This window comes from Nostoc sp., from assembly GCF_036917655.1.
Classification (GTDB): Bacteria; Cyanobacteriota; Cyanobacteriia; order Cyanobacteriales; family Nostocaceae; genus Nostoc.
The window spans coordinates 1-57671 of record NZ_JBALCY010000065.1 but is presented as its reverse complement, the minus strand read 5'-3'; the positions used below and the strand labels follow the sequence as shown (position 1 = coordinate 57671).

46 protein-coding genes, 3 pseudogenes, 1 CRISPR repeat array and 1 riboswitch are annotated in these 57671 nt (G+C 41.4%); of the genes and pseudogenes, 25 read left to right on the top strand and 24 right to left on the bottom strand.

From position 1 onward, the window contains the following. Nucleotides 1–135 precede the first annotated feature (135 nt). The 3 genes and pseudogenes from nrdJ (V7K30_RS22230) to V7K30_RS22220 all read left to right on the top strand — a co-directional run. Nucleotides 136–1365, top strand: a pseudogene (nrdJ, locus tag V7K30_RS22230) (ribonucleoside-triphosphate reductase, adenosylcobalamin-dependent); the annotation flags it as partial. Nucleotides 1366–1650: 285 nt separating this feature from the next. Then, nucleotides 1651–2724, top strand: a pseudogene (gene nrdJ / locus V7K30_RS22225) (ribonucleoside-triphosphate reductase, adenosylcobalamin-dependent); the annotation flags it as partial. A 144-nt stretch (nucleotides 2725–2868) separates the two neighbouring features. Beyond that, complete coding sequence (locus V7K30_RS22220) at nucleotides 2869–3882, top strand: zinc-dependent alcohol dehydrogenase family protein (RefSeq protein ID WP_335002945.1); 1014 nt, start codon at nucleotides 2869–2871, stop codon at nucleotides 3880–3882. 131 nt (nucleotides 3883–4013) lie between these two features. Here the strand turns inward: V7K30_RS22220 and V7K30_RS22215 are convergent, their stop codons facing one another. From V7K30_RS22215 to V7K30_RS22190, 6 genes are all read right to left on the bottom strand, one after another. Then, nucleotides 4014–4685, bottom strand: coding sequence for a glutathione S-transferase family protein (locus V7K30_RS22215; RefSeq protein ID WP_335002943.1), 672 nt, complete (start codon nucleotides 4683–4685; stop codon nucleotides 4014–4016). Nucleotides 4686–4955: 270 nt separating this feature from the next. Continuing rightward, nucleotides 4956–6083 carry an aryl-sulfate sulfotransferase gene (locus tag V7K30_RS22210; protein ID WP_335002941.1) on the bottom strand — a complete coding sequence of 376 codons (1128 nt, stop codon included), beginning with the start codon at nucleotides 6081–6083 and terminating at the stop codon, nucleotides 4956–4958. Between the two features lie 30 nt (nucleotides 6084–6113). Beyond that, nucleotides 6114–6269 (bottom strand): hypothetical protein, encoded by a 156-nt coding sequence (locus V7K30_RS22205; protein WP_335002939.1) that lies wholly within the window; start codon nucleotides 6267–6269, stop codon nucleotides 6114–6116. After that, entirely contained in the window at nucleotides 6266–6469 is a 204-nt protein-coding gene (locus V7K30_RS22200; RefSeq protein ID WP_335002937.1) for a hypothetical protein, read from the bottom strand. Before V7K30_RS22200 ends, V7K30_RS22205 begins: the two co-directional genes overlap by 4 nt. 140 nt (nucleotides 6470–6609) lie before the next feature. Continuing rightward, nucleotides 6610–7647 carry an NADP(H)-dependent aldo-keto reductase gene (locus V7K30_RS22195; RefSeq protein ID WP_335002935.1) on the bottom strand — a complete coding sequence of 346 codons (1038 nt, stop codon included), beginning with the start codon at nucleotides 7645–7647 and terminating at the stop codon, nucleotides 6610–6612. Nucleotides 7648–8316: 669 nt separating this feature from the next. Further along, the gene (locus V7K30_RS22190) at nucleotides 8317–9183 is read right to left on the bottom strand and encodes a WYL domain-containing protein (protein WP_335002933.1); all 867 of its coding nucleotides are present in this window, start codon (nucleotides 9181–9183) and stop codon (nucleotides 8317–8319) included. A gap of 320 nt (nucleotides 9184–9503) precedes the next feature. Between V7K30_RS22190 and cas3 the strand changes: the two genes are divergently transcribed. The 6 genes from cas3 to cas5d all read left to right on the top strand — a co-directional run bounded on the left by cas3 (nucleotide 9504) and on the right by cas5d (nucleotide 17493). Then, nucleotides 9504–11636, top strand: a complete 2133-nt coding sequence (cas3, locus tag V7K30_RS22185; protein ID WP_335002931.1) for a type I-D CRISPR-associated helicase Cas3' — start codon at nucleotides 9504–9506, stop codon at nucleotides 11634–11636. A gap of 103 nt (nucleotides 11637–11739) precedes the next feature. Next, nucleotides 11740–12000, top strand: coding sequence for a DUF433 domain-containing protein (locus V7K30_RS22180; protein WP_335002929.1), 261 nt, complete (start codon nucleotides 11740–11742; stop codon nucleotides 11998–12000). Further along, nucleotides 11997–12380 (top strand): DUF5615 family PIN-like protein, encoded by a 384-nt coding sequence (locus V7K30_RS22175; RefSeq protein WP_334865437.1) that lies wholly within the window; start codon nucleotides 11997–11999, stop codon nucleotides 12378–12380. Before V7K30_RS22180 ends, V7K30_RS22175 begins: the two co-directional genes overlap by 4 nt. Further along, the gene (cas10d, locus tag V7K30_RS22170; protein ID WP_335002927.1) at nucleotides 12380–15700 is read left to right on the top strand and encodes a type I-D CRISPR-associated protein Cas10d/Csc3; all 3321 of its coding nucleotides are present in this window, start codon (nucleotides 12380–12382) and stop codon (nucleotides 15698–15700) included. Before V7K30_RS22175 ends, cas10d begins: the two co-directional genes overlap by 1 nt. Nucleotides 15701–15744: 44 nt before the next feature. Further along, on the top strand, nucleotides 15745–16779 hold the full coding sequence (gene cas7d, locus V7K30_RS22165) for a type I-D CRISPR-associated protein Cas7/Csc2 (protein ID WP_335002925.1): 1035 nt from the start codon (nucleotides 15745–15747) through the stop codon (nucleotides 16777–16779). A 6-nt stretch (nucleotides 16780–16785) separates the two neighbouring features. After that, nucleotides 16786–17493, top strand: coding sequence for a type I-D CRISPR-associated protein Cas5/Csc1 (cas5d, locus tag V7K30_RS22160; protein ID WP_335002923.1), 708 nt, complete (start codon nucleotides 16786–16788; stop codon nucleotides 17491–17493). On the opposite strand, the gene V7K30_RS22155 is transcribed toward cas5d, so the two are convergent. Beyond that, nucleotides 17494–17904 carry a hypothetical protein gene (locus V7K30_RS22155; protein WP_335002921.1) on the bottom strand — a complete coding sequence of 137 codons (411 nt, stop codon included), beginning with the start codon at nucleotides 17902–17904 and terminating at the stop codon, nucleotides 17494–17496. It abuts the gene before it with no gap. A gap of 119 nt (nucleotides 17905–18023) precedes the next feature. On the opposite strand from V7K30_RS22155, the gene V7K30_RS22150 reads away from it, so the two are divergent. The 5 genes from V7K30_RS22150 to cas2 all read left to right on the top strand — a co-directional run bounded on the left by V7K30_RS22150 (nucleotide 18024) and on the right by cas2 (nucleotide 21570). After that, complete coding sequence (locus V7K30_RS22150) at nucleotides 18024–18644, top strand: 2OG-Fe(II) oxygenase (protein WP_335002919.1); 621 nt, start codon at nucleotides 18024–18026, stop codon at nucleotides 18642–18644. Further along, complete coding sequence (gene cas6 / locus V7K30_RS22145; RefSeq protein ID WP_335002917.1) at nucleotides 18634–19488, top strand: CRISPR-associated endoribonuclease Cas6; 855 nt, start codon at nucleotides 18634–18636, stop codon at nucleotides 19486–19488. Before V7K30_RS22150 ends, cas6 begins: the two co-directional genes overlap by 11 nt. 32 nt (nucleotides 19489–19520) lie before the next feature. Next, nucleotides 19521–20114: a CRISPR-associated protein Cas4 gene (cas4, locus tag V7K30_RS22140; protein ID WP_335002915.1), complete on the top strand. Its 594-nt coding sequence runs from the start codon at nucleotides 19521–19523 to the stop codon at nucleotides 20112–20114. Between the two features lie 149 nt (nucleotides 20115–20263). Then, nucleotides 20264–21268, top strand: a complete 1005-nt coding sequence (cas1d, locus tag V7K30_RS22135; RefSeq protein WP_335002913.1) for a type I-D CRISPR-associated endonuclease Cas1d — start codon at nucleotides 20264–20266, stop codon at nucleotides 21266–21268. Nucleotides 21269–21282: 14 nt separating this feature from the next. Further along, nucleotides 21283–21570 carry a CRISPR-associated endonuclease Cas2 gene (gene cas2, locus V7K30_RS22130; protein WP_334847621.1) on the top strand — a complete coding sequence of 96 codons (288 nt, stop codon included), beginning with the start codon at nucleotides 21283–21285 and terminating at the stop codon, nucleotides 21568–21570. Between the two features lie 268 nt (nucleotides 21571–21838). Next, nucleotides 21839–23966: direct repeats of the CRISPR family, unit length 37 nt; unit sequence ATTGCAATTCATCAAAATCCCTATTAGGGATTGAAAC. A gap of 153 nt (nucleotides 23967–24119) precedes the next feature. Here the strand turns inward: cas2 and nifH are convergent. From nifH to V7K30_RS22100, 6 genes are all read right to left on the bottom strand, one after another. Then, entirely contained in the window at nucleotides 24120–25010 is an 891-nt protein-coding gene (gene nifH / locus V7K30_RS22125) for a nitrogenase iron protein (protein WP_335002912.1), read from the bottom strand. Between the two features lie 1658 nt (nucleotides 25011–26668). Further along, nucleotides 26669–27109, bottom strand: coding sequence for a hypothetical protein (locus V7K30_RS22120; protein WP_335002910.1), 441 nt, complete (start codon nucleotides 27107–27109; stop codon nucleotides 26669–26671). A gap of 298 nt (nucleotides 27110–27407) precedes the next feature. After that, the gene (locus V7K30_RS22115; protein WP_335002908.1) at nucleotides 27408–28265 is read right to left on the bottom strand and encodes a DUF72 domain-containing protein; all 858 of its coding nucleotides are present in this window, start codon (nucleotides 28263–28265) and stop codon (nucleotides 27408–27410) included. 69 nt (nucleotides 28266–28334) lie between these two features. Further along, nucleotides 28335–28604 carry a hypothetical protein gene (locus tag V7K30_RS22110; RefSeq protein ID WP_335002906.1) on the bottom strand — a complete coding sequence of 90 codons (270 nt, stop codon included), beginning with the start codon at nucleotides 28602–28604 and terminating at the stop codon, nucleotides 28335–28337. A gap of 288 nt (nucleotides 28605–28892) precedes the next feature. After that, a complete protein-coding gene (locus V7K30_RS22105; protein WP_335002904.1) occupies nucleotides 28893–29540 on the bottom strand; it encodes a pentapeptide repeat-containing protein in 648 nt (215 codons plus the stop codon). A 158-nt stretch (nucleotides 29541–29698) separates the two neighbouring features. Then, on the bottom strand, nucleotides 29699–30193 hold the full coding sequence (locus V7K30_RS22100; RefSeq protein ID WP_335002902.1) for a hypothetical protein: 495 nt from the start codon (nucleotides 30191–30193) through the stop codon (nucleotides 29699–29701). Nucleotides 30194–31158: 965 nt separating this feature from the next. On the opposite strand from V7K30_RS22100, the gene aroF reads away from it, so the two are divergent. The 4 genes from aroF (at nucleotide 31159) to V7K30_RS22080 (ending at nucleotide 35363) form a co-directional block, all read left to right on the top strand. Next, complete coding sequence (aroF, locus tag V7K30_RS22095; protein WP_335002900.1) at nucleotides 31159–32031, top strand: 3-deoxy-7-phosphoheptulonate synthase; 873 nt, start codon at nucleotides 31159–31161, stop codon at nucleotides 32029–32031. 292 nt (nucleotides 32032–32323) lie between these two features. After that, on the top strand, nucleotides 32324–32947 hold the full coding sequence (locus tag V7K30_RS22090; RefSeq protein ID WP_335002898.1) for a Uma2 family endonuclease: 624 nt from the start codon (nucleotides 32324–32326) through the stop codon (nucleotides 32945–32947). A 90-nt stretch (nucleotides 32948–33037) separates the two neighbouring features. Beyond that, nucleotides 33038–33985, top strand: coding sequence for a fatty acid desaturase family protein (locus V7K30_RS22085; protein ID WP_335002895.1), 948 nt, complete (start codon nucleotides 33038–33040; stop codon nucleotides 33983–33985). A gap of 118 nt (nucleotides 33986–34103) precedes the next feature. Then, complete coding sequence (locus tag V7K30_RS22080; RefSeq protein WP_335002893.1) at nucleotides 34104–35363, top strand: bifunctional sterol desaturase/short chain dehydrogenase; 1260 nt, start codon at nucleotides 34104–34106, stop codon at nucleotides 35361–35363. A 191-nt stretch (nucleotides 35364–35554) separates the two neighbouring features. On the opposite strand, the gene V7K30_RS22075 is transcribed toward V7K30_RS22080, so the two are convergent. The 4 genes from V7K30_RS22075 to V7K30_RS22060 form a co-directional block, all read right to left on the bottom strand. Beyond that, the gene (locus V7K30_RS22075) at nucleotides 35555–35941 is read right to left on the bottom strand and encodes a type II toxin-antitoxin system VapC family toxin (RefSeq protein WP_335002891.1); all 387 of its coding nucleotides are present in this window, start codon (nucleotides 35939–35941) and stop codon (nucleotides 35555–35557) included. Further along, on the bottom strand, nucleotides 35938–36177 hold the full coding sequence (locus tag V7K30_RS22070) for a type II toxin-antitoxin system Phd/YefM family antitoxin (protein WP_335002889.1): 240 nt from the start codon (nucleotides 36175–36177) through the stop codon (nucleotides 35938–35940). Before V7K30_RS22070 ends, V7K30_RS22075 begins: the two co-directional genes overlap by 4 nt. 189 nt (nucleotides 36178–36366) lie before the next feature. Beyond that, nucleotides 36367–36789 (bottom strand): XisI protein, encoded by a 423-nt coding sequence (locus tag V7K30_RS22065; protein ID WP_335002888.1) that lies wholly within the window; start codon nucleotides 36787–36789, stop codon nucleotides 36367–36369. 10 nt (nucleotides 36790–36799) lie between these two features. Continuing rightward, nucleotides 36800–37177, bottom strand: a complete 378-nt coding sequence (locus V7K30_RS22060) for a hypothetical protein (protein ID WP_335002886.1) — start codon at nucleotides 37175–37177, stop codon at nucleotides 36800–36802. Between the two features lie 609 nt (nucleotides 37178–37786). On the opposite strand from V7K30_RS22060, the gene V7K30_RS22055 reads away from it, so the two are divergent. Next, nucleotides 37787–38224 (top strand): helix-turn-helix domain-containing protein, encoded by a 438-nt coding sequence (locus tag V7K30_RS22055; protein ID WP_335002884.1) that lies wholly within the window; start codon nucleotides 37787–37789, stop codon nucleotides 38222–38224. A 140-nt stretch (nucleotides 38225–38364) separates the two neighbouring features. Here the strand turns inward: V7K30_RS22055 and V7K30_RS22050 are convergent, their stop codons facing one another. The 3 genes from V7K30_RS22050 to ahcY form a co-directional block, all read right to left on the bottom strand. Then, nucleotides 38365–38694, bottom strand: a complete 330-nt coding sequence (locus tag V7K30_RS22050; RefSeq protein ID WP_334832108.1) for a XisI protein — start codon at nucleotides 38692–38694, stop codon at nucleotides 38365–38367. Continuing rightward, nucleotides 38682–39098, bottom strand: a complete 417-nt coding sequence (locus tag V7K30_RS22045) for a XisH family protein (protein WP_334832106.1) — start codon at nucleotides 39096–39098, stop codon at nucleotides 38682–38684. Before V7K30_RS22045 ends, V7K30_RS22050 begins: the two co-directional genes overlap by 13 nt. A gap of 164 nt (nucleotides 39099–39262) precedes the next feature. Next, entirely contained in the window at nucleotides 39263–40540 is a 1278-nt protein-coding gene (gene ahcY / locus V7K30_RS22040) for an adenosylhomocysteinase (protein ID WP_335002882.1), read from the bottom strand. Between the two features lie 529 nt (nucleotides 40541–41069). Between ahcY and V7K30_RS22035 the strand changes: the two genes are divergently transcribed. The 4 genes and pseudogenes from V7K30_RS22035 (at nucleotide 41070) to V7K30_RS22020 (ending at nucleotide 49590) form a co-directional block, all read left to right on the top strand. After that, entirely contained in the window at nucleotides 41070–42728 is a 1659-nt protein-coding gene (locus V7K30_RS22035; protein WP_335002881.1) for a mechanosensitive ion channel family protein, read from the top strand. Between the two features lie 399 nt (nucleotides 42729–43127). After that, the gene (locus tag V7K30_RS22030) at nucleotides 43128–46466 is read left to right on the top strand and encodes an efflux RND transporter permease subunit (RefSeq protein WP_335002879.1); all 3339 of its coding nucleotides are present in this window, start codon (nucleotides 43128–43130) and stop codon (nucleotides 46464–46466) included. A 616-nt stretch (nucleotides 46467–47082) separates the two neighbouring features. Then, nucleotides 47083–47169, top strand: a riboswitch (Fluoride riboswitch). Between the two features lie 95 nt (nucleotides 47170–47264). Next, on the top strand, nucleotides 47265–48638 hold the full coding sequence (locus tag V7K30_RS22025; protein WP_335002877.1) for a voltage-gated chloride channel family protein: 1374 nt from the start codon (nucleotides 47265–47267) through the stop codon (nucleotides 48636–48638). A gap of 47 nt (nucleotides 48639–48685) precedes the next feature. Beyond that, nucleotides 48686–49590 (top strand): annotated as a pseudogene (locus V7K30_RS22020) (IS630 family transposase). Nucleotides 49591–49720: 130 nt separating this feature from the next. Here the strand turns inward: V7K30_RS22020 and typA are convergent. Next, complete coding sequence (typA, locus tag V7K30_RS22015; protein ID WP_335002875.1) at nucleotides 49721–51511, bottom strand: translational GTPase TypA; 1791 nt, start codon at nucleotides 51509–51511, stop codon at nucleotides 49721–49723. A 346-nt stretch (nucleotides 51512–51857) separates the two neighbouring features. Here typA and V7K30_RS22010 point away from each other — a divergent pair, with 346 nt between their 5' ends. Both V7K30_RS22010 and V7K30_RS22005 read left to right on the top strand, forming a co-directional pair. After that, nucleotides 51858–53159: a serine/threonine protein kinase gene (locus V7K30_RS22010; protein ID WP_335002874.1), complete on the top strand. Its 1302-nt coding sequence runs from the start codon at nucleotides 51858–51860 to the stop codon at nucleotides 53157–53159. 417 nt (nucleotides 53160–53576) lie between these two features. Next, complete coding sequence (locus tag V7K30_RS22005; protein WP_335002872.1) at nucleotides 53577–54629, top strand: hemerythrin domain-containing protein; 1053 nt, start codon at nucleotides 53577–53579, stop codon at nucleotides 54627–54629. A gap of 81 nt (nucleotides 54630–54710) precedes the next feature. On the opposite strand, the gene V7K30_RS22000 is transcribed toward V7K30_RS22005, so the two are convergent. The 3 genes from V7K30_RS22000 to V7K30_RS21990 form a co-directional block, all read right to left on the bottom strand. Further along, nucleotides 54711–55895, bottom strand: coding sequence for a M20 family metallopeptidase (locus tag V7K30_RS22000; RefSeq protein WP_335002870.1), 1185 nt, complete (start codon nucleotides 55893–55895; stop codon nucleotides 54711–54713). 189 nt (nucleotides 55896–56084) lie between these two features. After that, nucleotides 56085–56648: a pentapeptide repeat-containing protein gene (locus V7K30_RS21995; protein WP_335002868.1), complete on the bottom strand. Its 564-nt coding sequence runs from the start codon at nucleotides 56646–56648 to the stop codon at nucleotides 56085–56087. A gap of 663 nt (nucleotides 56649–57311) precedes the next feature. Beyond that, nucleotides 57312–57671, bottom strand: a 360-nt coding sequence (locus V7K30_RS21990; protein WP_442941090.1) for a WD40 repeat domain-containing protein, incomplete at its 5' end; no start/stop codon positions are given.

Here is a 57671-nt window from a genome sequence, read left to right as displayed (position 1 = left end):
TCATAAATTTTTGTTGCAAATAGTACGGTCTATCCCTAGCGCAAAGTGGACAATTTGACAATCTTTAATACTCAAACTACTTGGCGTATAGTCATAATCTGTCCGCACGCAACAAGAACGCAAGACACCTAATATATGGTTCGAGAACTCGAAAGAAAACGCCAGAGTGCAAAGTTTCCCGAAACTGCACCGGCTGCCAATCCCGTATTTTTTAGAACCTATAGCCGCCGGACAAAGGCGGGACTAAGGGAAACATGGGATGAGGTGTGCGATCGCACTCTACTCGGCTTAATCAAGCTGGGAAAGCTAACTCAACAAGAAGCTGCCATACTCGATCAGATGCAGCGCAACTTGAAAGCTATGCCCAGTGGACGCTGGCTATGGGTTGGTGGTACAGACTGGATCACCAAGCCAAAGAACTTTTCCGGCGCTTATAATTGCACCTCTACCAATCTCGAAGACTGGAGTGCCTTCGGATTAATGATGGATCTGGCAATGATGGGCTGTGGTACTGGAGCCGTCCTAGAACCACAATTTATTAACAAGTTACCCCCCATCCGTAATCATTTGAATGTCACTGTACAAGGTGAAATTGGCAGCACTCCTGTGCAACAGCGACGTGAATATACTGAAACACATATAGAAGGCAACACTGTTACTATTCACGTTGGAGATAGCCGTGAAGGTTGGGTTGAATCATATCAAACCCTATTAGAACTCTCCACGAATGAACAGTTTTCGGCAGAAGTTGAAGTACTAGTTGATATCAGTGATGTCCGCAAAGCCGGAGAAACTCTCAACGGCTTTGGAGGAGTTGCTAATCCTGTAAAATTGCCCGGACTTTATCAGCGTTGTGCATCTATTCTCAATAAAGCTAGAGGACGACAATTAAATTCAGTTGAATGCTGTCTATTAATCGATCAAGGTGCTGTCACAATTGTTGCCGGCAATATTCGAAGAAGTGCGGGGATGCGTCAGTTTGATTCTAGCGATCGCCTAGCAGCTACCGCCAAAGATAATTTATGGCAACAAGATGAAAGTGGCAACTGGCGAATTGATCCAGAGCGTGATGCACTCAGGATGGCAAATCATACCAGAGTTTTTCACCGCAAGCCAACCTTAGAAGAATGTCTTAATGCCGTCCGCAAACAATATTATAGTGGCGAGGGAGCGATTCAATGGGCTGGTGAAGCCGTGGCGCGATCGAACATTGATTTGCTACCAACACAAGCTTTGAAAGTTAATTTTTTGCAGGCTTATGAACAAGGAACAGCAAAACAGTGGTTACAGGAACGCTATCCAAATATTGGTGCTAATGAGCTAGAACATCGTTTGGCTCGCTACGCTTTAAATCCGTGTGGTAAGTGATTTTGCCTCACGTTAAAAACCTCGCAAAAACGGGGAAGGCTGAGATGCTAATCCCGTGGTAATCAAAGGAACTAAAAAGCCTTTGACACCGTACAGCGTAGAGAGTGAAACTAGATGACATCAGAAATTTGTGTCTAGAATATAATCTCTCCAAGAGTGCGGGGGTGGATGTGAAAAAAACTTTTATTATCTGAAGTCACATCTGCAAAAGGTACGCGGAGCTACTGCGAATAATCAAGCAGTAGAACTAGGGGATAAAAAGCCTCTAGGGTAACAAATATGGAAATCATCGGTAGTAACTTCCACTGCAATTTGTCTGAGGTTCACCTTAATCAAATCGACCCACATAATTACAAAGAACAGGAGGAGGCTTTCACTGCTGGGGCGTTATCTGTAGCAGCACTTTTAAATCACAAATTCCTGGAACCACGCTATCAATATAGCCGTGAATTAGACCCGATTGTAGGAGTTTCTTTTACAGGTTTATTTGATTTCTTTGTCCATGCGTTTGGTGTTGATTGGCTGCGCTGGTGGGAAGCAGGAAGACCTGCAACTCCACAAGGATTAGCTTTTAAGCGTGAGGAAGAAAAATATCTCAGTTCTTGGAGAGATATTGTCCATCGGGTGGTTTGGGAATATTGCGATCGCCATAATCTCAAACGTCCAAATCGCTGTACCACAGTCCAACCCAGTGGTACGAAGGCTTTATTAACTAATGCTAGTTCAGGATGGCATCCCCCGAAAGCGCAAAGATTTATCCGCCGCATTACCTTCGGCAAAAATGACCCAGTAGCCTTAGCTTGTATTGACTATGGTTACAACGTCATTCCCTCTCAATCAGACAAAGATGAACAGGGCAATTTGCTCAATGATCCCTTTGATTCACGGGTGAGTGAGTGGTTAGTAGAAATTCCTGTTTCTGTAACTTGGGCTGATTTACCAGGGGCTGATGAAATTGATGTTTCTAAGTTTTCAGTTTTAGCCCAATTTGATTTTGTCCTCCAGGTTCAACGTTGGTATGTGACTCACAACACATCAGCTACTTTGGAACTTCGCTCTGATGAAATTGAACCATTGGGACAGCGGATCTACGAAACTATCCAGAATGATGAAGGATATATTTCAGCAGCCCTTTTAGCTCGTTTTGATGACCTGCAATCATTCCCACGGTTGCCATTTGAACCAATAGACAAACCAACCTACGATCGCTTGAATCAAGAGGTGAAAGGACGGCGCAAAACAGATGATTTCTGTGCAGCCTTAAGCCGCTACGATTTAGGCGAAATGACAGAGGCTGGCCCTAGTGGTTGTGACTCTGATAAGTGTATGTTTCCCGATCAGCAACCAAGCTCATAAGGCGAAATTACATTAACTTAGGGTAGGCAATATTTATCTATTACAATAAAAAGCAGTGGTTTTATATAACATTTAACCACTGCTTTTTATATCAACTCAAATTTGCCTTTTTCCCTCCTCGGTCAATACGGTTCGGTTAACACAATGAAAGCTTACGAAATTCAAAGCAACGGTGGGATTGATGCCCTCGCATTAGTCGATCGCCCTGAACCAAAACCAACTGCGGGACAAGTTCTGATTCAAGTTAAAGCAACATCCCTAAATTACCGTGATCTACTTGTCGCTGAGGGAGCTTATGGTGCTGGACAGAAATATCCGTTAATTCCTCTGTCTGACGGTGCGGGAGAAGTTGTGGCAGTGGGGGAAGGTGTGACACGGGTTAAAATAGGCGATCGCGTCGCTGGTATTTTCTTCCAAGACTGGATTTATGGCTCTTTAACCAAAGAGAAAATGAAATCCGATCTCGGAGGTGGTATCGATGGAATGCTGGCTGAGTATGTCATATTACACCAAGATGGTTTGGTAATATTACCAGACTATCTATCCTACATTGAAGGGGCAACTTTGCCCTGTGCAGCAGTCACAGCTTGGCATGGACTGGTGATAAAAGGCAATATTCGCGCAGGTGATGGTGTTTTATTACTCGGTACTGGGGGAGTTTCGATTTTTGCTCTCCAGTTTGCCAAGATACATGGTGCTAGAGCGATTATTACTTCCAGCAGTGATGAGAAATTGGTACGGGCGAAACAGCTTGGTGCTGACGAGACGATCAATTACAAAACAACACCAGATTGGGAAAAGCAAGTTTACCAATTGACTAATCGCACGGGTGTAGATCATGTAATTGAAGTAGGCGGTGCAGGGACTCTGCCAAAATCGCTACAAGCAGTCCGCATTGGAGGACGTATTAGTTTGATTGGCGTATTGTCAGGCAGAGGAAATGAAATTGACCCCATGCCCATACTTTTTAAGAGTTTAACAGTTCAAGGCATTTATGTTGGCAGTCGAGAAATGTTTGAGGCGATGAATCAGACAATCCAACAGCATCAAATCAAACCGATTATTGATCGAGTTTTCCCATTCTCTGAGGCCCGGGAAGCTTATCATTACCTCAAAAGTGCAGCTCACTTTGGTAAAGTAGTAATTAGTAATTCGTAATTAACTCGTTAACTCGTTCCTATGCTCTGCATAGGAATGTCTATCAAGAGGCTCTGCCTCTTTACACTTGAGGCGGAGCCTCCAGAAACCCATTCCTTGGCAGCAGCCAAGGAATGAGAGGATAAAGTTATTTAAACAGCAGCGAGAGTAGGCGCAGCGAATTTAGCATATCGCTCGATGTAGAATTCCTTAGAGTGAGCGATCGCTTTCACCGATTCACGCTCTTTCAAAGCTCGTTTCCATTGGCGTAGACGGGTAAATTCCTCTGGTATCCCAAAGCCGCGATACTGCTTCAGTGCAGCCCAGCGCTCAAACCAGGGAAAATAGGTGAAATCGACCAAACTGATAGATTCACCAAACCAGTAAGGGCCTTCCCCTGATAGCTTTGCTAAACCTTCGTTTTCAATGAATTCCAGGTGTTTGTATAGTTCCTGTTTAGCTTCTTCTTGTTTTTGGGGATCTGAACTCCGCAGCAGGGTAGAAAAAGCCGGAACAAATCTGGTGTTAGCAAAATCGATCCAGATGCGAGCCTGTGCCCTAGCAATGGGGCTGCTGGGTAACAGTGGTGGATTGGGAAATACCTCATCGAGATACTCGTTAATTACTGCTGACTCCCAAACTGGCTCATTACCATGAGTTAGTGCAGGCATTTTACCATAGGGGGAAACTTTGGTAAACCCTTCAGGCTTATTCTGCAAATCAATCTCAATCAAATCGAAGTCAATGCCCTTCTCTTGAAGTACCAGACGGGTACGGTGAGCATAAGGACAAACAACTGCACTGTATACTTTGATTTCAGCCATGTTTAAGTTCCTTGGTAAATAGGACTTGTTAATCGCCATTGGGAATTGAATTTTCATCCAAAATCCCAAATCTTAAATTGTTAGTGTCCTGAAGCTCGGTAGAAGCTCTCGATGTGGCGAAAAATTTCAGACACTAACCAAACTTTTAAATTTGACTACTAGGTAAGACTGGGGCATTGGGCAATTCAATTTTGGATTTTGGATTTTGGATTAAATTTCAATCTAAAATCCAAAATCTAAAATCTAAAATTCTTGCTCCCCTGCCTTCTCCTAAAGCCAAGGCACTTCTTCAGGTGCATAACGGAAGGCGCGGAAGACTGTATTTTGCTCCCCACGAGTTACGGGCGATTTTTCACCTGGAATATTCCGAGATGCAAAGTGGGGATTGATGTATTCCCAAACAATTTCTCCTGCAACTGTCACCTCGAATATTCGTCCGTAAGCACCTTCTGTAATCAAGGTATTACCATTCCCTAAACGTTGCGCTCCTGATATGTAGGAACTAAAGAAATTTTGGGGCGGGTTGTCGGTGTATTCCCAAACTATCTCTTTCGTTTGGCGATTCACCTCAATCACACGGGAGAAATTGAGAGCAATGTTACGACGATGTGCGCCATTGTCGAAAATCAGGATATTACCGTTAGCTAGTTCGTTCGGGAAGTGCTGCTGTGCTAGCACGTCATCACCTAGCGTCCAGATGATTTCTCCGGTTTTGCGATCGATAATGACAACTGTAGAGATATTGCGAAAGTTCACTATAATGTTGCCATCAGCAAGTTCCCCGACAGTATTCCCATGAGTCCATTCGTGGCGATGATCCTGGGGTGTGATCGTAAATATATCTGGATCGAGGTGTTCGTGAGCGTGCCAAGTCCAAACAATTTCACCTGCTGGAGTCACTTCATAAAGCACATCTGCATAGATATCACCATTTGGTTCCGTACCTGGTACGCCGCCTTTGATGCTCTTAACCAACGACTGAGGTATTTTTTCAATGGCTAGTAGAATTATGTTGCCATTAGCTAGTCTGCGTCCATCGTGATGGTGATCTGGATGCTTATATTCCCAGATAATATTCCCTTTGGGATCTGCCTCTAAAACAACACCACTTTTGAATGCAGCCCACAGAGCAAAACGTAGTGGTTCTTCTGGTGGAGTTTTACCGTTATAAAAAAGGTTGCCATTGGGCAAGAGATAACCGTATAACCCTGGTGGATATGGCAGATTCCACTGGTGTACTACTTCTCCTTCCAGGTTCAGGAGATAGACTTCACCTTGACCCGTCAGAGGCGTGAATAGTGTGTATCCTTTGAATACTTTTTCGGGATTGTAAGCCTTTAAACCAGTACCCCGACGACGAATAGTATTCTGGTCAACCGATATTGCTGTAAAAGTCATATTTTACCTACTAAATATCTAGTTTTTAATCTAAGAACTCGGACAGAGTGCATCACGCACCTTTACTCCTTTCTGAACAATTCCCTGTTTGTATATCCAATCAGCAACACTCTGTAAATCGGCAATCACTTTCGGTTCTAAGGGAAGCACTCCATCAACAGGCCGGCGCTCAAATGTCCGCTTCACAGGTCACTCACAGGTTTAACAGTAGAATTAGCAGAGTTAGTCGGACTACATCCAGAAACTATCAAACTCAAGCCCGATTGAGCAACCAACAACCAAACGAATGCTTTTATTGAACCCTGCTGGCCAATTTTGAGCAAACTTTTTAAGGTATACAGCAAATGAAAATTTTGAAATTTACCCGTCAATGATTTATTGCTCATAAAACTAAGACAATTCCAGACAAACTGGAAATTGATAATGAGAGCCAGAGGCTGTCGGAAGGTGTTACCAGGCCGGAGCCTGGTAACGAGGCAAAGGAGCTCAGGCTTCCACCGTTCATAAGTTCGGTGACTCAGCACTCTTATGGTGCTGGGTTTGGAGACTGAGCATGAACTATATCCAACTCTTCCAAAATGTCTTTATTGAGAACTACATTTACACTTTCCAGATTCTCTTTGAGTTGTTCCAGTGTCGTAGCACCAATAATTGTGCTAGGCACAAACCAACGACTCCGCACGAATGCCAAAGCCAGATGCGCTGGACTCAGCTGATGGCGCTTCGCAATTTCCACATAAGCTGCTACTGCTTCACTTACTTTTGGTTTTAAGTAGCGTTGACCAAAATTTTCAAACAAACTGACTCTTGCTTTCTCTGGTTTGCCGTTTAGGTATTTGCCAGTCAAGAAGCCAAATGCCAAAGGACTATAAGCTAGTAGACCAATTTCTTCCTGATAAACTGCTTCTGCTAAAGCTCCGTCAAATACTCTATTCAGCAAGTTGTAAGCATTTTGAATCGAAACAACTTTGGGCAATCCTAACTGTTTAGCAGCGTTACTAAACTGGGCGACTCCCCAAGGTGTTTCATTACTCAAACCGATATAGCGAATTTTACCAGCCTTAATTACATCGGCAAAAACTGCTAGCTGTTCAGCGATGGGAACCGTTTTTTCCACCTGAGTCGGATCGAACACCGTTTGCCCAAACCGTGGCACGTAGCGATCGGGCCAGTGGATTTGGTACAGATCAATGTAATCTGTTTGTAATCTTTTTAGACTATCATCTACAGCTTGTTTGATATTATCACGGTCAATTGCTTTGGCTCCACCACGTACCCATTTAAAGCCTCGACCTGGGCCAGCAATTTTAGTAGCTATAATAAGTTGATCTCTTTGTTGACGCTTTAACCATTCCCCAATGTAAGTTTCCGTTAATCCATAAGTTTCGCCACTTGTTGGGACTGGGTACATCTCCGCAGCATCAATAAAGTTGACTCCTTGGGCAATAGAATAATCTAACTGCTCGTGTGCTTCTCCAATGGTATTTTGCTGTCCATAAGTCATAGTACCCAGACAAATTTCAGAAACTTTTAAATCGCTATCACCAAGTTGGTTGTACTTCATTTTTCGGCATTTTTATTTAGTTGATTGAACAGTGGTATTTTTGCTGGAGATTTTGCCTTTTGTCAAGGTCGCTATTATTTTTAATTAAATTAGCTTCAAACAACACTGGGTTTGGCACTAAGCCAATATAAATTTTTTAGCAAATTAATATTTTGCTAATACTACTATAAATCGATAGAAAAAGCGTATTTAATGGGCACAGTTGTTTATTGTTGCATAGATTAACCAGATAAGTAAGCTAGTTTGGAGTCATAAAAAATCTAAAATTTTAGTACAAAATACTTGCTTTTATTGAGTTTTTGTGAAATTGACTGTTTTAGTCTAAGTTATACTACTGTAAGTCAGTCTACTCAGCGTAGTTTTTTAAAAAGTCTTAAGATTCTTCTAGAATTAAAATTTAATAAATGAAGATTGTGTAGGTGTATGGTGTATAATGCCTCTTCTAAGAAACCAGATTTCATTAGGGTTGAGGAATAAGCTCAAAACCAAAAGCAATCGCTTTTTTGTGGAGATTATCGACCATTCGTTTTCGGTAACGCTGCTCATAATAATCCATACCAGGATCTGTATAATCTCCTCCGGTTGTCCAAAGTTTGTAAAAAAGCCGCGCAATCTTATGAGCAAGATGTCTGATTAGAAGGGCAGGCTTTCCGGCCTACCCCACAAGACTTAACTCCTGGTTTCAATATCGTATAACTGACAGAGGGTGAGGAGTTTTTGTTTGAGGCGATCGCGCACATTCTCTGGTAATATCACTACACAATCTGGCGCATACTGCATCACTTCCCGCATAAACCAAAATGTACTAGATACTCGCCTGACAACTCGCCGGACTCGCGCTTTATCTGGTATCCACTCATTAATATTGTCTTCTTGTTTAGCTTGATAGGCAAAAGCCAAGCCAGCAAATAGATGCATTTCCACTTCTATTTCAGCCAAACTTCGCCAATCACCAGAAATTGGCATGACAGCAGCTTCAGTAATCCTGTCTAATCGTAAACTCCAGTTGTGAACCAGTTCTGGTATATCAAAGTTCCCTTCTGTCTCTTCGCACCAGCAATCAAGATATACCCGCTTTTCGTGAGGTGTAACTTTGGCATAGCGAACGGTAAAATTAAACACACGCTCTGCTGCATCTTGATAGGAAAGCTGAAAGGGCTGTTCGCGCAAGATATAGCGGTCTATTTCTAAACGCCAAGGTGGGGGCAAATTCTCTAAGAAACGTTCAATTTCGCCCCGCAACGGTAATGATAGTTCGCTGCGTTCGAGAAGTAAGTTTGCAATGATTTGGGCTTGTTCAATTTGCCCGATATCTGTCAAAGCATTGATACATCTATGTAATGCCCTGATGCGTGGTTCTTTCCAATCGTTATTGTTACCAATGAGTAACTTACGTTGAGCGATCGCTTTAATTAACTTGGAGATGTTAGGCTGCTCCTCTCCCCACATCATACCGAATTCACGAGCGATCGCTTCTAGCTCGGCTTTATCCTGTTCTGATATCGACAGCGTAATAGATTGACCTTTTCGACTCATATTTTATACGGACACTTTTATACGGATATATCTTGGCAACTTCTATTTTGCATGGCATTATAGGGAATAACAACGAGTTACGGACAGTTTTTAAGTAAAGTGAAAAACTCGCACCAATGGTGCGAGAAATAGCCTGGAGATGTTTTATACCCATCTAAAAAACTGCAACCAATGGTTGCAAAAATTTTTGGGTAGTATTTAGCACATATATACAACTGCCACCAATGGTGGCAGAAATCGGATTAGATTTACTAAATCTGTCATTCTTTTTGCATAAAAATTCCGAGAAACCAAGCATTTAACATAGGAATTTCAAGGATATGTCTGGAAATTACACTATTAGTCTCAAACCTGTTTATTCTAAAACCGTCCCTACACCTGATGACGTGAAATTACCTAATAATTGGTCACTCTCTTGGCATCAAGTGGAAACTCTGAAGGCATTACGCAATCCAAGTATTGAGGTAATTTTCAACACTGCAATGACTGGAGATGGTAAAAGCTTGGCTGCTTATTTGCAGGCTATGACAAGTAGCACACCGACTTTAGCAATGTATCCAACAAACGAGTTAGCAAGAGATCAAGAAAAACAGGTTCAAGGATACAAAGATATTTTTAAACCTCAGAAAGATCCGCAAATAAGACGATTAACAGCAGCTATTTTGGAGAAAGATATAGCAATTGGTAAGCTGTCTTCTAAACGAGATGGGATAGAAGACTTTTCTACTAACTATGAAATTCTGCTGACCAACCCTGATATTTTTCATTACATCCATAATTTTTACTACTTGAGAGAAAAAATAGATAACCCTGACAGGTTATTCAGACGTATAGACGAGAATTATAAATTATTTATATATGATGAATTTCATGTTTTTTCATCTCCACAAATAGCTAGTGTAATTAATACAATACTTTTAATGAGACACACTGGGAGTCCAAACAAGAAATTTCTTTTTCTTTCTGCAACACCTAATGAATTACTCAAGAGTTATTTTCAAAAAGCTGGAATAGAACCGAAGATTATCGATCCGGTTGATGTTGGAGCTTACAAATTTTCATCAGATGATTCAACCGATGAGTGGCGGCAGATTAGTCAACCTATTAACTTATGCTTTGCTCAAGGAATAGAGGCTAATCTTAGTTCTAGCTACAAATGGATAGAAGAAAATTCTGAAGCGGTGATTTTAAAGTTTTTTCAAGACTATCCTAACAGCAAAGGTGCAATTATTTTAAATTCCATCGCAGCAGTTAAAAAGCTCATAGACAAGTTAAAACCTATTTTTGAACCGCGATGGAAGGTTAGAGAAAATACTGGCTTAACAGGAGAAACCGAAAAATCTCAATCAGTTGCCGAAGCAGATTTACTTTTGGGTACGTCTACAATTGATGTTGGTGTAGACTTTCGGATTAATTTTCTAGTTTTTGAAGCTGCTGATGCGGGAAATTTTATTCAACGATTTGGTAGACTTGGCAGACATAAAGGTTTTGAAACTTATCAAGCTTACGCTTTAATACCTAACTTTCTTGTTGCAAGGCTATTTACAGATAAATCTCATCCTTTACAAGATGGTGAAAATTACGATCGCGTTAATTTTAACAATGCCATTAATGAATTTTGGACATTTAAAAATCAGTTTGAGCGATATCCTCAGCGATGGGGTGGGATTCAATCAGCTTATATCTATTCAAAGCTGCAAGGAAACTATCACATGAAAGAGAAATATCCAGAGGTAGCTAAGAAATTTGGTACTAGTGTTCAAAATGCTTTGGGAATTAGCATTAAACAGATGAATGCACAGTTTTATCGCTGTCAGAGTGAAGGAAAAACAAAAATTATTGATGAGGCTAGGAGTTTTCGGGGAAGTAGCCAGTTAGATTGTGCAATTTATGACTTAACTAATCCAGATGAGCCAGAAGCAGAAAGATTTAAAATGTATAATCTTCCTGGCATTCTCAATAACTTTATTTTTGAGTTATGGGATAAAAATAGCTTTATGGAAAAAGCCGAAAAAGCTGGAGTAATTACTACTCGTTTTGATAAAGCTTTATGTTATTTAAAGTTCAAAGGCTATCGGGATGTGCGGGAAGATTGGCACTTCTATTATCCAGGAAATCTGAGAGAACTAGCTAAATCTGGTAAGGTGCAAGTTTTACCAGATAAACAACACGAACTACAAGGTTTAGAAATTTCCCAACGACACGGCTACGGTATCAACCAAATTAGTGATGCAGTGAGTAGACGTAAACTAGTGTGCTTCATTTCAGACCGCGATCGCAACTTTTTACGCGCCACTCTCGGATTACCTATGCACTTTCAAGCTTACCCTATCACAAATGAACCAGAGGATAAAAGTCCCCCCTACACCATTACTTTTGGACAAGATGCGCTGTTATTAGAAACCTTAACTTGGCATTGGAAGCCAAAAGACGATGAAGGATGGATATGTTAGAACTTGCTGTAAACGCTCACAGTTGGTTGGGAGTACATCGAAGTTAGGAAAAACGACGAATGGGTTAGTTTAGATAAATTACGCGAAATCTGGAGAAGTACCAATGACTAAAGATAATCTGCTTTCTCGAATTTCTATCGAACCAAATATTTGTTTCGGTAAACCGTGCATTCGCGGACATCGTATTTGGGTTTCTCTAATTCTTGACCTTCTAGCCGCAGGAGAAACAATAGAAACAATTTTAGAAGAATATGCAGGTTTAGAAAAAGAAGACATTCTTGCCTGTATCGCTTACGGTGCTGAGATGACAAGGGATTGTTTTGTTGAGATTCCTCTAGGAACTCACAAGGAAACAAAAAAGTGAATATCAAACTAGATGAAAATCTTGGTAGCTTGCGGGTGGCTACATGGTTGCGTTTAGCAGGACATGATGTTGCAACAGTTAGAGAACAAGGTCTTACTTCTACTCCAGATGAAGAATTAATTGATATTTGTCACAGTGAAGGCAGGATATTAGTTACTTCAGACAGAGGATTTGAAAATCGTCTGAAATATAATCCATCAGACTATTCAGGAATAGTAGTACTACGTTTACCTGCTCGTTCTAAATTTGCTGATTGGCGTGAAGCTATTGAGACATTAATTACTGGTTTAGAAGCCGCAGATGTGACGGGTAAGTTGTGGATAATTCGTAACGGAAATATTCAAGAATATCAACCAATTGAGCCAGAGGATAAAAATTAATGAGCGAATATGATGATGACTTACCGGAAGAAGTACCAGATTTTGACACGACAGAATATGAGGATGATGAATCACCTATAAAACGCGAATTTCTCACGATTAAGTTATTCAAAGAAGCTGTAAAAAAGGCAAAAGGAAATGAAGGCGATCGCATCCTAGAAAAGTTTGCCGATTATGTGTTACCTAATTTAATTCGACAGCTAGCAGGTGCAACTGCTAAGGGTGGTAAATTCTTTGAAGTAACTGTAGAAATTATAAATGCAAAACGCGCAGCAGCAGGTAAAAAACCACTTCGTAGAGACAATGCTGGCGACCAATCTATACTTGCTCACTTACTTAATGGTCTATTTCCCAGTTATAGAATTTTGAGGAAGTTACAAGCAGAAGGAATAGGCACAAATCCAGTTAAGCGTAACTGTGAAGATTTGCAATCCTCTGTATTTATTGCTTCCTACTTGTTGCATGACTATGAAAAATTCCCTGACTATCGAGATTGGTTAGAAGAAAATTTTATCATTCGCAATTGGGAAGAAGAACCACCAAAAAAAGAAGATGCTCCGAACTTAGGACGTGGTTACATTACCAAAAAGATTTTAGATTTTGGCTTATACCACTTACTAAGCGAACAATGGGAAGAACTTATCGATGACATCATTGAGATTAGCAGCAATTCAGGAGTTAAAAATGATTCGGATTTAGGTTTGATTACTCGTGGCTTAAAACCTTTAGATGATGAAAGACTAGATAGCAGAATTAGACAGGTTTTGATTGACTTAGTTTCACTATCTGATTTATTTGCTTCAGTCATTAAACATCCGAGAGATATAGAAAATGGGCGTTTACCTACATTGCTTGCAAGATTAAGTAATCATCAATTACAATTTACCTATCATTCTCTTTCAGAAAATCGCGGTGTTCTTACAAATATTTTCAATAATGCTTTAATTGCAGCACATCCTGAAGAGTTTTTTACACCATTACTCTATCTACCTGATGGCGTTGTCTATTTAGCTACTGTTGATGCTCCTCCGATTACAACTGATGGAATTCCTGAACAAGTTATTGCCAAAATAAAGTACTTATGTGCAGAAAAACTGAAGGAAAGACAGACAGGTTTTAATCGTGGTGGTAAGGGATTAAAATTTGCAGATTATTACTGGTTATTTTTTGATGTAGTTGAATTAATGGAAGTTAGCATTAATGCTGCTTCTCGACTACTTCCAGACTCCAAACCTGCTTCTGCTGATAAGCGAGGCGAAAGCTTGCTAAATTATCAAGCGCAAGGCGAACTATCAGCACACTTAAATTTACAAATTGCTAATGAAATCCGCATCGATCGCTTGGCAGAATTTGGTGATGTTTTGTGTAGAGGAATTTGGGGTAGTTGGTGCGAAAAAGTTAATGATTGGCAGAAACAACTAGCAAAAAATCAGAGAAAAAGTATTCCTGATTTAGATTTAACACAAAAGCTAGCTGAATATTTGGAATTATCAGCAGAAATTCCAGCCGTCAGAGAAATTCAATCTTTGAAAAAAACAGGTGGGGTACCTCTTGATTGGTATTATCTAGCAGCGCAATACTTTCGCAATAATTCAGGATTAAGCTTTGCTCAAATTCTGGAAGTTATGAAAGGGATGGTGAATCATGCTGCTGCTTTGATTAGACCAATTTTAGCAGATTTTCAGGATATGCCCGATGGTTGGGATGACTTAAAAACTTATGTCAATAAAGTTATTTCTTTACCAACAGGCGCAGTTATAGAACCAAACCCAGACTCATTTTTAGTTGAACTTAAACGCTATAATGCCGCCAAAATTACGGGTAGAGGACGAGAAAATGTTTGTGCAATTTCTAGTTCTTCATATACTGTGACTGAACAGATGGAATCAGCGACCTTATTTGCTCCTCAAGTCTACAGTAACCGTCAGATTTTATTTAATGCTCAAGCTGCTAAACGGCAAATTTGCTCAATTTGGTCAATTGAAATTATGTTGAGACAAATTTTGATGAACCAAACAAATGCCGTAGGAGCAGATTTTGAAGGACGTAAATATCGCTATCTCTACCTTTACCCAACTTACTTTTTTACCCCAGAAACCAATAAATTTTTGCAAAAGGCTTATGAGCAATTTTCCCGAACTCGGTTTGATGCCGAAATGCGTAAGCATTTTATCGCAGAAAATCAAGTTGCAAAGTTTCAAATTGAGGATTACCAAAAAGTTGATTCTCTCTTGATTAAAGAGAATCTAAAGCCAGAAGATGACCGTACTTTCAAAATTAGCTTTCCAGAACATGAAACTCTGACATTTTTCTTTTTAGGCTTACCGCCTGGAAGAGACGCTACAGATACAGAATCTTGGGTAACACCAGCTTGGTTAGCATTAGCGTTACCGCTTATTCTAGATGTGAAAGTCGTTGCCTCAGAATCACCTGTACCACCTTTTATTAGTGGCGCTGACTTTGAACAAACAGTTTTAATTGATGGAGAACATCAAGCGATTCGTTCTTTGATTCAAAAAGATAACTATCGTTTAGATAGCATTTTGCCTCGAACTTCAAAACAGCGTGAATTTTCTCCCCTCAATGCTCTCACTGCTGCTTACTCTATTCACTTGGAAGTTAACCGTAAAAAGGATGGCGATCCAGATTGGGGAAAATTAGCAGATTTGGTACGGGATTTAGAAACCAGTCCTCTATATGTCTTCCATTACCTTAATAAATGGTTACGGAAGCAAGACAAAATTGATTCTGTGTCTATTGCTAAAGTTCGCCTATACTTGGATTTTTACCACTACTTTGAACCAGAAGGAAAAGCTGTGAATCAATTACGTGAATTAACATCACTCTATCGTCAATTTTATCGCGCACAAACTAAAGGTAAACCACCAAAAGCAAATGCTATCCTTAAACCTATTGATGAGGCTGCTGATGTAATTTTGAAAATTGATAAAGCTGTAGCTAGTGACGCTGAATCATTAACAGATGCAGTAGCTGCGCGTTTATCAAAATTAATGAATAAGGTTGAACGCGGTGCTGCGGAAGGGAGACGTACTTTTATTTTGGTAGATGGTAAGTGGAAACGTGCTTTAAATGATGCAGAAGAACGTCAAGCCGTATATGACTTTGCTAAGTATTTTGTGAAAGACATTTTTGAGGAAAGTTTTAAAGGCGATCGCGCCCGTTTAGCAGGTACTCAACTCAATTTAATTAGAGATACCTGTGAATATCTTTATCGCCTAGCCGATGATGAAGAACGTAAAGCACGTCCCCAAGATGAACCTGATGATATTCCTGAATTAGAACTTGAAGCATCAGTCTAATTTATTCTTTTTTTCCAACTAACTAAATTCGGAGTAATCAAACCATGAAATTTCTGAAAACACTCGATTCTAAGTTTTTCCATGACATAATCCCTGCTAAACCAATGGGGAAATATGTTCATTTCATCACTATTCGCGTTACAGAATCTTATCCTTTATTCCAGACAGATGGTGAACTCAATAAAGCAAGAGTACGTGCTGGAATTGAAAACAAAGAACCTATTAGTCGCTTGGCAATGTTTAAGCGCAAGCAGTCTACACCAGAACGTTTAACAGGTAGAGAATTACTACGTAACTACAAAATTGGTGACTGGGAAAAATGCGACTACAACGTAGATTTTAGTAAAACTACTCCTGATTGTATTCTCTATGGTTTTGCTATTGGTGATTCTGGTTCTGAAAAGTCGAAAGTAGTTGTAGATACAGCTTATTCCATCACACCATTTGATGATTCTCACCTTAACTTTACCCTTAATGCACCTTTTGAAAATGGGACTATGAGCCGTCAAGGAGAAGTAACCAGCCGTATTAATAGTCAAGACCATATCTTACCTCAAGTCTTTTTCCCCAGCATTGTCACGCTGAAAGATGCCACTGAAGCTGGATTTCTCTACGTTTTCAATAATATTCTCAGGACACGCCATTATGGAGCGCAGACTACCCGCACTGGTAGAGTGCGTAATGAGTTAGTTGGAATCATTTTCGCTGATGGTGAGATTGTTAGTAATCTTCTCTGGACTCAAAAGATATATGACGTAATGAGCAACGCAACTCCAAAGCAAATTAATCCTCCCGATCCGCTCAATGAAGATGAGGTTTTAGAGGCTGCTACACAAGCAATTACTGCTCTAATGTCTCAAGAGTGTATTTCTCATACTGATTTTGTTGGTGCATCCTTCACACAAGTTTTGAGTGAAGTCAAGTCTATCACCAGTGATGAAACTCGATTGCAAGAAATGTTGAGTCAAGCAAATGCTGAATCATCTATTTATGCTCAAACATGGGTTCTTAAATCAGGTAAAAAAGATCCTAAGAAAGATACCAAGAATAATAAGAAAGCTACTGCTGTATCGGAGTAATTTAAGATGGTGTCAATTTACCGATGTCAAATAGAACTTCATGACAGCCTATATTTTGCCACTCGCGAAATCGGTAGATTGTATGAAACAGAAGCAATAATTCATAATTACGCTCTCTGTTATGCACTGGGTTTAGTTGATAGCAAAATCTATTCCACTATCGTTGCTGAAGAACATTCTTATTGCTACTTTTGTCCAGAACAAGTGCCAAAATATGAGGAGCATTTAACGCCACTCAATCAACAGGGAATTTACGTAACTCCGGCGCGATCGCTCAATCATTCTTCTATCCTCAACACCTGGAAGTATGCTAACAACAACTACCACGTTGAAATGGAGAAAACACAGAAAAATATCCCTAGTTTTGGGAGAGCAAAGGAAATAGCAGCAGAAAGTAAATTTGAGTTTTTTGTCATCTCCCAAAAAGAACTCAAACTACCAAAGTGGATTCGCTTGGGTAAATGGATGAGCAAGGCTGAAGTGACGGTTGAACCATTACCGAAACATAAAATTTCTGAAGGTATATTCACTTGTACACATCCATTAAATCCGTTAGATGTGATGTTCACTAATCAAGTGATTAGCTATGATGTTGTGAATATGCCTCCAGTTAGCTTAATTCAGAATGTCCAAATTCGAGGACAACACTATCAATTTGATGGTATTCAAAGCTTAAAAATTCCAGTTCGCATGGAATATCGTTTTCGGAGTTAACTAACTTCCAAACCCTTTCCCATGTTTTTTAGTTTTTCGAGGTTCCATTGTCATTAACTCTGCTTTAAAACCTCTGGAGTCTTGCAACATTAGCTTACGAATTCGCTGACGTTGGTAAGCCTGCACTTCAGCAGCTAGGGGATGATTAGGATCAATTTTGAGGTGAGTAATAGAAGAAACATATTTTTCTTTACTTCCGGGATTATTTGGCTCTTTTAGTCCGCACATAATCCCACCTTCATCTCCTGAATAGCCAACGAAATCAATTTCAAATTCTCTGTCTGGATCAGCGTTTTCTCCGTTTTGCTTTAATGTCTTCAAAAACTCCTTTCCAGCCCGTGTTTTAATTGGTAAGCTCTCTTTTAATTTTTCAGTAAGTGCCTTTGCTGCATTGTAATCATCAATTCTCATCGCTCTAGCTCTTTATTTCAGTTTAAAAGGATTTTACTATAGTCTTTAACCTTTTCCCCAGTCACAAATTACGCTATAATCTTTAACCTTGTTAGTTCTGTAAGCTCCCCACATCCATCGTGAAACACTATCAACAACAATCCAACGCCTTCCCCAGCGATTACCTAAACAACTTGTGGGGAGAAATCCAAGCTTGTCCTTACTTTGCTATCAACAACCTCAACCGCGATTTTGTCGCCACCAAAGGATTTTCTGTCGTATTTCAGCGTTCTGGATTATCAAAAGTAGAACAGCAGTTTCCCTACTTCAAGCCTTACCTTGATTTGGCTCTCCAGCCGAATTGTAATGCTTTTTACCTCAATCCTTTACAGCTAAAAGAAGGCTCCCGCGTCGATCCGCATATCGATCGCTCCTTACGTTCCTACAGCAAAACCATTGAACCCCCTGCGGTTGTCAGCGTCCTTTATGTGCGAGTACCAGCAGATATGGAAGGGGGAGAACTGGTATTGCGATCGCACAAACGCCAACTTGGGCAAATTAAGCCCCAAATCAATACTTTACTTTACTTTCAAGGTGATTTAACCCACTCAGTTAACGCTGTCAAAACCCCAGGAAATCGCCTCAGTCTCGTTTGTGAACAGTATAGTTTGAGTGATGCTGAACTCCAGGAAATCCCTGAGTTCACTGTAGAGTCAAGAAGCACTCAGTCTACAACCAAAAAGAGAAAGTATGCCTCATAGTTTAGTGTTGAATTTGCTACCACAATCGCCTATTCCACCACAATATCTCACCGGTAGACATCTCCACGCCCTATTTTTAACCCTCGTTAGTTCAGTAGATACCACATTAGGCGATCGCTTGCATGATTCCACCGCAGATAAAGCCTTCACTCTTTCTCCCCTCCAAAGTAACTCCCCCCTTTTGAAAGGAGTTAAGGGTGGATCTAAATTGCAATACTCACATCAACAATCTATTCCTGCCGAGACACCTTGTTGGTGGCGCATCTCTTTATTAGATGACACTTTATTTAACAAACTTACCCAACTTTGGCTAAATCTTAATCCCAATCGCCCTTGGCATCTTGGCCCGGCTGACTTGTATATTACCAGCATTCAAGGCACACCCCAATCTATTCAACCTTGGGCAAATGCCAGTACTTATGCTCAATTATACGAAGAAGCTAGCGATGCCTACGGCGGCAAGCTACGCAATTCTTCCATTAACCTTTCCTTCTCCACGCCTACCGCCTTTCGTCAAGGACAGTATGATACTACCCTTCCTACCAGAGAATCTGTTTTCAATTCCCTACTTTCCCGGTGGAATAAATACAGTGGCATAGAATTTAATCAGATTGCGATCGAGTCAATATTTCCTTCTTTTGTCAACATTCATACCGAAATATTAGCTGACTCCCGGAGCAAATTTATTGGCATTATTGGCGAAGTTAACTATAATATTTTGGGAGAAATTGAACCGATCCAAATTAAGCAAATTAACGCTTTAGCTGACTTTGCTTTATATGCAGGAATTGGTCGCAAAACAACAATGGGTATGGGTATGGTGAGACGGCAGCATTATCCCTAAGTTTAACCAAAATATAAATTTCTACCTTTTTTATGAATCAAACCGAATATGTTTCCATTGCGGCATTGAACCAATATGCCTATTGTCCGCATCGCTGTTGGCGGATGTTTTGTGCAGGCGAGTTTACCGATAATCAATACACAATCGAAGGTACAACTTTACACGATCGCGTCCACACTACAGGTGAAGGACAGCGAGGAGAAACTTGGCAGATTCGGGCAATTTGGCTGAAGTCGGAGCAATACAAACTCATCGGAAAATCTGATTTGATTGAAGAAGAATCAGGTCAATTTTATCCAGTGGAATATAAGCGGGGACGTAAAGGCGAATGGGATAACGATGAGTTGCAAGTTTGTGCCCAAGCCTTATGTTTGGAAGAAATGACAGGACAAGCAGTTAACACTGGATATATCTATTATGCCCACTCCCATCAACGGCAATTAGTAGAGATTAATCAAGAGTTACGGCAAAGTGCGATCGCGACTATTGAATCTGTCACAAATATCCTAGAAACAGGAATGATGCCAAAACCAGTCTACAGCAAACGCTGCCAAGGATGCAGTCTTTATTCGCAATGTTTACCCAAAGCAACTGATAAAGTCAAAACTTATCAAGAAGCCAATTAAATCATACCCTAACGAATTCTATAGCCTTTCCTAATCATAGCCCCCTCCTCGCTTGCGGGGAGGGGGTTGGGGGTGGGGTTCTTATACCTCACTCAACCGAGAACGCCTATATTCACTTCAGCACCAATTATTACTAGGAATCATCAAACATGGGAACAGTTTACGTAATAGAAGCCGATTCTTTTATCGGCAAAGTTGACGAACGTCTCACCGTCAAAGCGGAACAAAAAATCATCTTGGATATCCCTTTAATTAAGATAGAAGGAATTGTAGTAATAGGTAGGGCTACCGTTTCCCCCTCAGCTGTCAGTGAACTTTTAGAACGTCACATTTGTCTAACATTTCTCACTCAAAACGGACGATATTTAGGGCGTTTAGAACCAGAAGTTACCAAAAATATCTTTGTTCGTAAAGCCCAATGGCAAGCTATAGGAGAATCACAACCAGCAATACATTTAGTCAGAGGATTTGTGCGGGGTAAATTGAAAAATTACCGCCATAGCTTACTTCGCACTCAGCGAGAACATCCTGATACTGACTTGAATAATAACATCACTCGATTGGAAAACGCGATCGCACCAATCGAAAAAACTAGCAGTATTGATTCCCTCAGAGGTTTAGAAGGTGCCGGTAGCGCAGCCTATTTTGGTTGCTTTCAACAGCTAATCAAAACCTCGGAATTTCGATTTGAAGCCAGACGTCGCCGCCCACCAACTGACCCAGTTAACGCCCTACTGAGTTTTGGGTATTCATTGCTACGTCATGACGTGCAAAGTGCTTTAAATATTGTCGGCTTCGACCCCTATCTAGGATACTTACACGTCGAGCGTTATGGTAGACCTTCCCTAGCCTTGGACTTAATGGAAGAATTTCGTCCCTTAATAGTCGATGCTGTAGTGTTGTCACTTATTAACAAGCGATCGCTAACCCTAAGTGATTTTACCACCGAACCGCTCAGTGGCGCTGTGTCTTTAACCAAAGAAGGACTACATACATTTCTTCGCGCCTATCAACAAAAGAAACAATCGAATTTCAAACATCCAGTCATGGGAAACAAATGCACCTACCAAGAAGCTTTTGAAATTCAGGCGAGGTTGTTAAGTAAGTACCTCATGAACGAAATCGATAAATATCCCCCCTTAGTTCTCAAATAACTCCCTACTCTCCCATGTATATTGTTGTCAGCTACGACATTCCAGAAGATAAGCGTCGGACTAAAATCCATTCGGTTCTTAAGTCTTACGGACAATGGATGCAACTGAGTGTGTTTGAGTGCGATATCACTCCCACTCAGTATGCTAAACTGCGATCGCGTTTAGCTAAATTGATTAAACCCGATACCGATAGCGTTCGCTTTTATTTTCTCTGTGGCTGTTGTCAGCGAAAAGTCGAACGTATTGGCGGAGAACAGCCACGGGACGAAACAATTTTCTTTGCTGAGTCCCCTTCTAGCTAGTTTCCTACATCTCAAATGCGCGGAAGGGTAGGTGTACAAATTCCACAGATGCAAAAAAGTGCTTCTATCCCAACTCCAGCAAGGCTTTCAACCCATTAGTCGCCTAATCCTCATCCGCGCAATCTCTGAAATGCTTATCAAAAAAGGATTTTAGACTTTAAACTTTCCTGAGACTCTTCCCAAACAAATTCTCTAATGCTATGATTGCTCTTGAATCGCGCAACCGCACCTTGAAAACTAAATATAGCTTGACTTTCAGGCTCCCGCCATTGCAATTCATCAAAATCCCTATTAGGGATTGAAACCTATTTGCCTTGGATTGGGCAGCATCGGTTGTAGTATTGCAATTCATCAAAATCCCTATTAGGGATTGAAACATCCATAAAAATCAATCTGGTCAGAAGCCGACCTAGCAAGATTGCAATTCATCAAAATCCCTATTAGGGATTGAAACTGAAAATTACGATATCTACGATCGCACCCGCCTCACATTGCAATTCATCAAAATCCCTATTAGGGATTGAAACTCATAATTCCGCTCAACTACGTATATACGTACAAAATTGCAATTCATCAAAATCCCTATTAGGGATTGAAACGCGTCTAGGCAACGATTCAGATAATTTGCAACATTGCAATTCATCAAAATCCCTATTAGGGATTGAAACGTACACCAAGGCTTTGGAGAAAGTTATCCAAAATTGCAATTCATCAAAATCCCTATTAGGGATTGAAACACCTATAGCTACACCGGGAGAAACACCTGTGGCAAATTGCAATTCATCAAAATCCCTATTAGGGATTGAAACTTGAATCAAATGAAGGCTGCTATCGGCATCGCGCAAACATTGCAATTCATCAAAATCCCTATTAGGGATTGAAACGAGCGATCGCTTTTCATTGGGCATTGGGGATTGGGATTGCAATTCATCAAAATCCCTATTAGGGATTGAAACGGCTTTATCTGTAACATTGTTATTAAAGTTAGTAATTGCAATTCATCAAAATCCCTATTAGGGATTGAAACGAATGATGCCACATTCTTTAGCCAGCCTGGGTAAATTGCAATTCATCAAAATCCCTATTAGGGATTGAAACACCAGCGATAGGGCGCTGATGTGAGCTTCTACCTTGCAATTGCAATTCATCAAAATCCCTATTAGGGATTGAAACATGCGATCGGGGCGACTGGTGACTGGAGACTAATAAATTGCAATTCATCAAAATCCCTATTAGGGATTGAAACCGGTAATTCCTGATGCATCCTCTAGCTGTTGCCAATTGCAATTCATCAAAATCCCTATTAGGGATTGAAACCGCCGCTACATTGACCAAGCCAAAGCGACGAATGAATTGCAATTCATCAAAATCCCTATTAGGGATTGAAACATATTCAGCCTGACGACTATCTCACGACTTTCATTCTGGAATTGCAATTCATCAAAATCCCTATTAGGGATTGAAACGGGAGTAAAACGACGAACAGTCTTCAACTGCAATCATTGCAATTCATCAAAATCCCTATTAGGGATTGAAACACCCTTAGCCCCTTGTTCGCCGGGTGTCCCTTGCATTGCAATTCATCAAAATCCCTATTAGGGATTGAAACGGAAACGATGGATATGGTAGCGATTCAGGGTAAGTATTGCAATTCATCAAAATCCCTATTAGGGATTGAAACAGTTGAAAGTCCCGATGCCACAACTTATCAAGCAATTGCAATTCATCAAAATCCCTATTAGGGATTGAAACAATAAAGTTCTCAGGAAATTCTGATTCATCTCCTATTGCAATTCATCAAAATCCCTATTAGGGATTGAAACTACTTGTTCCACACCCTCAGCGATCGCATCTTGCATTGCAATTCATCAAAATCCCTATTAGGGATTGAAACTAATGAAATCATAATCACCCCTAGCGTTTACTTTAGAATTGCAATTCATCAAAATCCCTATTAGGGATTGAAACCGTCCATTTGTTGGCATCGTCAATATTAAAAAATATTGCAATTCATCAAAATCCCTATTAGGGATTGAAACTTCTGGTAAGGCTTTAAGTGCTAAAGTTGAGCTTGATTGCAATTCATCAAAATCCCTATTAGGGATTGAAACATCAAGTCAGGGGCAGCAAGACAATACAACCCTAATTGCAATTCATCAAAATCCCTATTAGGGATTGAAACTCGACTGAAGCATATTATGCAGGCATTAAAACTGATTGCAATTCATCAAAATCCCTATTAGGGATTGAAACAGCCCAGTTGAGTCTATCGAGTTTATGCGGGGCGAATTGCAATTCATCAAAATCCCTATTAGGGATTGAAACAAACAAATCAGACATCTCAACACACGCATCATAGATTGCAATTCATCAAAATCCCTATTAGGGATTGAAACGAGTTTGATTTGTAGTCCAAGAGTGACCGCAGCGATATTGCAATTCATTAAAAAGCCTTGCTGAAAAACTTCTACATCATATTATCTCCTGCAAAAATTGGGGAAAGGGTGGGCTTATTGCCCACCCTAGACCATTATTTATTTATCACTACTTTATACAGGTGCTTCAGTAGCAGTCTTGCCAACCAGCATTGCGGTATTTTCATCGCTTTCGAGAATACCGAATTCAATCAACAACTCTTCTAACTCTTCCATCTCAATAGGTGTGGGGATAGTGAGGTTTTTGTTGTCGATAATTTTGGTAGCTAATGTCCGATATTCATTAGCTTGGTTGCTGTCAGGTGCATACTCGTTAACAGTCATCCGGCGCAATTCTGCGTGTTGAACGATGTTGTCACGGGGTACGTAGTGAATCATTTGGGTGTTCAACCGTTTTGCCAGGGTTTCGATCAAGTCGATTTCCCGGTCAGTATTACGGCTATTACAAATCAGACCACCCAAACGCACGCCACCTGTGTGAGCATACTTAAGAACACCACGAGCAATGTTGTTAGCAGCGTACATTGCCATCATTTCACCCGATGTGACGATGTAGATTTCTTGTGCTTTACCTTCACGAATAGGCATAGCAAAACCACCGCACACAACGTCACCTAATACGTCGTAAGATACAAAGTCTAGGTTTTGGTAAGCACCGTTTTCTTCCAAGAAGTTGATGGCGGTGATGATACCACGACCTGCACAACCTACACCGGGTTCTGGACCACCAGATTCTACGCAAAGAACGTCACGGAAACCCTTGAGCATCACTTCATGGAGTTCTATATCTTCTACTGCGCCACGTTCAGCAGCGAGGTGAAGAACGGTTGTTTGAGCCTTGCTATGTAGCATCAAACGGGTAGAGTCAGCTTTGGGGTCGCAACCGACAATAAGAATGCGTTTACCTATTTCAGCCATTGCTGCTAGGGTGTTTTGAGAGGTGGTAGATTTACCAATACCGCCTTTACCATAGAAAGCTATTTGTCTAATCTTTTCGTCAGTCATGGTTGTGTTTTCCTAAAATGATTTAGTTGATGGGTTGGAAGCTTGATGTGAGATTCACCCTTGGTGCTGTAGGGAAGTAGAGCCTGTTGGCGTAGACGTGTAGCAACTTGTCGCTAGACATCGCATCCTGACAAAAACAGTTAAAATCAGAACATATTTACCCACAAAGCGATTGCTTAAGGGATAGAGAAACCTCTACCTCCTAATAACGAAGCCTTTAAAACTTTGACTTCAGCATTGTCAGTTGTTGTAACAGAATCCCAAATAGTTGCTCAAGCCTCAAGAGTGGTTACGCAGGAGTTCAAATGAACGCAGATTTGTTCCCTGAACCACACAACCAACCACATTGCAATCCACTCTAAATGGTCGCTACAACTTCTTTAATTTTGCTGATGTCAAGTCTTCAAGAGCTTCAATAGCGCTTCTCGTTTCGTGATTGATGTAGCAGGATAAATTCCAGCCTAAAAGTAGCAGTTACAGGTGCAGTACTATAAAGCCTGCACAGGCAACCCCTAACACTCTGGCTTAGATAATATCTTGGTGACTTTTGACAGTATGGTTAAATTCCTAAAAATTGTGGAACGACACCATTTTGCTTTAAGTTTTCGTTCCAAAAGTCAGCAACTGCTTCAACTTAGTTCGCAGTTAAAAATGTTTGTCTCCGCAAGATTAAGTTCGTAAATATTCTGTATTTCTATGGATTTGTCAGGCTGTACTAAGAGTCTTTCTTCCCAGACTCCAAGAGTAATTGCCTTTAGCGGGTAATGCTCTAGCTAGGTTAGCCAACTATTATTGGCTCATACCCAGATAAATTTCGATTGACTTCAAGTTGTTACAAAGGCTACTATTCTACTCAATCTAGTTTTAGATTTTTGTGACAAAAAGATGTAGCGAATTGAAGTGGACTTACCAGAGCAATAAAACCTTCTTGAGTTGCCTCAAACTTGTCTTGAAGTCTTTTTGTGCTTTCACTGTTTTGATTCCTATAAAAACCATAACATACATCTCACTAATTTATTTGCCGAATCTAAAATTATTTATCTACTCGCCAGAAGATTATCCTTAGGATCTTTAATAGTCATAAGTTACGCCCTCACAGATTGCCAGTTAGTCAAATTATTTATCATAGCTAATATGTGCAGTTAGATACTTTTGGGTATTTTCTAAAAGTGCTTAAAAGTAATGTTGTACAACGAAAATAGAATTTATTATTTTTGTATTCAAAAATTTCGTCAGAAAAGTAGATTAAACAACTCACAAAATTTCACTCGGCAATATCAAGTTTGCTTAATTACCTATAATTCAAAACTCCCCCTGCCTCCTACGGTTTTAATGATAAATCTTTCGCCTAACAGATATAACACCGTTTCACTTTAATAATCATATAAATACGTTGGTAGGGGCACACCAATGCTCATGCGTGTCAACTTAAGATAAAATCCTCGTTTCCAGCCAGAGGCTGGAAATGCTCCTCATTGCGGCTCTGCCGCAAGTCAGGGAGGCGGCAGCCCCAAAATAGGCGTTCCCAGTCGGAGACTGGGAACGAGGTAAAAACAAGATATTAAGCTTGTTTTACTCCTAACTCTGCCAAATTTAGATTTCTCCTTCAATCCAAAATTCAAAATTCAAAATCTAAAATTGGATAACTCCTGCCTTATTCAAATAGCTCTTTGCCGCACATGTCGCCCATTAAGGCCTTGCTTAATCCAACTCAGACATTCATATTCAGATTTGAATAATTTTGGAGCCGCAATATTATTCAATAACTCTGGTGGGTAATGGTCATAAAAATATTTGTCTCCTTCTTGGAAGATGATAATCAAATTGTTCTGATAAATGTAGCGAGACTTAAAACTATCCCCCCGATGAACAAACTCGGAATTTTGATCAATATGTTCTTTAGCAATATCAACGATATTACTAACGCTACTTCCATAGATTCCTGCTGGGTTTTCTGCTTTATGAAATTGGCTTCTGTGCCCAATCTCAGATAGCAATTTATACGAATAAATCTCGTAATTATCAGCTTTTCCAAAAACAAATGGAATGATGAGATATCCTTTATATGAGACTGAACTTTCATAAAGAAGACGACTCATCTAAACCTCCTTTGGTGTAACTGCTCTCAAAAAATTCGCTGAAATCACATCCACACTAAAATCAATACTTTTCTGTTAGATATATTCATGCATCACTTCAACCCTCATCACCATTTAACAAATAGGGCTATTACCCTTTTTGTCAAGGAGAAAGGAAGATGAAACTTTAACAGAAAATTATCGCAACACTAATTATCGCTCTTTTTTTAATCACTAAACATTATATATATTGTAAAAGTTAAAAAATTAGAAATTTCATTCTGTGGATCTACTCCTCTTGCCCCTTGCGCCCTGCCTTTCAAGACCATAAACTGAGCTGATTGGGGGGATGCTCAAGGTTATTCCAAGGTAGGGGTGGAACTGGTGTATCCCTCTGTTCTAATAGCTGTTGGAAGTGACGGGCTGTGCTAGGCGATCGCGCTTCTATTGGACAATGGACAAAGAAATAGATTTGCACTCCCGTCTGTAACCATTGCTGAATCTGCCTTACCCACTCTTCCATAAACGGCTGATTGACTGATAAATTTGGATGAGAAATAAACCGAATCAGAGTAAAAGGTGCTGTCACACTCAATTGCAACGGTAATTTGGGTTTACGCCGTTCCGATTGTAACTGGGGGTCATCATCTCCAGTGTAAATGGGGCGCGAGTCTAACAGTACCCGTCCCACACCTAGCTTTTCTAAAAGTGCCGTTAAATTACTAGCATGGGGTTCTCTGAACCAGTCGGGATGCCGAACTTCCAGCGCTAGGGGTGCTTCTGTGCGCGGCCAAGCTTCCAGAAAGTTGGTCAAATCATCAAGCAATGCAGGTGCATAACTGGGTGGTAACTGGGCAAACATCGGGCCAAGACGCTTCCCTAAAGGGCGCATCACCTCCAGAAATTTTAAAGCAGCCGGAATATAAGGTTGTAGCAACCCTTGATGGGTAATATCTCGCGGTAATTTCAGACAAAATTCAAAACCTGCTGGTGTTTCGGCAGCCCAACGGGTTACAGTTTCTTGGTTAGGCACGGCATAAAAGGTGGTGTTACCTTCCACAGTGGTGAAGCGACGACTATAGAGATGGAGAAAATCGGCGGTGCGAGTCCCTTGGGGATAGAGTTCGCCCACCCAACCTTTATATGCCCAAACAGCACAACCGATAAAAAAGTTCACAGTGCCTAAAAATCTTGATGTATCATAATTTAATTTTACAAGCAGGTTGTAGGGATGGATGAAGCAAGGTCAGATTCCCGACTTCAAAATGCTTGATTGCTTTCTCATTTCGGTAGATTCAGCAAGCAAAAAGACATATTGCTTTCTCAAAATGCTTGATTGCTTTCTCATTTCAGTAGATTTAGCAAGCAAAAAGGCATATTGCTTTCTCAAAATGCTTGATTGCTTTCTCATTTCGGTAGATTCAGCAAGCAAAAAGACATATTGCTTTCTCAAAATGCTTGATTGCTTACTCATTTCAGTAGATTCAGCAAGCAAAAAAGCATATTGCTTACTCATTTAAGTAAATCGCGTATTTATTTTGGTGTTTTGGGCAAGCAAACAGGCATATAGCGGTTATCAATTACCCTGAATACAGATTACTCGTAGGGGTACAGCAATGTTTATGCGTGTCAACTTAGAGCCAGGGCGAATGGAATTCACGAAGTTTACGGGCACACAAACAAAGTCCGCCTCCGCGGACTAAGAAAAAATAGAGGGTTTTTGAAACCCACGCAGGTGGGTAAAGCCTCGTGTAGAAGCGGTTTCTAACTGCCGATTTAACTCCGTGTTATAGAGCAACCTGAGTTATTGATAAATTGCACCATCAGGCATAATTGCCCCAGCTAAGTTAGTACCAACTAATTTAACCAGAAGACGCTCACCAGAGCGAATCCGCGCTCCCGTCAAGTCGGCTCCTCGCAAGTCGGCTCCACTGAGATCCGCTCCAATCAAATTAGCCGCGCGTAAATTCGCCTCCCGCAGATCCGCTAAGAGTAGGTTTGCCCGAAATAAATTTGCTTCAGATAAATTCGCACCTCTGAGGTTGACTTTGTGCATAAAAGTATCGCTGAGATTAGCACCACTCAAATTGGCATAACTTAGATTTCTGCCAGATAAGTCTTTATTGCTCAAATTTGCCCGACTGTAGTCTTTGCCACTCAAGTCTGAGTTTTGCTTTGGTGGCTGCTGGGTTGTTTGAGATGGTTTTTCTTGTTGAGGTGACGGTGAGTTATGTGTGGTTTGATGTTTGGTTTTTAGAGAGCGCAACTTTTCACGAGCTTCATTTATGGCTTTCAGCTTGTCTTGTGCTTTCTGCTGTAAACGGAGATTGTCTTTGGGAATGCGATCGGGATGCCAAACAAAGACTAAATCTTTGTAAGCCTGGTTCACTTCCTCAAGTGTTGCCCCAGGCTCTAATTCCAAAATTCTATAGTACCGCTCCAGATCGCTCATACGATATTTTGGTGGACAATCAACTTAATTATCAGTGATGGTGCCATTTATTCGCTGCATCATTTGTTATTGATCATGGGGCATTGGGCATTGGGCATTGGTTTCTCCCTGCCTCCCCTGTCTCCCCTGCCCCTCTGCCCCTCTTCCTCCCTGCTCCCTCATCTCCCCATCTCCCCATTTCTCCATCGAGCGATTGCTCTCAAATATGCTGCAACTGGAATCTGATAGACTTCAATAAAAATCCAAACAATAATTGATAAATGTGATAAGAAAGTTAATATCGTCCAAATATATGGCATCCAGGTAATCGGTTCCTTGAGATTAGCAGGAAAATAGTAAGCTACTATGCCAATTAGAGTAGTGGGAAGAATTACAAAAACTGCTCCTGCTAGTCCATAACCCCAACCTAATTCCACACCTTCCAACTGGCCTTCTGTCCAACTAAACCCATTCCAACGCCAAGTTAAGGGTGGTTGTCTAGAAGGCATCTTGATTTGCTGTAGTTCTAGGTTAACTGTAAAAATCTCGTGGCAAAAGTCACAACCCATAGCTTCCATCAATGGCAGATGATAAATCTTACCTATTCGACAGACTGGGCAGGGGTAAACTCCATGATAGTCGAAAGATTGGGCTAAGATTTTGGAACTGGGCATAATGAAACTGATGATCCTAAAAAGTTGATCTGGTCAATGAAGACTTGGGTAAGAATAATGTCTGGCGATTGTCAATTGTCTGCAATCAGCTTTCGCAAGATGAGGTGACAAGTCAGGAGAATTATATATTTTAACTTCTGAATCCTGGCTCTTTGAACTTCTGAGGGACGCAAGCCACCGCTTAAAGTTCTCTCTCATTACCTTGATTTGGCTGTATTTTATTCATTAAAGAATCGCCATATTCTGAATTTTGAGATTTTTCACCATTGATTTTTGATCATTTACACTACCCATTTGTCATGACACAACAATATTTGTAAACTTATATAACTATGGTGATATCTAATAACAAGCTGCTTTCTTTGTCTACGCAAACAAGCAACTGGTTCTTCACCACACAATCAGAACAGGGCGTGATTTTGAATTTTGCAAAGCGTAACTAGTCTTGACTCCCACATTTTTACTGAGTCTATCGCTTTTTTATGGTTTGTGGGGGTCTTGACACCGCCTACTCTTCCTGTTAGTGTTACGCTACATAGGTATAGTTCTTAAGTTTTCCAGCAAAAGCCCCGCAAATGCTTAACAGAAATTCCTACTTTTATTTTTGGTTTAGGGTGGTTCACCGGGAGTGAATCGAGTTTCCTAATGGAAACCGCCCGGTGAACCGCAGAGCGAACTCTGCGGTTTTTGTTGTTTTAAGGAGAATTTCATCGTCATGACTTATTTAAGTAGCTGGTTTTATGGCTTTTACTTTTGGCCCAGAGTAAGTTCCGGGTAAATAGCGTCATGTCGATCAATCAGAACGCGCCCGGAACTCTTCAAAGGTTTCGGGCTTTTTTGTTGTTACTGGGGACTGGGGACTGGAGACTGGGGACTGGGGACTGGAAAACAACTCTTATCTCAATGCCTAATACCCAATACCCAATGCCCAATGCCCAATACTTAATTTTTAGGATAATCGAACCATGATTAACGCCAAACTTGCCGCACAATCTCATCCGAACCACCAGACAATTGTAAAAATCTCAGAAAAAGTCGCCTTCGGAGGTAAAGAACTGGTAATTATCGGTGGCCCCTGCACAGTTGAAAGCTTAGAACAAATGGAGATAGTTGCCCAAAAGCTATCTACTGCATCCGTGCAGGGGTTGCGTGGCGGTGTCTACAAACCCCGCACATCTCCCTACGCCTTCCAGGGTATGGGGGAGTCAGGATTAGAGATTTTGGCAAGGGTGCGATCGCATTACAATATGCCAGTTGTCACCGAGGTGATGTCAATTTCCCAAATTGAAGTAGTCGCCGCCCACGCTGATATGCTTCAAGTTGGTAGCCGCAATATGCAAAACTTTGACTTGCTCAAAGCTTTGGGACAAGCTGGTAAACCAATACTGCTCAAGCGTGGTTTAGCAGCGACAATTGAAGAATTCGTCATGGCTGCTGAATATATTCTCAGCCACGGGAATCCTGATGTGGTGTTGTGTGAAAGAGGTATCCGCAGCTTCGATGATTACACTCGCAATGTCCTGGATTTAGGGGCAGTGGCAGCACTCAAGCAAATAACTCACTTGCCTGTGATTGTAGATCCTTCCCATGCCGTCGGTAAACGGGAACTAGTAGCACCTATGGCTAGGGCTGCGATCGCTTGCGGTGCAGATGGATTAATTATTGAATGTCACCCAGAACCAGAAAAATCTGTTTCTGATGCCCGTCAAGCCCTCTCTTTAGAAGATATGGTGCATTTAGTTGATAGTTTAAAGCCTGTAGCAACAGCCGTTGGGCGCAGTATATCAGAAGCGATCGGGGCAGGTTGTAAACCCGCCCCGATTTTTTGTGCTGCTTAAATTTCAGTTGAGGGCGTAGTTTACCGCCGTAGGCATCGCTTGAATGTCTCAGTCAAAAGATTTCTTTTGGCTTAAGAACAAACAGCGATCGCCTTCGTAAAATAAAGTTGTTGCTTAGTACACGTCACCGCAAAAAGGGGTCGGAAATAAAAATTGTCATGTCACTGGACACGTTTCATTACAAAAAGCGAATTCCGTACCTGTTTTATGGTGGGCTGTACTTAGAATAAACCTTTATTCTCTCCCTCTGCCTCCCCTTCTCTCCTGCTCACCCTCTCTGAGGAATAAAGCCATGACTCAAGCCTTACGCAAAATAGTTACATTCGATGAATTTGTTGCTCAGTACCCAGACAACCCACAACGACGTTATGAACTGCATGATGGAGTAATTGTTGAGATGGCACAACCAACAGGCGACCATGAAGAGGTCGTTGGGTTTTTAGTCAGAAAACTTATTGTTGAATTAGATCGCTTAAATCTTGCCTATTTCATCCCAAAAACAGTATTCGTCAAACCACTTGAAAACGAATCAGCTTATTCACCAGATATCCTTATACTAAATCAGCCTGATTTAGTAAACGAACTTCTATGGAAAAAAGCATCCACTGTAAGCCTTGCCGCATCTATTCCTTTAATAGTAGAGGTAGTAAGTACCAATTGGCGTGATGATTACCACAAAAAATACGCTGACTATGAACAAATGGGAATTCCTGAATACTGGATTGTGGATTATGCCGCATTGGGCGGTAGGGAATTCATTGGCAAGCCAAAACAACCTACTCTCTTGGTTTGCTGTTTGGAAGAAGGTGAGTATCTAATTAATAAATTTCGAGGTAATGACCGTATCCAATCACCAACTTTCCCAGAGTTGAATTTAACCGCAGAACAAATTTTTTGCGCTGGTGTGGTCAGCTAATACCATTTTGGATTTTGGATTTTAGATTTTGGATTGTCAAAGAAGCAAATTTATACTTAAATTTCAGCAACACTATATAGAGTTTCAATTATGTCTGACGCAATTATTCAATCTGAATTATTGAACCACAAAGCTGATAACGAGCAAAACCTCTGCCAGATTCTGAGTGTACAGGAATTAAGTCTTCTAAACGATCGCTCCAACAGCAAAGGACTGGTTCAACTCGGTTTTCATCTCACTGTTATGGGTTGCAGTGGCTACCTGTGGGCAACGAATTTTGGCAATTGGTCGGTGGCTATACCAGCACTGGTAATCTACGGCTTCAGTCTGGCTTCGATGTTTGCACCGATGCATGAATGCGTTCACAGAACAGCTTTCGCTAACAATCGGTTGAATGATGCTGTAGCTTGGTTTTGCGGCTTGCTCTCATTTTACAACAGCACGTTTTTTCGTCGTTATCATAAGTGGCATCATCGCTACACTCGCGTTCCTGACAAAGATCCGGAACTGACTGATCTCAAACCGAGCAACCTGGGCAAATACTTGTTGATAATTAGTGGTTTGCTGTGGTGGTGGGGTAAAATAGGGGGTCATTTTCAGGTTGCAACTGGTCAATTTGACGATTTTTCATTTGTGCCAGAAGCGGCACGAGCCGAAGTTATTCGCTCTACACGTTGGCAATTAAGTATTTATGCTGGTGCGATCGCTCTCTCAATTGCAGTTGGTCAGCCTTGGTTTTTCCTTTATTGGCTGCTACCGTTGTTTGTCGGTCAGCCAATTCTCCGGTTTATTTTGTTGGCAGAACATACAGGTTGCACTCTTGACGCAAATCTACTCACGAATACACGCACAACGCTTACCCTCTGGCCTGTGCGATTTTTCATGTGGAATATGCCATTTCATGTAGAACACCATTTATATGCATCAATTCCGTTCCATGCCCTACCAAAAGCACATCAGCAATTGAGCAAACACTTTACCCACATTGAACCTGGCTATCTGAAAGTCAACTGGGATATTGTGGCTAAATTGGGGTAATTGGTAGGATGATAATAAGTCTATTTAATTTTTGTTTGCTCTAGACTCGACCTTAATGCAGCTTTATCAGATTATGAATAATGATTAAGAAAAACGAGTATAGACAAACATCATAAAAATGCAAGCTGAAAACTTGATTGGAATTGAAGCAAGATTACAAATTAATTGGGTTTGGCTAAATGCCAGCTTACAGTTTGCTAGTTGGGGACTTTTTTCACTTTTACTCGCTGAGGTCTTGAGAGACAGCTACCATGCTTTGTGTCACCAGGTCAATTGGCTTGCTAAATGGCACAACAAGCACCACATGGCCTATCGCCGCGATTTATCGATAGTTTCCCTGAAAATTTATCAAGAATCCCAGCTCTATCACGACATTTTAGAGTCGAGTCTACTGCTGGTGATATTGGTGGTAATTGCCTTAATTGTCCAGCAAATGGGGTTATGGCTGGGAGTAGTTTATGCTTGCACCTTCTTATATGGCGCGTCCTTGCGGTATTTTCAGGGAAAAATTGATACAGACTACAACCACTTACCCGGCCCTTTAGAGACAATTCCATCCATTTGGTGGGTGAATCGGTCTTACCATTGGCGGCATCATTTTGATGATGTCAACGCTTACTACAGTGGTGTCTTTCCCCTAGTGGATAAAATTCTTGGCACAGGACTGTCTCTCAAGGGGAAAACCATCGCTTTAACCGGAGCATCAGGAGCGTTGGGACAAGCGTTGGCGGCTGAACTTGTAAAGAATAATGCTAAAGTCGTCGCATTAACCACTAATCCAGAAAAATTAGTCGAGCAAGTTGGGGTGAAAGTGGTTCCCTGGCAATTAGGTAATGAAGCCAATCTGAAGGATAGTTTAGAGAAAGTAGATATTTTAATTATCAACCACGGAGTCAATGTCTATACCAGCCGCACAGCAGAGGCTATCAACTCCTCCTATGAGGTGAATACCTTTTCAGCATTACGGTTGATGGATATATTTTTGACAACTGTGACAGGCCCACAAGCAAAAGCAACTAAAGAAATTTGGGTAAACACTTCTGAGGCTGAGGTGTCTCCGGCGTTGAGTCCGCTTTATGAACTCAGCAAGCGATCGCTAGGGGATATTGTTACCCTCAAGCGATTGGACGGGGATTGTGTAATTCGCAAGTTAATTCTTGGCCCGTTTAAGAGTCAACTGAATCCTTATGGAGTCATGTCTGCACAGCAAGTTGCTCGGGCGATCTTATTTTTGGCACGGCGAGACTTCCGAAATATTATTGTGACAATAAATCCTCTTACCTATCTGCTGTTTCCCTTAAAGGAAACTAGTACGTCGCTATACTATCGAGTCTTCAGCCGGACAGCGAAAAGTGAACAGGACTTACGCAAACAATAGCCGAAAAGAAAGATTTTCAGGTAGGGGCAATTCATGAATTGCCCCTGAGCGCATGTAGTTTTGCGTAGGCGTAGCCCGCCCCAGGCATCGCTAAGAGTGAGTGTTGATTATTTAATGTTGAAAAAAGTCTATTCTTATGCACTTTTAAAATGGAAAGGTTATTCTATTCCAGATTTTGAGCGATTATTACCCTAACATAAAACACTGACCGAATAGGAACGAATTGCCGGGTCTACAGTTACAATTGTTAAATCATGTTGTAAAGCTTGACAAATCAACATTCTATCAAAAGGATCACGATGTAATAATGGTAAATTCAAGAGTTGAGCAACACTTTCTTCATCTAGGTTGAGACTACTGATTAGATGCTGCTGACGCTGTTTGGGAAGGTAGATTTCAGATGATTCTGGTAATGGTAATTTACCTAATTGATATTTAACAGTTGCTTCCCAAACTGAAACGCAACTTAAATATACATCGTTATTTAAATTACTAATGCTATTTTGTAAATGAATTGGTAATTTTTGATCACCACTAATAAACCATAAGAAAATATGGGTATCTAATAATAGTTTCATTTCCCCTCAAAACTATTCAAAATCTCTTCAGGTAAGGGATTATCAAAATCATCTGGAACAATGAACTCTCCAGCACATAAGCCATAAGGTCTGATTAGTTGAGAAGTGGGTGAAACTGGTTTAATTTCTGCAATAGGTTTACCTGCTTGCGTGATAATAATACTTTCTCCTGCTGCTACTTGGTGAAGATAGCTAGTTAGGTTCTGCTGGATTTCATCAATTGTTACAGTTAACATGAGATTTGTATGTATAAATATTTCTAGTATATCAAATTGAGAGTTTTAAATTATAGCAATTACTATTCCAGATTGAGCAGCAACTTTTAATAATTCTACTCATGAAATACTGTTAACTAAGGATAAATCATGAATATCCAAATTAAACCTGAATTATAGCTTATCGAAGCCCATAAAAATTAGGCTTAATTAAGTAACTGCAAATTCAGTATACTGTCTGATATCGGCTGGTTGGAAAGCGAGAACAATTTGATTTTTAGAAATACCAGCGTTAACAAGTTCGTTGGCTATCCCATGTTCTGTACCGTCTCTTTGAATCCAGATTTTGTCGTTGATAATGTCAATATGGACTAAGCAACCATGCACCCGTAGATTATTTTCCCAGCCTAGTGTTAGTAGTACGTAATGGTTAGCAGTTTGGTCTATAATTAGTTGTCTTTCTAGTTCTCCGTAAGCGTAGGAGAGTTGGGCGTATTCGTCTAATATTTTTTGAATCATTTGGCGATAATTATCTAAGGTATCCATTTTGCCAAACGCTACGCGAAGATGGATTAAAAACAAGATTTTGAAACCCGCCTGCGCGGGTTTTGTCTGTATTAACGCGAATTCCATTCGCCGGGTGCTACTGAGTTTTATTTTTATAAAGTTCCATAACTTCGTCTAGGACTTCAATAGGGTAGCTATTGACTTGTCCATGACGCTCATCTGGAACTTTTCCAGTTTCATAACTCTTTTGCCGACAAATTTTACCAGCCTTAGTGCCTAAGTTTCTGGCTTCTCTTTCAGAAATTCTAATTTCATTGAGCTTGCAGTAACCACGAACAGTACAGTAATCAGATCCTCCGATGAGAGCATCAAATTTTACTTCTAAAACCTCTGTACGGTTTTTTTGTTCACTTAGATTAGACATTATGGAATGTAATTCTATTCCATATTGCTTATTGATAGCTGTTAGTTGGATGAGATTTTGAGTCAGTAGGTCAATTACTTGTGAAGTCATAATTTAGTCCTTTATTTTTGTTGAGGTTTTAATTTCACAAAAAACTACCGACTCACCCAAGCCCATGATAAAATAGACATAATATATTAAAGACGCGGCTCCGCAGCCTTAGCATTCTAGCTTGGCTTGGGGAGTCGTTTTTTTTGTGAAAAAAAAGGAAAATATTTCCTTCCTTTTCAGAGTATAAACCGATCCCTGATGATTTTTCTACTACGGGGATAAGAACATTTTTTTCAGAGATAGCGTTCCAAACCGGAAATTATAGAAATTTATCTGACCAACTTGGAGATTACAAACCCTAAAAGAGTTATGTGATATCCGGCTAAATAGCTATTATAACTATATCCGAGATAAGGGCGATAGGACGCGAAAATGCTTGTATATAGGGACATGCAGTGCTTTTTTTGTCGTTGATGAATCGAATGTGATATCAGGTTTTAGGCGTTATATCACGTTAATACCATTACTGTTCAAAAATTTTGATTGCGCCTAAGTTATATACCTTAAGATAATTCCCTTAAAACATACATATAAGTAATAACAAGAGCTATAGCATAAGGTGCATGGGTTATTGCATAATAGCAATATCTAGGCGTAGTATTTTGTTATATGGCAACTAAAGATGAGCTTATAGTCGAACAACCGAAATCTTCTCCAATAGCTAACTCTTATCCATCTTCAGTGGCATTTATCCATAATGTATTGGATGAATATGGCTTAGACTCATACGAATTTCGCTTATATGCTCATATAGTTCGTAGAACAGGGGGTAAACCTCAAGGAGTGTGTTTTGCCAGTCTTCGCAAGACAGCAGAGATTTGCAAAATGAGTATGCGTAAGGCACAGCAGGCAATAAAAGTTCTTATCAAAGCTAATTTGGTTACACAAACGAAACGGACAGGACGGACAGATGAATATCGAGTTACTCCAGTCAGCGATTGGGTTTCTAAAGACCAGCTAGATCAAATACGCAAGACTATTAAAACTGTGAAGGATGCATCTCCTGATTCAGACCTCAATACTGAGATAGGGATAGAAAACGAGTAATTTATATCCCCAAAATAAAAAAAGGGATAAGCCCAAAAGCCTATCCCCGCAGAAAATTAACTAATCAATGTATCAAGTTCCCGAAGTCAAAAAGTTGATATACTCAACTTTCAACTTCTGTCGGCTAAAATGCAAAAAATTTAAACAGATGCAAAACCAGTAAACTGCCGGACAGAAGGCGATCTAAAACCCAAAACAATATCTGTTTTTGGCACTCCTAACTCTACTAATTCATTAGCTACCCCTTCCTCAGTCAAATCACGCTGAATCCAGATTTTGCCATCTTTAATATCTACATGAACAACACAACCATAAGCCCGTTTTTCATCTTCCCATCCTACATAAACTACTAAATAGCGATTTCTTTCACAATCAAAAATTAACTCCTTTTCTGTTCCTTCAGATAAATGATTTTCTATATGTCTTCCTAAAACAGTTTGAACTAATTCTGAGTAATTTATTCCTTCCATAAAACAATCTCCTGTTTAATAGTTTCAAATATTAACAACTTTAATTTATGTTCAGAAATTACTTCTTGAATAAACGGGATTAGAAAAAACTCTGTATATATTTCAGAACTAATTGCTAGATATAAAATGCGGTCAGGTTCTTTTTTTCTTAAAACAGAACGGTAATTAAGTGTTTGTCCTAAAGCCGTATGAAATTCACTTATCTCTGATTTACCTAGAAAAGATTTGACTTCGACTGCTATCTTTTGCCCATCCTTTTCTGCTGCTAAAAGTCTTTCTGCACCTAAATCAATACGAAATTCGATACCATCTACTGTAATAGATAAAGGATCGTGAGTAATAAACCAATTATCTTTTTCTAAGGCTAAACGAACTGCATTGTGAAAAAAATCTTTGGCTGACATAAAAATTTAAAATAATATATTCTATCATACCTGATTTTTGAAGTGACAATTCCTCCTTTTGCGCCTTTGCTCTTTAGCATTTTGCTAAGAGCTATTGCGCGAAACACAAAAAAAGGGATAAGCCCAAAAGCCTATCCCCTAAAAAATTAATTAATCAACTAACATCAAGTTCCAGTAGTCCAAGAATTGATGTACTCAATTTGATCTGGTGTTAGGCTATCAATCTTAATTCCAATAGCTTCCAATTTCAAACGAGCAATTTCTTGATCCACATCAATGGGAATTGAGTGCAAACCAGGTTCTAACTTACCTTTATTCTTCACTAGGTATTCAACAGCTAAAGCTTGGTTGGCAAAGCTCATATCCATAACCGCGCTGGGATGTCCTTCAGCCGCAGCCAGGTTAATCAAACGTCCTTGTCCGAGAACGACAACTGATTTACCACTTTGCAGTTTGTACTCTTCGGTGAAGGGACGCACTTCCTTGATTTCCTTAGCTTGAGAAGCCAAGTATTTCAAGTCAAGTTCAATATCAAAGTGACCGGAATTACAAACGATCGCACCGTCTTTCATCGCATCGAAATGTTCAGCGCGAATTACGTGCTTGTTACCTGTAACTGTGATAAACAAGTCGCCAACTTTAGCAGCTTCTGCCATTGGTAAGACGCGGAAACCATCCATTACGGCTTCAATTGCCTTGATGGGGTCAATTTCGGTAACAATCACGCTACCACCCATACCACGGGCGCGGAGGGCTGTACCTTTACCACACCAGCCGTAACCAACTACAACTATGTTTTTACCAGCCAGCAGAATATTTGTGGCGCGAATGATGCCGTCTAGGGTCGATTGTCCAGTACCATAGCGGTTATCAAAGAAGTGCTTGGTATCAGCATCGTTGACGTTCACTGCGGGGAAGGTGAGAACGCCATCTTTGAACATGGCCCGCAGGCGCACAATTCCCGTTGTGGTTTCTTCAGTGGTGCCAATCAAATCGGCAATTTGGTGTTGGCGCTCTTGGATTAATGTGGCAACCACATCGCTACCGTCATCAATGATGATATTGGGGCGGTGATCTAGGGCGATTTGGACGTGGCGGCTATAAGTTGCGTTATCTTCGCCTTTTTGAGCAAAGACGGGAATTTCATGATCGACGACGAGGCTAGCTGCTACGTCATCTTGGGTTGATAAAGGATTGCTAGCAATTAAAAGCGCGTCTGCACCACCGGCTTTCAGAGCGATCGCCAAATGTGCTGTTTCTGTTGTAATGTGGGCGCAAGCTACAAGGCGTAAGCCAGCAAAGGGCTTTTCTTTGGCAAAGCGATCGCGGATTTGCCGCAAAACTGGCATTTCGCGTCCAGCCCATTCAATGCGCTGTCTTCCCAAGGCAGCTAGGCCGAGGTCTTTAACCTCGTGCTTTAATCGGGGAGAAGTTGCGGTCATCAAAAGTTTCCTCAAAAAATTAAAAAAGTTACGTAAAATTTACGCACTCTACTAGGTTATTCTACTACTGGCGATTTTTGCTGGTAATTAGCAAACTACCAGTCAATCAATTTTGGATTTTAGATTTGCGATCGCGCAGCGTCGGAACGAGCGCCTTTTAGATTGGCTGCACCCAGAAGGGGCGGGGATTGAACCATTTTCAATTCCATTATCCAAAATCTAAAATCTAAAATTGGCACAGTCAATAGTCATCAAAACTAGCTTGACGTTTGATCAGCAGAATGTCAACTTCATCCCCAGCTTCTTCCTTTTTGTTTTATCTTTGGTAAGAGTAAGACTCTTCTCAGCTTAATCCCTGATTCTAAGTACATTGTCATCTGTCTAAAGATAGAGGGCAACAAAAAAAACATCAAAATTTCATCATCTAAAGGGAAAACTTCAACTTTAGATAGGTACATTTACCCAAAGTTATTGCGGAGGATGGTTATAGAAGTAGTCAATAGTAGATTTTACTCAAGGAGGTGTTTGAGTGCGCTTTCAATTTTTGGCGATCGCTAGTTCAATGGTTATAGGCGTTGTATCTGTGCCAAAAGCCACAGCCCAGATTCCTTTTTTACCGCAGCTGCAAGCTCTCAGCAGCGTGAGTAATGATTCAGATAACAGAATTGTTTCGGGCTGGATTTATTTAGATGGTCGTCAGTTATTTCAGATAACGGCATCAAAAACTAACTTTCCTGAGCGTTCAGAAGACATCCAAAAAAAGTTGGAGAAAATTAGCCAAAACTACTTTCAGTCATCAGCAAAAACAGCAGTCAAGGTAGAAGTTCGCAAAGTAAACGAATTACCAGTAATTTATGTCAACGGTCAATATCTGATGACCATCACTTCTGAGGATGCTGGACTGCGAAAGGTAGATATATCGACATCGGCAAATCAAATCGCCGAAATATTACAAGAAAAGTTGCAACAGGCAAAGCAAGAAAGACAAACTCAATTTTTAATCGACCAAGGTAAAATTGCTGCGGGCACTGGACTGGCAATGATTGTCATGAGTTGGGGGGTATATAGCTGGCAGCGGCGCTCCAAAAAGGATTTATTATACCCCATTGCCTCCCAACCCCCGATAGGGCCCCTAAACTCCCCAATTTCACCAGCAGTAGCAGCAGCTCAACCAATTACAACACAACTCAATCAACGGCAAACGCAGCATCTTCAAGAAGTCAAAAGACGATTGTTTCAGCTAACTCAAGCCGGAATTTGGGGAGGTGGAAGTTTCTTGATTTTGGGTCTATTTCCCTATACACGACCATTTCAGGTAGGAATTCTCACAGCTGCCCAATTTCCTTTGCGATTAGGTGTCGTGTTACTAGGAACCTATGTCGCGATCCGTTTTACCTACGCCCTGATTGACCGTTTCACCAGCACTCTGATCAGCAGTGGTGCTTTACTGACTCCAGAAAGTTCTGAACGTCTGCAACTGCGAGTTTCCACATTTTCTGGTGTGACTAAAAGCATCGCTACTGGTATCTGGATAGGAGTAGGCTTCTTGCTAGCGCTAGTGTCATTGGGAATAGATATTGTTCCCTTGCTAGCGGGTGTCAGTTTAGTTGGTGTTGCAGTGTCTCTGGCCTCGCAAAACTTAATTAAAGATGCGATTAACGGTTTTTTGATCATTCTAGAAGACCAGTATGCTTTAGGCGATGTGATTACTGTGGGAGACGTGGGAGGCTTAGTAGAAAATCTGAATCTGCGGATGACCCAACTGCGGGATTCAGAAGGGCGCTTGATCACGATTCCCAATGGTGAAATTAAAGTTGTTGCCAATCTTTCTAGTCGTTGGTCACGAGCCGATTTAACAATCCCGATCGCCTACCAAGCTGATACAGAAAAGGCTTTGAAGTTGATTGAAAGTATTGGTTTCCAGATGAATCAAGAAATGCAATGGCAGTCTCAAATTTTGGAACCACCGCAAGTTTTGGGAATAGATCAATTTGGCGATCGCGGTTTGATTATTCGGGTATGGATTAAAACACAGCCTCTCAAACAATGGGATGTAGCACGCGAGTTTCGCCGTCGCCTGAAAGTTGCTCTAGACGAAGCTGGAATTTCCATTTCTGTGCCTCAACAAGCAATTTGGGTGAATGATGATCACTTGTTAAATTTTCAGGGGAATGGCAAAGCTAATTAGAAATTTGGATTCATTACTGTCAACTAACGTAAAAACCAGTCTAGACAGAGCTTTGAGAGATTGCCTCGTTAAGAGCCTCTGCCTTTTAATGCCTTCTAGTAGGCTCCGCCTTCCTGACTCGCGGCAGCAGCCCAATGAGGTGCATTTCCAGCCAGAGGCTGGAAACGAGGTTTTAAGAGGATTTATGGCTTAAGTTGACACCAATGAGCAATGCTGTGCCCCTACAAAATATGTGGTTCAATTAAATGCAAAATGCAAACTGCTGTAAAAGTCCCCAATCCCCAATCCCCAATCCCCAGTCCCCAATCTTGCGCGATCGCCAACACTAAACCTTAATAAATCCTTATATTAATAAAAAGCTACTACCTCACTAACGAATCTTGAAGTTTTCCTTAATTTATGTTTGTCAATACCTTCATCAGACGTCCAGTCCTGACGACGGTCTGTACGTTCATCATTTTGCTACTGGGAAGCATCTGTATTCCGATCCTGCCGATTTCTCAGCTACCAGACCTCGCCCCGGTGCAAATCACCCTTAGCTCTACCAATACTGGTGCAGATGCTCAAACAACAGAAAGCACCGTCACCAACATTATTGAGCGACAAATTAATGGTGTTAAAGATGTATCCTATATATCTTCTAATACGGGTAATGATGGTTCCAGCAATATAACTGTTTCCTTCCCAACTAATGTCAATAGCGATATTGCTCAAGTAAACGTTCAAAATAAAGAAGGACTTGCTGAACCTCAATTGCCAGATACTGTTCAACGAACAGGTGTCACCGTTGAAACGGCATCGAGCAGCCTGCTTCTTGTCTATGGGTTTTACTCAGATAATAATGAGTATGACAACATTTTTATCAGTAATTATGTTGATTTGTATATTCTCGATCAGATCAAACGGCTTCCTGGTGTAGGAAAAGCCACGATTTTTGGGGAGCGCAAATATGCCATGCGTCTTTGGCTTGATCCCAACAAGCTTGCCCAACATCAACTAACCCCTCAAGATGTGACAACTGCCCTGCAAGAACAAAATATTCAGGTGGGTGCAGGGTCGATTGGTAAAGAACCAGCACCAGATAATCAAAGTTTTGAATTTGCTTTACGGGCAAGCAGTCGATTTAAAGATGCGGCTGAATTTGAGGATATGGTGCTGAAGGTGAGTCAAGGTGGCACTAATAGCACCACAAATAACACTACTAATAGCAGCACCAATGGCAGCACTAATAGCACCCTAGTTAAGCTCAGAGATATCGGTCGAGTTGAACTGGGAGCAGAGAGCTATCTCGCTGATGCCAAATTCACCCTACCAGGAAGCGATCCCAAGCCAGCCGTGGGTTTGGGGATATATCAACTTCCCGGTAGTAATGCCCTGGACGTTGCCCATGCTGTTGAAGACCAGATCAAAATACTAGAGAAGAGTTTTCCACCTGGACTAAAAGGACAGGTGGCATTTGATACCACTCCATTTGTAGAAATTTCTTTAGAAGAAGTTCTACAGACTCTGGTTGAAGCGATTATCTTGGTGGTCTTGGTAATTTTTGTCTTTTTGCAAGACTGGCGAACCACGATCATTCCCACTGTTGCGATCCCCGTTTCCCTGGTTGGGACGTGTGCAGCTCTGTTGGTTTTAGGATTTCAGATTAATACACTCACCTTATTTGGTTTCGTCCTCGCGATCGGTCTCGTTGTGGATGATGCGATTATTGTAGTGGAGGCAGTTGCAGTCAAACTGGAGCAGGGCATGAGGCCCTTGGAGGCAGCGATCGAAGCCATGAAAGAGTTGACTGGGGCAGTCATTGCCACTTCACTTGTACTCATGGCGGTATTCATTCCAGTTACATTCATTCCGGGTACTACTGGGATTGTCTACAAACAATTTGGGTTAACCGTTGCTTGCTCTATTGCCATTTCGACCTTCAATGCTTTAACTTTCTCTCCGAGTATGGCAGCTATCCTCATGCGCCCGGCTCAGACTGCATGGGGTCCTTTGGGATGGTTTTTTGGGCTATTTAATCGGGGATTTAGCTGGTTTACGCGCCGCTATGTCGGGTTTGTTAGCTACCTCACCCATATCAAGCCGATTGTAATTGGGGTTTTCATCGCTGGTTTAGTAGCAACGGTTTTGATGTACAAAGCAGTGCCGACTGGATTTATTCCAGAGGAAGATCAGGGTTACTTCTTTGTAGTTGTGCAAGGGCCTGATGGGGTTTCTTTGAAATACACCGAATCTGTTATGGATCGGGTTGTCAAAGAAGTAACATCGCTTCCGGAAGTTCAAGCTAGTTTTATGATCAGTGGTTTTGGTTTCGATGGCAATGCTTCTAATTTAGGCATTGCCTTTGCTAACCTGAAACCCTGGAAAGAGAGAACTCTAGAATCTCAGTCTGTCTATGGAATACTTCAGAGGATGAACAAAAAGCTCTCTGCAATTACAGATGCTAGAGCGATCGCGGTGAATGCTCCTCCGGTTAGAGGATTAAGTAGTACGGGTGGTTTTGAGTTTATCATTCAAGATAAAACCGGAAGTGCGCCGATTCAAACCCTGCTTGATACGGCTCAAAAATTCATTGGGGCAGCAAATAAAAACCCTGTTTTACAACGAGTCTTCACTCAGTTCACCGCAGACACTCCTCAATTTGACATCCAAGTGAACCGCAACCAAGCCAAAGCTCTCAACGTGGAACTCAGCGACATCTTTGGGACGTTGCAAAGTTACCTGGGGTCGCAATATGTGAATGACTTTGTGCAAGGACAGCGACAGTATCGAGTATATGTCCAAGCAGATGGGGTTTTCCGCTCTAATCCAGATGATATTGGCAAGCTGTATGTTCGCTCTGCAAGTGGGGCGATGATTCCGTTGAGCAATTTGGTGAAAGTTACTCCCTTTGTGGGGCCAAAAACCATTTCGCATTATAACTTGTACAGATCAATCAAAGTCCAGGGCGCTCCTGCTCCCGGCGCTAGTTCTGGACAAGCGATTAAAGCGATGGAGCAACTGGCTAAAGAAGTCTTACCTCAGGGATTTGGTTATGAATGGACGGGGACTTATCTCCAGGAAAAGACATCTGGGGGATCTACGGGCTTGATTTTTGCCTTCGCCTTCGTTATTGTCTTTCTGGTGCTGGCGGCTCAGTATGAAAGCTACGTTGACCCGATCATTATTTTGCTGACGGTTCCCTTAGCAGTCTTGGGAGCGATGACGGCGATTTGGGTACGTTCCAATATTTTCATGGCAGGTAGCATCTTCCCCAAAGTGGTGGATGATATCTATTGTCAGGTAGGTTTGGTGACTTTGATTGGTCTAGCCGCAAAGAACGCGATTTTAGTCGTGGAATTTGCCAATCAGCAGCATGAGCAGGGCATGAGCTACACGCGGGCGGCGGTGAAAGCGGGGCAAGAACGTCTGCGACCAATCTTAATGACTTCCTTTGCAGCGCTATTAGGATTTTTGCCCTTGGTGATCTCTCAAGGGGCTGGAGCCAGCAGCCGTTGGTCTTTAGGAACAGCGCTCTTTGGGGGGCTGCTGCTTTCGACGTTCTTGAGTTTGTTTTTAGTGCCAATTCTGTACATCTTAGTTAAGAGCTTGGCTCAGGCTCTATTTTCTCGGAAGCGATCGGGAGGTTCAAAGCCTCCAGATTCTCCTAATGGAACTTTGGCATCTGAACATCGGGTTTTGCCTGCTGGCTCAACTCAGCCAGAGACACAACTTAGGTCTCAGGAGGATGGGATATAGCTGACTTTTGCCGTTAAGTCAAGTCTATGTGAGCTCGACGAACCTCTCCCTGGTTTTACTACGCAAAACCAGGGAGAGGTCTTTTTATTCGACTAATTAGGCGAACATGATATGACCCGTCAAACTCACGTTAAGGCAATACGGTTTAGTTAAAGCCAAAAACCAAAACCAGTGTAGGTTGGGTTGAGGGACAAAACTCAACATTTTCAGGACTAAAGGTGAGAAAGCCTATCAGCTTGCTAGAGAAATTGCCAGGTTGACTACCTTCAGCGATGCAGAAATTACTTATTGGTTCTCAAGAATTACAGAACTAATGTAGTGATACTATTTTAAAAAATCTTTGCAACAAGTGAATCGGCTGTAGGGGCGTACAGACGTACATCCCTAACAATGTAGATATAGCAAGTATTTCGTAAAATGCTATAATCCCAGTCAGCTAAATAGGGAATATACAACTACAGAAGAAATTTTTCCAGACCATTCCTAGCACTGTTTGGGCATTAGGGTTTGTCAGTCTGCTGACAGATATTAGCTCAGAGATCGTTCATTGTTAGTTACTCAAAGAAACAAATATTAAATTCGACCAAAAGCAAAAATGGTATCCTTGATTTAAAGTCAAATCAATGGCGATGGAGCTCGCCAAAACCGCCTTTCCGGTAGAGGTTAAATTCATAGCTGGAAGGCTGATAGCTCCTACTTTCCTCGCTGACTGCGGGAGAGTAGGGCTTGGCTAAATGCATTACCTGACTCTCCTGTAGAAAGTGTAAGTCTACAAATCTCACCTCAAGGAGTCATGGTATGAAACACTTTCGTCAGTTTGAACCGTTTATTGCATTACCCCACCTAATCAAGTGGTTGCCCATTTCATTTGTGGTTGGCATTCTTGCTGGAACAGCTTCTGCGGCTCTTTTAGCATCACTAGAATGGGCAACTGATTGGCGGGAATCGCATCGCTGGATTATCGCCTTACTGCCGCTTGGTGGCTTCTTGAGTGGTTGGATTTATCATCAATTCGGTCGGACTGTAGAAGCTGGAAATAACCTTTTACTTGAAGAGATCCATAACCCCAAAAATATTATTCCCTTCCGCATGGCTCCTCTTGTTTTACTAGGAACAGACCTTACACATTTATTTGGAGGTTCAGCCGGTCGTGAAGGTACAGCGCTGCAAATGGGTGCTTCTTTGGCAGATCAGTTGACTAAAATATTGCATTTTAAAGGAGCCAATCGGCGAATTTTATTAACGGCAGGTATCAGTGGAGGATTCGCTTCAGTTTTCGGTACTCCTTTAGCTGGAACCGTATTTGGTCTAGAAGTTTTAGCAATTGGGAAAATTCATTACGACGCTCTTTTTCCTTCTTTAATTGCTGCGATCGTTGGGAATCAAGTAACCTTACTATTGGGTTTGCATCATACCCCATACCGACACGCTCCGTCTATACCGACGCTCACAATTTGGGGGTTGATTGCTGCCATTATCGCAGGTGCAATCTTTGGAATTGTAGCGAGATTCTTTGCTCAAGTAACTCACCAAATTGGTCACTTCTTTAAAGCAAAGATATCTTATCCTCCAATGCGTCCTTTGATAGGCGGTGCGATGATAGCAGTAATTGTTGGGTTGAGTGGCACAACCAAATACATTGGGCTTGGTATCCCTACTATCGTTGATTCTTTTTTAACTCAGCTACCTCCTTGGGATTTTGCAGCAAAATTGGGTCTGACTGCTCTAACTTTAGGAGCAGGTTTTAAAGGAGGAGAAGTGACCCCTTTGTTTTTTATTGGTGCAACTTTAGGTAATGCTTTGTCGTTGCTTTTAGCATTACCTGCACCACTGTTAGCAGGAATGGGATTTGTAGGTGTGTTTGCGGGTGCAGCAAATACACCTATCGCATCGACTCTAATGGGAATTGAACTATTTGGTTTGGAATCAGGGGTATTTATTGCTATTGGCTGTGTAGTGAGCTATTTATTTTCGGGTCATTCTGGAATTTACTCTGCACAGCGTATTGGGTTGAGTAAATACTCTGCTGTATATTTAGAAGAAGGGGTGACTTTGGCTAATTATGGGCGAGAAAAAGTTGAGCCAAAAATTGATTTACCTGATGATGACGAAGAAAGAGATAGTATAGCAACCGCCAAGGCGATTAGGACAAACAGTATACTTGATGAGTAAAGTAACAAATATTGATACTGCTCAAACGGACAGTACAGGAACAGATAATGCCAAAACCCTACAGTTATGACCTACGTCAGAAAGTAATTCAAGCAATTGAGTTAGACGGGATGAGGAAGAGTGAAGCATCTCAAGTTTTTCAAATCAGTCGAAATACAATCAACCTATGGCTTCAACGCAAAGCCACTACTGGAGATTACCAAGCTTTACCAAATCAACCACCAGGGAATGGTCATAAAATTACTGACTGGGAAAAATTTGGGAAATTTGTCGAGGTTAATGGGGATAAAACCCAAGTAGAGATGGCCAAACTATGGTCAGTAGAAATTAGAGAAATTAGCGATGCCTTCGGCGAGCTACGCTAACGCACAATATCAAGAGCCTTACGCAAAATTGGGTTCACTCGTAAAAAAAAACTTATGGTTATCAAGAACGAGATGAAGTTAAACGACAAGCATTCAGAGAAGAGATAGCGATGTATAAACCAGAGTCAATAGTCTATATAGATGAAGCTGGAATGGATAATAGAGAAGATTATGGGTATGGTTGGAATCAAAGAGGCAATCGCTTTCATGCTCTTAAAAGTGGGAGGAGGCAAGGGCGAGTTAATATGATCGCCGCTTGTTGTAATGGGAAGTTATTTGCTCCGTTTACTGTTGAGGGAGCTTGTAACCGAAACGTATTTGAAACTTGGCTTGAAACTTGTTTAATTCCAGGGCTTAAACCCGGACAAATAGTGATTGCAGATAATGCTACATTTCACCGAGGCGGACGTATTCAAGAATTAATTGAAGCGGCAGACTGTCACTTAAAATACTTGCCGCCTTATTCGCCTGATCTTAATAAAATTGAGCGATGTTGGTCATGGTTGAAGAGTCGAATTCGTAAACAACTCATTCAATTTGATTGTCTTCGAGATGCCATAGAAGATGTTCTTCGCACAGCGTCCTAACTGCCTTGGCGATTGCTATATTATTAGACTTCTATTGATTGTTATACCCATTTTAAAAATGATTGTTACACACCTAGCAAACAAAAAAGCCCGCTTATGCGGGCTTTTTAAATCAATTAGATAACTTTACTTACCGTTTCGCCAACTTCTTCGACATCTTCCGCAGACGAATCGATTGGGGTGTAACTTCCACCAATTCATCAGCCGCGATGTATTCCAAAGCACGCTCTAAGCTCATGTCTATCGGTGCTTGCAGTTGCACCAATTCATCGCCACCAGCTGCGCGGTGATTGGTTAACTGCTTGGTCTTACAGATATTTAGTTCCAAATCTTGGGAACGAGTGTGTTCTCCCACGATCATGCCTCTGTAAACCTTTGTACCGGGAACAATAAAAAATGCTCCTCTATCTTCGGCATTTCTCATGGCGTAGAACGTAGAAACGCCCTCTTCAAAGGAGATTAAAACGCCTTTGTTACGGGCTTCAATGTCGCCACTCAGTTGACGGTAATCTAAGAAGCTGTGATTCATGATGCCTTCGCCACGAGTCATCCGCATGAATTCACCCCGGAAACCAATCAATCCACGGGCGGGGATGACAAACTCTAGTTGGGTGCGATCGCCACTACCAGGTTGCATATCTTGCATTTCGCCTTTGCGTTGTCCCAGGCGTTCGATACAGCTACCCACACCATCAGCAGGAACGTCTAACACCAAAAGTTCAAAGGGTTCGCAAGGTTGACCGTTAATTTCACGGTAAATAACCTGTGGCTGAGATACCTGAAACTCGAATCCTTCCCGGCGCATGGTTTCAATTAAGATACCCAAGTGGAGTTCTCCACGACCGGAAACGAGGAATTTATCGGGAGAATCGGTTTCTTCAACACGCAAAGCAACGTTGGTTTCGAGTTCGCGGAATAAGCGATCGCGTATTTGACGGGAAGTCACCAACTTACCTTCTTGACCAGCAAAGGGCGAATCATTCACCCAGAAGGCCATTTGCAAGGTTGGTTCATCCACTTTAATTAGTGGTAAAGCTTGCGGATCATTGGGATCAGTAATCGTTTCCCCAATATAAGCATCAGCGAAACCAGCCACCGCAACAATATAACCTGCGGTTGCTTCTTCCATGTCTACGCGCTTCAGTCCATCAAAGCCCATCAATTTGGTAATTTTACCCTTGACAATAGTACCATCTTCTGTTACTAAAGCTGCTTGCTGTCCTGAGCGGATAGTACCGTTGTGAATTCTGCCAATCACAATCCGGCCTAGATATTCTGAATAATCTAGGGTTGTTACTTGCAATTGCAGAGGCTTATTGCTGTCGCCCACTGGTGGTGGAACGTGTTGCAGAATCGCGTTAAACAGGGGTTGCATATCTACCGATTCTGCTTCCAAGCTTTCTTTGGCGAAACCTGCCATACCGGAGGCAAACAGATAGGTAAAATCACACTGGTCTTCATCTGCCCCTAATTCTAAGAACAGATCCAAAACTTTATCAACAGCAACGTGGGGGTCAGTTTGTCCACGATCAATTTTGTTGATAATAACGATGGGGCGCAGCCCTTTTTCTAAAGCTTTTTTCAGGACAAAGCGGGTTTGAGGCATGGGACCTTCGTTGGCATCGACAATCAGAAGACATCCGTCAACCATGCCGAGTACGCGTTCAACTTCACCGCCAAAGTCAGCGTGTCCAGGAGTATCAACAATATTAATTAGTGTTTCTTTGTAGCGAACTGCTGTATTTTTAGACAGGATAGTAATACCCCGTTCCCGTTCTAGGGCGTTGGAGTCCATAACGCAATCCGGAACGTCTTCGCCTTCGCGGAAAATGCCGGATTGTTTGAGGAGTGCATCAACCAGAGTGGTTTTGCCGTGGTCAACGTGGGCGATAATGGCGACGTTGCGAATTGGGAGCGTCATAGAAACTTTTGGTGAACTCTAGAGGGGGTTTTGATATTTACATTTGAATGCTAGGCTTTTTTAACAGAATTAGGTATGATTAGCAAAACTCTGTAAAGAACCTTTAATAATTCTAGCGTAATCGTCACAATTGCGGTGAGGTTAGTCAAGGCTGCATTAAGACAGAAAGTTAGGCGGGCTGAATCTGTGCTTGGCGTTGAATTATTTAGGCGATCTAATTAGAAAACTTAACTCAGGTAGTTGAAGAGTGGGTAAATGCCTGGTTAAAACTTCTAAGATATTTTTTATTCCGTAAATTAGTCTGACTTGTGCCATAGTTAACGCCAGCGTGCTGGAGTTTTGAATAATGGCTTGGGTATTAGGGCAGCAATTGCAGAGTGGTAAATACACTTCAATTGAAAAAGAATTAGGTGAAGGTGGCTTTGCTATTACCTATCTCGCCAGAGATAATCACGGGCGTTACATTGTGATTAAAACGTTGAATGATCAGGTGCAACGCCGCTCCGATTTTGCCAAGTTTCAGCAAGATTTTTTGAATGAGGCGATAAAGCTAGCTAAATGTAGTCATCCTCATATTGTGAAAATTGATGAAGTAATCTATGAGAATCCCCTGTGGTGCATAGTGATGGAATACATTGCTGGGGAAGATTTAGCTAGTCGAATTAATAATCAAGGCGTTTTGTCAGAAGCGGAAGCATTACGCTACATTCAGCAGATTGGTGAAGCCTTGATCGTAGCTCACAATAACGGCTTGTTGCATCGGGATCTGAAACCGCAAAATATCATGTTGCGTTCTGGTAACTCTGAGGCTGTGTTAATTGATTTTGGGATTGCCAGGGAATTTACCCCGAATCTAACTCAAACTCATACACAAATTTTATCTGATGGTTTTGCACCAATTGAGCAATATGACAAAAGAGCAAAACGGGGTGCTTACACTGACGTTTATGCTTTAGCAGCAACATTATATTCTGTGCTAACTGGAGAAGTACCAACGCTTGCGCCAAGAAGAGCGATTGGTACGCTATTGGAGGAACCAAAAAAGATTAATTCTAGTATCAGTGATAGGGTAAATCAGGCAATTCTCAAGGGTATGGAGGTTAAGCCAGAGGAACGGCCTCAGTCAGTAAAAGAATGGTTATCACTTACAAGTGTTCAAAAGATTCAAACTACTAATATTTATCTCCCTACTGTCAATCTAGTTAGTTCTCAACTGATGGACGATATTATCAGTGAATTCCATGCTTATGTTGACTATAGTAGTTCCAATGCAGGATTACTTATTCATCATAGAGAGCATCGGAAAGATCCGGCATTACACTATCACGTAACTATCTCTGATACTCACGCTTTTAACTTTGGCGGAAATGGATTTGCTGTGTTCCCTATTCCAAAAAAGGCTTATCGAGTAAAATCAGTAAAATTATTGAATAGGAAGGAAGTTCTCGATAGATGCGTAATTGCTTATCAACTCTTCAAAGACTGGCACTATGGGATTCTAGGATGGAATTGCGAACACTTCGCTAGGCTGGTGACAACTGGTAAAGCCATTAGCTATCAGGTTAAAGAGTCACCTTTGGGATTTTTGAATAACAATGGTTATCATACTTTAGCAAAGGAAATGATGGATAAGAGCCAGGAAAATTAAATACTAATTTGCTGATTAATTTAACTCTTGTTTAATACCCTTATATTTACTAATAAAACAAAAACTATCTATCTAAAGATGTAGTTTGAATTTATATCTATTCTTATTATATCTATCTCAATACGCTTCGGTTAAGAATCTTTGTAGGTTGGGTTGAGGCTTTGCAAAACCCAACAAACCTCCTAAAATGTTGGGTTTCGTTCCTCAACCCAACCTACACATTTTTATTTTTTGGGCTTAAGCAAACCGTATTTATATCTATCTAAAAGTATAAGAACAGAAATTGTAACGAAAATTTATGTTTCTCTACCCAGAGTTGTGAGAGCGATCGCTCAAAAGAAAGAGGTAATATACCTAACCCCTATGTCAAGCTTATATTAGTTAAGAATTGTGAACACTTTGCCGGGGAGAACACGGATGGTAGCTACTTTAGATGATACGAAGCGCAATGCTATTGCCGTAAAATTGGCAAGCATTAAAGCACTGCAACAGTTAGTCATCGAAAATGAACAATCGCTTTTGAAAGAAGGACTTGATACCGAAATTGCCGATCGCATTCGGAATTTCCTCAATGATGATCAAAAAAATCTTGGCATTCTAGAAACTGTAATTGGTCAGTATGGCATTCAGGCTGAACCCAAAAAAACTGTTACACAATTCATTGAAAAAGCTGGCGAATTGTTCAAAGGTTCTGAGTTGAGCCTGTATGAAAAAGTATCTCAGCATGAATTGCTGAAACATCAACTAGTAATGAGTGGCTTGATAGTTCACAAGGCTGCTCAAAAAGTTGGTGCTGACGTGTTGCTAGCGATCGCACCTTTGAATACGATTAACTTTGAAAACCGCGCTCACCAAGAGCAACTCAAAGGTATTTTGGAAATTCTGGGTGTCCGCGAACTCACTGGACAAGATGCAGATCAAGGAATTTGGGCCCGTGTTCAAGACGCTATGGCCGCAGTCAGTGGTGTAGTAGGTAGTGCTGTTACCCAAACCAGTGACAAAAAGGATCTGAATATCCAAGATGTCATCCGCCTCGATCACGGCAAGGTAAATACCCTGTTCACTGAACTGCTGCAAAGCAACGATCCACAAAAGATTCAAGAGTACTTCGGTCAAATTTACAAGGATTTAACTGCCCATTCTGAAGCTGAAGAGGAAGTAGTCTATCCAAGAGTACGTCCTTTCTACGGTCAAGATAACACCCAAGAATTGTTTGATGAACAAGCTCATGCAAAGCAGGCATTAGAAGAAATTAAGGCTATTAGCCCATCTTCCCCCCAATTCAAAGAGAAAGTCAAACAGCTATTGGATGCCCTCGGCGATCATATTCGTCAAGAAGAAACCACACTGTTCGCTGCCATTCGCAACAACTTGACTACTGAGCAAAGTGAACAACTTGCTACTGAGTTTAAAGCTGCTAAGACCCGAATTCAACAAAAACTCGGTGTTGTTACCGAATCAAATGTGTAGGATGCTTTCGGGCTTTCTACATCCGCTAAAAAAGCTTAGTTAAATAAAAACTCCCAGCATTTATCTGCTGGGAGTTTTTGTTTACAAATTTTGCTGACAGTATTTATAAGCGGTATAGGCCATAGTTACAACTCCGGTGATAATTGCAGATTCATCGACTTCAAATTGGGGATGGTGTAATGGGTGGTTAATGATTCTTTCTTTGTAGCCTACACCCAAGCGAAACATGGAACCGGGGACGTGTTCCAAATACATAGAAAAATCTTCAGAACCAAGGGAGGGTTCGGGTAAAACTTGAACGCGATCGCTACTCCAAGCTTCTTCTGCGGCTGATTGCAACAATTGCGTCAGCGCATAATCATTTTGAACGCTGGGTACGCCCTGGCGATAATTGACTTGATACTTTGCTCCGTAGGTATGGCAAACATTAGATACAATGTTTTCAATCCAGTTTGGGAGATGGGCACGAGTTTCGGGATGAAGCGATCGCACGGTTCCCAATAACTGCACTTTATCAGCAATCACATTCGGCGCTCTCCCACCATTAATTTTCCCGATGCTCAATACTACAGGACGCAAGGGATTTTGTGTCCGGCTGATGGCTTGTTGCAGTGCAGTAATGATTTGGCAAGCAATCCAAATTGCATCAATCGCCTCATGGGGACGCGCCCCGTGCCCAGATTCTCCCATAATCAGAATCTCTAAATCATCAGCGGCGGCTGTCAATGCTCCATAACGCACGCCAATAGATCCTGCGGGTATAGAAGGGAAAACATGAACTCCTAATAAAGCCGAGACGTTTTCCATCGCTCCATCTTTCACCATCCAGCTTGCCCCTTGAGCAATTTCTTCGGCTGGCTGAAATAAAAACCGCACTTTCCCACCCAACTCCTCTGCCACTTGGGATAGCACCATCGCTGTTCCTAATCCCACAGTGGTGTGGACATCGTGACCACAAGCGTGCATAATACCCTCTGCGCGAGAGGCATATTCCAAATTGGTACCCTCTTGAATTGGCAAGGCATCCATATCGGTACGAATTGCCAATAAACGGTCATTTTGGCTAGTGCCTTGCAGTTCTCCAATGACGCCCGTTTTGCCAACTCCTTCTTGTACATGCAGACCACTGGAAGACAAAACACCAGCTACGAAGGCTGCTGTTTGGTACTCCTGACCGCTGAGTTCTGGGTGAGAGTGGATGTGGCGACGAATTTCAATTAAGCGGGGCGCTAGTTTTGCTGCTAAGTCTTTAATACGGGTAAGCATCGATTCAATTAATCTATAGGCTTTTTTCCCATGATAAAGAAATGTTAACAAACAAAATGCTCTTTGCCATACTAAGGATAAGTCAAGGAAGGGACAGGGGGAGCAGGGGAAGAATACACTAATGCTCAATGCCCAGTCCCCAGTCCCCAGTCCCCAGTCCCCAGTCCCCAGTCCCCAATTCAAAACTAGTTATTTTGAGTAACAGGTTGTGCCTCTAGTATTTTCAGGTTTAAACTCGTTACATTCTCTGGGATTTTGACGCTCTAACGACCAGCCATAAGGCTTGTCGGAGGTAACGACACCATTAGCCATAGTTGTTAGTCGGAAGTTAGCCCCCCGAAAATTGGTAAATTGTAATTTGGCATCTTTTAAGTTTGTTGCTTCCAAATTGGCGCTGATGAAACCGGCATAAGATAGATCGGCATTTTGCAGGGATGCTGATTTCAAATTTGCTCCTGTTAAGGAAGCACCACTGAGATTCGCCGAATTCAGAATTGCACCTTCTAAATTTGCACCGGTGAGATCGGCATTCGTAAGATTAGCTTGAGATAATGTAGCGCTGCTCAAGTCGGCCCCTCGCAAATTTGCTCCAGTTAAATTCAGTTGAGTTAGGTCAGCACCACTCAAATTACACCGGGGACAGGCACTTGTTGCCTTCAACTGATCCAAATCTAGCTGATTTAACGCAAGGGCTTGCTCTGCAAACCCAAAACAAGCTAAGAGGACGGCGGTAGCAACAATCTTAAGTTTCATCTTTTTTACAGATATTTACAAAAATGACAAGTTACGCACATTGCGTACTGTCATCCTTACATATACCGCTTCCCTAAGAAAGAACAAGGATGAAGCATTGATTAAGAAGCTGTAAAAATACTATAAATTCTAATGGTAAGACTACTCAAACTGAAATATAGGCTATAGAATCGATTCGTAAGCAACTATACCGAACAAATTATAGACTACTACATATGTGATCCCCCTAGCTCGATCAAAAGACGACTAGGGGGATCTTGTTTTTGGGCATTTGATTAACAACAAAGTTAGAGGACAGGAGAGATTTATCCCAATATCAGCAATTCTCAATTCAGGAAAACTTCCCCAAAGTGCGATCGCCCCTTATCCCTCACTATCCAAAATGCTGCTGATATCTTGTGTTGCGTATCGCCTTTAACGTTTCCCCAAAGCGCGTTCACGGAGTGACTCTGAAAGAGTATCGCCTGTGAAGTTTCCCCAAAATGCGATCACGGAGTGACTCTGAAAGAGTATCGCCTGTGAAGTTTCCCCAAAATGCGATCGCGGAGTGACTCTGAAAGAGTTTCGCTGTTTTTGAATTTTGACTTTTGACTTGTCACTGAGCGTTCGCGTACCGTCTCGTAGAGAAGTCGAAGTGTGACTTTTGACTTCCCCAAGGCGGTGCTACCTCCCGCCAATACCGTCGCACATATTCTTGTCACTCTCATTATCAGGGGGATTGGTTTTATAATACTCGCGCATAAAATTGCACCCTTCCTGGAGTAAATAATCAAAATCCAGCCTCCAGAGTTTCACCGTGTTGTCATCACTGCCAGAAGCCAGCATCTTGCCATCGGGGCTGAAGCTGACGCCCCGAACCGAGTTTGTATGCCCAGTCAGGGTTTTAATTTCCTTGCCGGTGCTGGTATCCCAGAGTTTCACCGTGTTCTCAGCACTGCCAGAAGCCAGCATCTTGCCATCGGGGCTGAAGCTGACGCCAAAAACCGAGTTTGTATGCCCAGTCAGGGTTTTAATTTCCTTGCC

What these genes read in the sequence shown, in the direction of transcription:
- V7K30_RS22220 (WP_335002945.1), top strand. Translation starts at nt 2,869, where the DNA reads ATGAAAGCTTACGAAATTCAAAGCAACGGTGGGATTGATGCCCTCGCA.
- V7K30_RS22090 (WP_335002898.1), top strand. Translation starts at nt 32,324, where the DNA reads ATGACTCAAGCCTTACGCAAAATAGTTACATTCGATGAATTTGTTGCT.
- V7K30_RS22055 (WP_335002884.1), top strand. Translation starts at nt 37,787, where the DNA reads ATGGCAACTAAAGATGAGCTTATAGTCGAACAACCGAAATCTTCTCCA.
- V7K30_RS21995 (WP_335002868.1), bottom strand. Translation starts at nt 56,648, where the DNA reads ATGAAACTTAAGATTGTTGCTACCGCCGTCCTCTTAGCTTGTTTTGGG.
- V7K30_RS22010 (WP_335002874.1), top strand. Translation starts at nt 51,858, where the DNA reads ATGGCTTGGGTATTAGGGCAGCAATTGCAGAGTGGTAAATACACTTCA.
- V7K30_RS22105 (WP_335002904.1), bottom strand. Translation starts at nt 29,540, where the DNA reads ATGAGCGATCTGGAGCGGTACTATAGAATTTTGGAATTAGAGCCTGGG.
- V7K30_RS22060 (WP_335002886.1), bottom strand. Translation starts at nt 37,177, where the DNA reads ATGACTTCACAAGTAATTGACCTACTGACTCAAAATCTCATCCAACTA.
- V7K30_RS22190 (WP_335002933.1), bottom strand. Translation starts at nt 9,183, where the DNA reads ATGAGTCGAAAAGGTCAATCTATTACGCTGTCGATATCAGAACAGGAT.
- V7K30_RS22030 (WP_335002879.1), top strand. Translation starts at nt 43,128, where the DNA reads ATGTTTGTCAATACCTTCATCAGACGTCCAGTCCTGACGACGGTCTGT.
- V7K30_RS22085 (WP_335002895.1), top strand. Translation starts at nt 33,038, where the DNA reads ATGTCTGACGCAATTATTCAATCTGAATTATTGAACCACAAAGCTGAT.
- V7K30_RS22210 (WP_335002941.1), bottom strand. Translation starts at nt 6,083, where the DNA reads ATGACTTTTACAGCAATATCGGTTGACCAGAATACTATTCGTCGTCGG.
- V7K30_RS22025 (WP_335002877.1), top strand. Translation starts at nt 47,265, where the DNA reads ATGAAACACTTTCGTCAGTTTGAACCGTTTATTGCATTACCCCACCTA.
- aroF (WP_335002900.1), top strand. Translation starts at nt 31,159, where the DNA reads ATGATTAACGCCAAACTTGCCGCACAATCTCATCCGAACCACCAGACA.
- V7K30_RS22065 (WP_335002888.1), bottom strand. Translation starts at nt 36,789, where the DNA reads ATGGAATTCGCGTTAATACAGACAAAACCCGCGCAGGCGGGTTTCAAA.
- nifH (WP_335002912.1), bottom strand. Translation starts at nt 25,010, where the DNA reads ATGACTGACGAAAAGATTAGACAAATAGCTTTCTATGGTAAAGGCGGT.
- V7K30_RS22070 (WP_335002889.1), bottom strand. Translation starts at nt 36,177, where the DNA reads ATGTTAACTGTAACAATTGATGAAATCCAGCAGAACCTAACTAGCTAT.
- V7K30_RS22005 (WP_335002872.1), top strand. Translation starts at nt 53,577, where the DNA reads ATGGTAGCTACTTTAGATGATACGAAGCGCAATGCTATTGCCGTAAAA.
- cas3 (WP_335002931.1), top strand. Translation starts at nt 9,504, where the DNA reads ATGTCTGGAAATTACACTATTAGTCTCAAACCTGTTTATTCTAAAACC.
- cas10d (WP_335002927.1), top strand. Translation starts at nt 12,380, where the DNA reads ATGAGCGAATATGATGATGACTTACCGGAAGAAGTACCAGATTTTGAC.
- V7K30_RS22215 (WP_335002943.1), bottom strand. Translation starts at nt 4,685, where the DNA reads ATGGCTGAAATCAAAGTATACAGTGCAGTTGTTTGTCCTTATGCTCAC.
- cas5d (WP_335002923.1), top strand. Translation starts at nt 16,786, where the DNA reads ATGGTGTCAATTTACCGATGTCAAATAGAACTTCATGACAGCCTATAT.
- V7K30_RS22045 (WP_334832106.1), bottom strand. Translation starts at nt 39,098, where the DNA reads ATGTCAGCCAAAGATTTTTTTCACAATGCAGTTCGTTTAGCCTTAGAA.
- ahcY (WP_335002882.1), bottom strand. Translation starts at nt 40,540, where the DNA reads ATGACCGCAACTTCTCCCCGATTAAAGCACGAGGTTAAAGACCTCGGC.
- V7K30_RS22050 (WP_334832108.1), bottom strand. Translation starts at nt 38,694, where the DNA reads ATGGAAGGAATAAATTACTCAGAATTAGTTCAAACTGTTTTAGGAAGA.
- V7K30_RS22075 (WP_335002891.1), bottom strand. Translation starts at nt 35,941, where the DNA reads ATGAAACTATTATTAGATACCCATATTTTCTTATGGTTTATTAGTGGT.
- V7K30_RS22195 (WP_335002935.1), bottom strand. Translation starts at nt 7,647, where the DNA reads ATGAAGTACAACCAACTTGGTGATAGCGATTTAAAAGTTTCTGAAATT.
- cas4 (WP_335002915.1), top strand. Translation starts at nt 19,521, where the DNA reads ATGAATCAAACCGAATATGTTTCCATTGCGGCATTGAACCAATATGCC.
- typA (WP_335002875.1), bottom strand. Translation starts at nt 51,511, where the DNA reads ATGACGCTCCCAATTCGCAACGTCGCCATTATCGCCCACGTTGACCAC.
- V7K30_RS22120 (WP_335002910.1), bottom strand. Translation starts at nt 27,109, where the DNA reads ATGAGTCGTCTTCTTTATGAAAGTTCAGTCTCATATAAAGGATATCTC.
- V7K30_RS22100 (WP_335002902.1), bottom strand. Translation starts at nt 30,193, where the DNA reads ATGCCCAGTTCCAAAATCTTAGCCCAATCTTTCGACTATCATGGAGTT.
- cas7d (WP_335002925.1), top strand. Translation starts at nt 15,745, where the DNA reads ATGAAATTTCTGAAAACACTCGATTCTAAGTTTTTCCATGACATAATC.
- V7K30_RS22110 (WP_335002906.1), bottom strand. Translation starts at nt 28,604, where the DNA reads ATGAGTAAGCAATATGCTTTTTTGCTTGCTGAATCTACTGAAATGAGT.
- V7K30_RS22080 (WP_335002893.1), top strand. Translation starts at nt 34,104, where the DNA reads ATGCAAGCTGAAAACTTGATTGGAATTGAAGCAAGATTACAAATTAAT.
- V7K30_RS22180 (WP_335002929.1), top strand. Translation starts at nt 11,740, where the DNA reads ATGACTAAAGATAATCTGCTTTCTCGAATTTCTATCGAACCAAATATT.
- V7K30_RS22155 (WP_335002921.1), bottom strand. Translation starts at nt 17,904, where the DNA reads ATGAGAATTGATGATTACAATGCAGCAAAGGCACTTACTGAAAAATTA.
- cas1d (WP_335002913.1), top strand. Translation starts at nt 20,264, where the DNA reads ATGGGAACAGTTTACGTAATAGAAGCCGATTCTTTTATCGGCAAAGTT.
- V7K30_RS22000 (WP_335002870.1), bottom strand. Translation starts at nt 55,895, where the DNA reads ATGCTTACCCGTATTAAAGACTTAGCAGCAAAACTAGCGCCCCGCTTA.
- cas2 (WP_334847621.1), top strand. Translation starts at nt 21,283, where the DNA reads ATGTATATTGTTGTCAGCTACGACATTCCAGAAGATAAGCGTCGGACT.
- V7K30_RS22200 (WP_335002937.1), bottom strand. Translation starts at nt 6,469, where the DNA reads ATGAGCAATAAATCATTGACGGGTAAATTTCAAAATTTTCATTTGCTG.
- cas6 (WP_335002917.1), top strand. Translation starts at nt 18,634, where the DNA reads ATGCCTCATAGTTTAGTGTTGAATTTGCTACCACAATCGCCTATTCCA.